This is a genomic window from Sphaerisporangium sp. NPDC005288, assembly GCF_040607475.1.
Taxonomy (GTDB): Bacteria; Actinomycetota; Actinomycetes; order Streptosporangiales; family Streptosporangiaceae; genus Sphaerisporangium; species Sphaerisporangium rhizosphaerae.
The window spans coordinates 1-56,899 of the sequence record NZ_JBEXGT010000004.1; the positions used below are offsets into that span (position 1 = coordinate 1).

Below are 56,899 nucleotides of genomic sequence, written 5' to 3' on the forward strand. Positions count from 1 at the left end.
CGCCGCCCCGGAGGAGGCCGCCCCGGCCGCCCCGGCGCGCCGCAGGCGCACCAGGAAGACCGCCGAGGCCGCCGAGGCTCCGGCGGAGCGTGCCGTCGCCGCCGAGCCGCCGGCCGTCGCGGCCGAGACGCCGCCCGCGGTGTCCGAGCAGGTCACGCCCGAGATCATCGAGGCGCTTCCCACCGAGGAGCCGCTGGACGACGAGCCCGCCGGTGAGGACGTCGCCGAGGAGGCCCGTCCGCAGGGCGCGGTGTTCGCCGACCCGTTCGGCCTGAGCGCCGTCTCAGAGGCGCGCATCGCTCCGGCCGTCACCTTCCAGGCCCCCGCCGCCGTGTTCCAGCCGATCTTCCAGGCGCCCGAGCCGCGCGCGGCCGTGCCGCACGTGCCCGAGCCCCGGCCCCACGCGAAGCCCGAACCCGAGCCTGAGCCGGCCGAGGCCGAAGACGCCGCCGAGGCCGCGGAGCTCGCGGAGGTCGACTCCGACGAGGACGACGAGCAGGAGGACGACGCTGCCGGTCGCCGTCGTCGCCGCCGCAGGGGAGGCCGCGGCCGGAAGGTGCGCGAGCACGACGAGGCCGACGACCTCGAGGACGCGGGCGACGAGGGGCAGGACGCCTCCGCCGAGCAGGCGCAGCCGGCCGCCGAGGCCGCCGGCGACCAGGACGACGACGAATCCGGCACCTCCCGCCGCCGCCGTCGTCGCCGCCGCAGGGGAGGGGACGAGGGCGAGGCCACCGTCGACGACCCGCCGAACACCGTGGTGCGCATCCGCGCGCCCCGGGCCGGCCGTCCGGTGTCGGTGGACGAGGTGCAGGGCTTCCGCGGCTCCACCCGCCTCGAGGCCAAGAAGCAGCGCCGCCGGGAGGGCCGCGAGCAGGGCCGGCGCCGCCCGCCTGTGATCACCGAGTCGGAGTTCCTGGCCCGCCGCGAGAGCGTCGAGCGGGTCATGGTCGTGCGCCGCCAGGGCGGCCGCACCCAGATCGCGGTGCTGGAGGACGGCGTCCTGGTCGAGCACTACGTCGACCGCGAGGCCAGCCAGTCCTACGTCGGCAACGTCTACCTGGGCAAGGTGCAGAACGTCCTGCCGTCGATGGAGGCCGCCTTCATCGACGTCGGCAAGGGCCGCAACGCCGTCCTGTACGCCGGCGAGGTCAACTTCGACACCGCGGGCCTGGAGGGCCAGCCCAAGCGCATCGAGGCGGCGCTGAAGTCCGGTCAGTCGGTGCTGGTCCAGGTCACCAAGGACCCCATGGGCCACAAGGGCGCCCGTCTGACCAGCCAGATCAGCCTTCCGGGCCGCTACCTGGTCTACGTGCCCGACGGCTCGATGACCGGCATCAGCCGCAAGCTCCCCGACAAGGAGCGCAGCAGGCTCAAGGCCATCCTGAAGAAGGTCATGCCCGAGAACGCCGGCGTGATCGTGCGCACCGCCGCCGAGGGCGCCTCGGAGGACGAGCTCAGCCGCGACGTCGCCCGCCTTTCGGCGCAGTGGGAGAACATCCAGCGCAAGGCCAAGTCGGCCAGCCCGCCGGAGCTGCTGTCCTCCGAGCCCGACCTGACGGTGCGCGTGGTGCGCGATGTGTTCAACGAGGACTTCTCCTCGCTGGTCGTGGCCGGCGACGAGGTGTGGGGCACGGTGGACGAGTACGTCCGCTACGTCGCGCCGCACCTGGCCGACCGCCTCAGCAAGTGGGAGGACGGCGACGTCTTCGCGGCCTACCGCATCGACGAGCAGATCGCCAAGGCGATGGAGCGCAAGGTGTGGCTGCCGAGCGGCGGCTCGCTGGTCATCGACCGCACCGAGGCGATGACCGTGGTCGACGTCAACACCGGCAAGTTCACCGGTCAGGGCGGCAACCTGGAGGAGACGGTCACCAGGAACAACCTGGAGGCCGCCGAGGAGATCGTCCGCCAGCTGCGGCTGCGCGACATCGGCGGCATCATCGTCGTCGACTTCATCGACATGGTGCTCGAGAGCAACCGCGACCTGGTGCTGCGGCGCATGCTCGAGTGCCTGGCCCGCGACCGCACCAAGCACCAGGTGGCCGAGGTCACCTCGCTCGGCCTGGTGCAGATGACCCGCAAGCGGGTCGGCCAGGGCCTGCTGGAGGCCTTCTCGACGCCCTGCGACTGCTGCCACGGCCGCGGGCTGATCGTCTCCACCGAGCCGGTGGAGTCCAAGGCCATCGAGCCCAGGGCCACCCAGGGCAAGATGGCGGTGGAGAAGGCCGTCGCCGAGAAGCTCGAGAGGGCCTCCTCCGACAAGCTGGTCAAGGAGGGCGGCATCGCGGTCGCCGCGAGCGGTGAGGGCGGTCGTGATAGTGTGACCGATGCCCTTGACGGCTCCGCGGGCGAGGACGGGCAAGCGGCACAGCCCTCCGCCCGGGGGCGGCGACGCTCCCGAAAGGCGACCAGACCGGCAGGGCCGGCCGAATAGGCCGGCAACCCGGCGTACCGTCCGGTTCGACCAGGGCACCAGCAATCCGGTATCCTTGTCAATCGGTGCGTCCGGTGGCGCGCCTAGCTTCGCGCGCCTACCCGGTTCGCCGGTCGTGTGTATTCGACGGGAGCTGGATGCAGAGGCGCAGCGTTCAGCGAGCAATTAGCCAGAAGAAGGGTTCCGCGGTGTACGCGATCGTTCGTTGCGGCGGCAGGCAGCAGAAGGTCTCCGTCGGTGACGTCCTCGAGGTAGACAAGGTCGCCGGTGAGGTCGGCTCCACGGTGTCGCTGGCGCCGGTGCTCGTCGTCAACGACGGCGATGTCACCACCGACGCTGCCACGCTTGGCAAGTTCGAGGTGACCGCCGAGATTCTCGGCGAGACCAAGGGCCCCAAGATCCACATCCTCAAGTACAAGAACAAGACCGGTTACAAGAAGCGCCAGGGGCACCGTCAGCGGTACACCCAGGTGAAGGTCACCGGCATCAACCCCGGGAAGTAGTGGTAGCGAACCATGGCACACAAGAAGGGCGCATCGTCCACCCGGAACGGCCGTGACTCCAACGCCCAGCGGCTCGGGGTCAAGCGTTTCGGCGGGCAGCTCGTCAACGCCGGCGAGATCATCGTCCGCCAGCGCGGCACCCACTTCCACCCGGGCGACAACGTCGGCCGTGGCGGCGACGACACGCTGTTCGCGCTGATCGCGGGCCACGTGCAGTTCGGCAACAAGCGCGGCCGTCGCGCCGTGAGCATCGTCCCGGCCGCGGAGTAGATCCGCCGGCAGCGAGACACGGGCCGCCGGGCCGCGCGTGAGCGCGGCGGCGGCCGAGACAGAACGTTGATGAGGCGGATCGACTTCTCGATCCGCCTCATCGTCGTGAGGGGGGCTGTATCGGCGCCCGGCGCGGCGGTGAACGGCGCGGGCCGAACGGCCGCGCCGGTGAGAAGGAGTGACGGTGGCGGAGTTCGTGGACCAGGTGGTCCTCTACATCAAGGCCGGTGACGGGGGAAACGGCTGCGCCTCGATCCACCGCGAGAAGTTCAAGCCGCTCGGCGGCCCCGACGGCGGCAACGGCGGCCGCGGGGGCGATGTGATCCTCGAGGTTGATCCCAACACCTCCACCCTGCTCGACTACCACCACCGGCCGCACCGCAAGGCCGCCAACGGCAAGCAGGGCATGGGCGCCAACCGCGACGGCGCCACCGGCGAGGACGTGGTGCTCAAGGTGCCCAACGGCACCGTCGTCAAGGACGCCAAGACCGGCGAGGCGCTGATCGACCTGGTCGGCGCGGGCACGCGGTACGTCGTGGCCCAGGGCGGGCACGGAGGGCTCGGCAACGCCGCGCTGGCCTCGGCCAGGCGCAAGGCCCCCGGGTTCGCGCTGCTCGGCGAGGACGGCGACGAGCGCGAGGTCGTCCTTGAGCTGAAGACGGTCGCCGACGTGGCGCTCGTCGGGTTCCCCAACGCGGGCAAGTCCTCGCTCATCGCGGCCCTCAGCGCCGCCCGTCCCAAGATCGCCGACTATCCGTTCACGACGCTGGTGCCCAACCTGGGCGTCGTCACGGCGGGCGAGACGGTGTTCACCGTCGCCGACGTCCCCGGGCTGATCCCCGGCGCCTCCGAGGGGCGCGGCCTCGGGCACGAGTTCCTGCGTCACGTGGAGCGCTGCTCGACGATCGTCCACGTGCTCGACTGCGCCACCCTGGAGCCTGGCCGCGACCCGCTGACCGACTTCTCGGTGATCGAGGCCGAGCTGGCGGCCTACGGCGAGCTGGACGACCGGCCGCGGCTGGCCGTGCTGAACAAGGTCGACGTGCCCGAGGCGCGCGAGCTGGCCGACATGGTGCGGCCGATGCTCGAGGGCAAGGACCTCAAGGTCTTCGAGATCTCCGCGGCCTCGCACGAGGGCCTGCGCGAGCTGTCGTTCGCGATGGCGGAGATGGTGGCGGCCGCCCGGGCCGCCAAGCCGGTCGAGGAGCCGACGCGCCTGGTCATCCGGCCCAAGCAGTACGGCGACGCCGGGTTCGCCGTCAAGCGCGTCGACGCCAACACCTTCCAGGTCACCGGCGAGAAGCCCGAGCGGTGGATCCGCCAGACCGACTTCAGCAACGACGAGGCGGTCGGTTACCTGTCCGACCGGCTCGAGCGGCTCGGCATCGAGAAGGCCCTGAGCGAGGCCGGCGCCAAGGAGGGGGCGGAGGTCGTCATCGGCCCGATGGAGGGCGGCTACCTGTTCGACTGGCGGCCCACCCTGGACGCCGACGCCGCCCAGGGCCCGCGCGGGTCCGACGACCGCGTCGGGATCGCCGAGGCGGCCAGAAACGAGCGCCGCTCGCAGGACTAGCGGCGCCGCCGCGGCGCCCTAGGGGCACGACCGGCGGCGGGCCTGGCCGGCACCAGTGGAGCGGGCCGTGCCCGCACGAGCGAAGGGGAGCGACCGTGATGGACAGCACCGGCCGGGAGCGGGTGGCGCACGCCTCCCGCCTGGTCGTGAAGGTGGGATCGTCCTCGCTGACGACCCCGCAGGGCACCATCGACGTCGACCGGGTGGACGCGCTGGTCGACGTGCTCGCCGCGCGCGGCGCGGGCGGCGCCCACATCGTGCTGGTGTCCTCCGGCGCCATCGCGGCCGGCCTCGGCCCGCTCGGCCTGTCCGCCCGCCCGCGCGACCTGGCCACCCAGCAGGCCGCCGCCTCGGTCGGGCAAGGCGTGCTGGTCGCCCGCTACACCTCCTCCTTCGCCCGGTACGGCCGCCGCGTCGGGCAGGTGCTGCTCACCGCCGACGACATGATGCGCCGCTCCCACCACCGCAACGCCCAGCGCACGCTGCTGCGGCTGCTGGAGCTCGGCATCGTCCCGGTGGTCAACGAGAACGACACCGTCGCCACCGACGAGATCCGCTTCGGCGACAACGACCGTCTCGCGGCCCTGGTGGCCCACCTCATCCACGCCGACGCGCTGGTGCTGCTGTCCGACGTGGACGCCCTGTACGACGGGGACCCTCGCCAGCCGGGTTCGCGCCGCATCCCGCACGTCCGGGGGGCGGCGGACCTGGAAGGGGTCGAGCTCGGCAGGTCGGGCCGGGTCGGCACCGGCGGCATGATCACCAAGGTCGAGGCCGCGCGCATCGCCACCGGTGCGGGGGTGCCGGTCGTGCTCACCGCCGCCGCCCACGCCGCCCAGGCCCTGGCCGGGGCGGACGTCGGCACCTTCTTCCAGCCCGACGGCCGCTACCCCGGCACCCGTCTGCTCTGGCTGGCGCACGCCACGACCGGGCGCGGCCGCCTGCACCTGGATCCCGGCGCGGTGGAGGCCGTGGTGGGCCGGCGCAAGTCGCTGCTGCCCGCCGGGGTGACCCGCGTCGAGGGCGACTTCAGCGCCGGCGACCCGGTCGATCTCTACAGCCCGCACGGCACGCCGGTGGCGCGCGGGCTGGTGAACTTCGACGCCGCGGAGATCCCCGAGCTGCTCGGGCGTTCCACGCGCGAGCTGGCCGCGACCCTCGGCCCCGAATACGAGCGAGAGCTGATCCACCGCGACGACATCGTCATACTGGACCCCACCACCGAGAGCAGGAGCGCGAGGCATGTCTGAGGCCGATGACTTCCTGAAGGTCGCCCACGCCGCCCGAGAGGCCGCCGCCGAGCTCGCGCCGCTTCCGCGTGCCGCGAAGGACGCCGCTCTGCATGCCGTCGCCGACGCCCTGGTGGACAGGGTCGGCGAGATCGTCGAGGCCAACGCCCTGGACGTCGCCGCCGCGCGCGAGGGTGGCACGACCGAGACCATGATCGACCGCCTGCGGCTGAACGCCGCGCGGGTCGCGGACATCGCCGGCGCGGTGCGCGAGGTGGCCGACCTGCCCGACCCGGTCGGCGAGGTGGTCCGGGGGAACACGCTGCCGAACGGCCTGGAGCTGCGGCAGCTCCGCGTCCCGCTCGGCGTCGTCGGCATCATCTACGAGGGCCGGCCCAACGTGACCGTCGACGCGGCGGCGCTGTGCCTCAAGAGCGGCAACGCCGTGCTGCTGCGCGGCTCGTCCAGCGCCTACCACTCCAACACCGCCCTGGTGCGCGTCATGCAGGACGCTTTGAAGGGCACCGAGGTCCCGGCGGGGGCGGTGCAGCTCGTGCCGGGCACCACCCGCGAGTCGGTCAAGCACCTGATGCGGGCCCGCGGGCTGGTCGACGTCCTGATCCCGCGCGGCGGCGCCTCGCTGATCAACTCGGTGGTGGAGGAGTCCACGGTGCCGGTGATCGAGACCGGCGTCGGCAACTGCCACGTGTACGTGGACGCCGACGCCGACCTCGACCTGGCCATGGAGATCCTGGTCAACGCCAAGGTGCAGCGCCCCTCGGTGTGCAACGCCGCCGAGACGCTGCTGGTGCACGCGGCCGTGGCCGACGCCTTCGTCCCGGCGGCCCTGGCGCGGCTGGCCCAGGAGGGCGTCACCGTGCACGGGGACGAGCGGGTCGCCGCCTACGGCGAGGCCGTCGTGCCCGCCAACGAGGACGACTTCGGGCAGGAGTACCTCTCGCTCGACATCGCCGCCGCGGTGGTGGACACGCTCGAGGACGCCGTCGCGCACATCCGGCGGTACGGGTCGGCGCACACCGACGCGATCGTCACCCGCTCGCAGAAGGCCGCGCGGCGGTTCGTGGCGCTGGTCGACTCGGCGGCGGTGGCGGTCAACGCCTCCACGCGGTTCACCGACGGCGGCGAGTTCGGGTTCGGCGCCGAGATCGGCATCTCGACGCAGAAGCTGCACGCCCGGGGGCCGATGGGGCTGCCCGAGCTAACCTCCACCAAGTGGGTCTACACCGGCGACGGCCACCTGCGCACCTCCGCGGGCACCGTGATCGCCGGTTTCTGACCCGGCGCGGACGGCACGGGGCGTCTCAGTGGGCGCCCAGTGTTGTGGTGACTTCACGTGTTCGGCGTGTCGCCGTGGGTGAGCGCGCCTGGGTGGCGGTTGACTGTGGCCATGAGTCTCGTCTTCGCGCTCGGGTACGCCGCCCTGGTCATGGCGGCGGCCGACCAGATCATGCTGTGGCTGGAGCGCCGCGGTCACGTCAACTGGCGGCGCACCGGCAGGAAGGCGCTGTCCACGGTGCCGCGCGTCCGCCTGGACACCCTGCTGGAGGACTCCTCGCCCTCCCGGTGATCTCCGGTTCATGGCGGTCCGCGGCTTCATGGTGGTCTGTGGCGCGCGGCGAATTCGAGCAAACTTCAACTACCGCTTCCGGCGCGTCGCCGACGCGCGCGGGTCGTTGGGCGCTATGGTGGCGTTCCCTATGGGTGGACGGCGAGTGGGCGGGCCCGGGAGAGTCGGCCCGTACACCATGGTGGAGCGCCTCGGACGTGGTGGCATGGGCGAGGTCTACCTCGCCATCGGCCGACGCGGGGCGAAGGTCGCCGTCAAGATCCTGCGTGACCCCATCGGAGACGATCCCGACTCCCGATTAAGGCTCGACCGCGAGGTGCGTGCGCTGCGCCGGGTCGAGAGCCCCTACGTCGCCCGCGTGCTGGACGCCGATCTGTCCGGGGACCGGCCCTACCTGGTCATGGAGCACATCGAGGGGGAGACCCTCCTCGACGCGGTGCGGCGGGGCGGCCCCCTGTCGGGTCCGCAGCTCGTCGACCTCGCCCGAGGGCTGGCCACGGCGATCGCGATCATCCACGCCGCGGGGGTCGTCCACCGCGACGTCAAGCCGGCCAACGTGGTGCTCGGCCCCGACGGGCCCGTGCTGATCGACTTCGGCATCGCGCAGGTGTCGGACGCCACCCGGGTCACCATGACCGGCACCTTCCTCGGCACGCCCGGATACTCGGCCCCCGAGGTGTTCGCCGAGGAGTCCGTCGGCGAGCCCGCTGACGTCCACTCCTGGGCGGCGACGGTCGCGTTCGCGGCCACCGGGCGCCCGACGTTCGGCCGCGGCACCGTCGAGGCGCAGATGTACGCCGTCCTGAACGGGCGGGCCGACCTGGCGGGCGTGCCCGGCTCCCTGCTGCCGCTGGTGCGCGCCGCGCTGAACCGCGAGCCGGCCAAGCGGCCGACCGCCGCGTTGCTGTCGGACCGGCTGGCTCGCCTGGCCCGCGCGACGGCGCCCGCGGCCGGCGGTGCGCACGACGACCCGGCGGCGGGCCGCGTCCGGTCCGACGGCGCGGCGAACGCCCGGGCCAAGGCCGCCGACGCGCCGCCGGTCGCCCGGCCGAAGCCCGAGGGCGCCACTGCCGCACGCGCGCTGCCGGAGGGTCCCGCGGCCGTCCGCGCAAAGGCGGACGGCCCGCCGGTGGTGCGGGCCAAGGCCGACGGCCCGGCCGCCGGGCGGGCGAAGCCCGACGCCGCCGCCGGCCGGGGGAAGGCCGATGGTCCCGCGGGCGGCCGGAGCAGGCCCGAGGACGCCGTCACAGGCCGGGCTCAGGAGGAGACGCCGGGGGAGCGCGCCCGGATTCGCCCCTCCGCGGCGGACGCCGCCGCCGACCGCCGGGCCAAGCCCGACGCCGTAGAGCGCCGAGGTAAGGCCGACGCCGTAGAGCGCCGGGGTAAAGCCGACGCCGGTCGGCGGGCCAAGGCCGACGGCCAGGAGCGCGGGGCGAAGGCCGAGGCTTCCGCGCGACGGGTGCGGGGTGAGGCCGCCGAGCGCCGCACCAGGGCCGGCGGGGCCACGGCGATGGCCAGGGTCCGGCGGGCCGCCGCCGACGTCAGGGAGTCGGCGCTCGCGACCGACGCCGCGCCGGCCGCGTCGATCTCCTCCCCGCCCGGCAGTGCCGTGCTCATCGTCCTGGCCATGCTGGCCGTGCCCTGCGTGGTGGTGTCGGTGATCTGGCCGCCGGCCACGTTCATCGTCACGGCGGCCCTGTGCGTGCTGGCCCGCGCCTGGTGGACCGGGCACTGGCTGGTCAGGAACCGAAGGTCGGCCAGAGTGCGGGGAGCGCTGCGCGTGGTGTGCTTCCCGGTGACCCTGACCGGGTCGATCCTCAGCGCGGCGGTGTGGCCGGGAGTGCCCGCCTCCGCGATCGCCGCCTCGGCGTTCTGGGTCGCCGCCGGAGGGAGCATCGAGGGCGAGTGGTGGACGCAGCCGGGCCCGATGACCGTGGCCGGGGTGGTCTTCGGCGTCGTGTGCGGCGGCATCGTCGGCAGCGAGGTCGAGCGGGCCGGCGTCCGCGTGCCCGACCTGCGCAGGGAAGGGCTGCGGGCGCTCGCCGTCCTCGGCGGCTTCGTCGCGGTGTGCGCCGCCGCCGTCCGCGTCCTGGCCTGGGTGCTGCCGCACGCCTTCTGAGGACACCGGGCCACCCGGCGGGCCGGGGCCCGTCAGGAGGGGCCGCCGGCCGGGACGAAAGGCCGTGAGCTGCGGCGGCGCGCACCGCGTCCGCCCCCGTGCGCAGCTCGACGGCGTGCCGGCCGATGCCGCTGACCGGTCGCGGCCGGCTCGCCCGCCGGCCGTGGACCGCGGGCGCCGGTCAGTTGTCCCGGCGGGCGAACCGGTTGAAGATGCGCTCGCCGGCGTTGACCGCGCCCTCGGCGACGTCGCGCAGGACGCCGATGAACGGGTCCTGGGACTGCGCCCACGACTCGCGGTAGGAGCGGGCGGCCGCCTTGACCTCCTCGGAGAGCTTGGCGTTGGCGTCGTCCTCGCGGCGGGGGTAGTCGCCGGACAGGATGGTCTCGTACTCGCCGTCCCGCCGCCACCGGTCGAGCTCGGCCACGCGCATCACCGCGAACGGGTGGGTGGAGCCCAGCAGGTTGAGCACCTTCAGCAGGCCGTCACGCACGTCGCCGGCGGTGTCGTACTCGCGGGCCTGGTCCAGGAAGGCCTCGATGTTCATCTCGTGCAGGCGGGAGCCGCCGGCGAGCTTCATCAGGGCGCGCATGGCGGCCTCGGGGTCCTGCCCGCAGAGCATGCCGCCGCGGTCGGCCGACAGCTCGGCCTTGCGGTGCCACTCCTCCAGGGCGGTGACGATGATGCGCAGCCCGATGTACCCGAGCGGGATCCACGCCACGCGGGTGGCCAGGCGGGTCAGGATCGCCAGCATCGTGCCGTAGACGGCGTGGCCGGACAGGATGTGCGAGGTCTCGTGCCCGATGACGAACCGCAGCTCCTCCTCGTCCATCAGGTCGAGCAGGCCCGTGTTGACCACGATGAACGGGTCGTCGAAGCCGACCGCCATGGCGTTCGGCCGCGGGTCCTGCTGGACGTAGACCTCGGGGATGCGGTGCAGGTCGAGGATGTAGGCGCTGTCGCGGCCCATGTCGTACAGGGCGCGGAACTGGGTTTCGCTGGCCCGCACCGAGGAGCCGAGGAACATCAGCCGCAGACGGCGCTCGCTGAACAGGCCGGACATGCGCTTGAGCACCGAGTCGAAGCCCGACAGGGAGCGCATCGCCACGAGAGCCGACCGGTCGGCTGGATGCTCGTAGGCCCGGGAACTGATGCCGGGCAGCTGGATACGGTTGCGATCCGGGGTGGAGGTGGTCATGGTCGGCATGCTACGTCGGGGCGGATGCCCGCGCGCGGCCCAGGAAGATGCTTCCTGCCCCGGCGGGGCGCCCGGGCGTGCCGCCGCGACGCCGGGGGGCCGGAGCCCCGCGGGGCCGAGCGGCACGTTAGGGTCCCTCGCATGAGAAATGGGGCCCCTACCAGGCGGCTTGGCATCATGGGCGGGACGTTCGACCCGATCCACCATGGCCACCTCGTCGCGGCCAGCGAGGTCGCCCATCACTTCAACCTGGACGAGGTGGTGTTCGTCCCGACCGGCCGGCCGTGGCAGAAGGCCGAGCAGACGGTGTCGGCGGCGGAGGACCGCTATCTGATGACGGTCATCGCGACCGCGTCCAACCCTCGCTTCTCGGTGAGCCGCATCGACGTCGACCGTCCGGGGCCGACCTTCACGATCGACACTCTGCGCGACATCGCGGCCATGTACGAGCCGGGCGCCGAGCTGTACTTCATCACCGGCGCCGACGCGCTGGCGCAGATTCTGAGCTGGCGCGACGTCGATGAGCTCTTCACGATGGCGCATTTCGTAGGCTGTACTCGTCCGGGCCATCTCCTGCAGGACCCGGGCCTCCCGGAGGGAAAGGTCAGCCTCGTCGAGATCCCGGCGCTCGCGATCTCTTCCTCGGAGTGCCGGCAGCGGGTGGCCGCCGGGGAACCGATCTGGTACCTGGTCCCCGACGGGATTGTTCAGTACATCAACAAGCGGGGGCTTTACCGGGCATCCTGATAATGGGAATGCTGGACCTCGTACCCTTCACAGGAGGAACAAGCCGCATCGTGACAGCATCCGAGAGATCCCGCCAGCTCGTCCAGCTCGCCGCCGAGGCGGCGGCAGAGAAACTGGCGGACGACATCATCGCCTATGACGTGAGCGACCAGCTGGTCATCACCGACGCCTTCGTGCTCTGCTCCGCCTCCAACGACCGCCAGGTCCGCGCGATCGTCGACGAGATCGAGGAGCGGCTGCGCATCGAGGCCCACGCCAAGCCCGTCCGCCGCGAGGGCGAGCGGGAGGGACGCTGGGTGCTCCTGGACTATCTGGACATCGTCGTGCACGTGCAGCACGAGGAGGACCGCACCTTCTACGCCCTGGAGCGGCTGTGGAAGGACTGCCCGTCCATCGCCCTGCCCGAGAGCGTGCGGCGGGTGCAGGCCCAGCGGGGCCGCGGGACGGCAGGTGAGTGAGGGGAAGCGCGGTGGCCGGCGCGTCGTGTTCTGGCGCCACGGCCAGACGCTGTGGAACGTCGAACAGCGCTTCCAGGGGCACACCGACATCCCGCTCGACGAGACCGGTGTGGCCCAGGCCGAGCGGGCGGCCTCGCTGCTCGCGTCGCTGCGCCCGTCGCTGATCGTCTCCTCGCACCTGCGACGGGCTCAGGACACCGCCGCCGCACTCGGGACGGTCGCCGGGCTGGACGTCCTGGTGGACAAGGACCTGCGTGAGCGCGGCGGCGGCGAGTGGGAGGGGCTCACCCGCGCCGAGATCGCGGCGGGCTGGCCGGTGCAGTACGCCGAGTGGGAGGCGCCGGGCGGCGAGGCCGTCACCGACGTCGCCGACCGCGTGGCCGCCGCCACCCGGCGCTGGGTGGCCCGGCTGGAGGAGGGTGGCCTGCTCGTCGTCGCCTCCCACGGCGCGGCGATCCGCCTGGGGCTGGCGCGGCTGCTCGGCCTGCCGGAGGAGCTGTGGTCCATCCTGGGCGGCCTGAGCAACTGTTCCTGGTCCGTCCTGCAGGAGGGTCGCAAGGGCTGGCGCCTGCTGGAGCACAACGCCGGCACGCTCCCCGAGCCGATCAGCAGCGACGACCGTCCCGACTCGGCTCCGGCCGCCATCTGAACCGCGCGGCCCGGTCGCGGCGGCGCGCGGCGTCCGGGCGGCGGGAAGGTGTCGATTAGGTCAACGGGGGGTTGTCGCTATATGCTCTCCGAGCGCCGCAAGGGGAACACCCCGAGCGGTGACCAGGGGCTATGGCGCAGCTGGTAGCGCGCCTCCATGGCATGGAGGAGGTCTGGGGTTCGAATCCCCATAGCTCCACCGGGGCCCGTCCTCAGGACGGTTCCAGGGAAGCGACGAGATCCCGCCCGATCAACGATCGGGCGGGATCTTCGCGTCCGGGCCCTATCGGCGGGCCGGCTCCGCGACGGGCGGCCGGTCGTCCTGACGCGCGGCGGGCGGCCGGGCCGGCCGCATGAGCACGACCACCAGCAGGGCGGCGAGGACACCGGCGGCCCCGCCTACGGCGTAGGTGGCCTGGACGCCCGACACGGCCGCGGCGTGCGCCGCGCCGTCCAGCGCCTGGCGCGCGGCGGGCGGCACGGCGGCCAGCAGCGCGGGCGTCTGCCCGCCGGCGATGCCCCGGGCGAGTCGGGCGGCCTGCGGGAGGCCGTGCTCGGACAGGCCGGTCTGGGCGCGGGCGGCGAAGACGCTGCCGAGGGCGGCGATGCCCAGGGCGAAGCCGAGCTGGCGGGTGGTGTTGACCGCGCCGGCGGCCATTCCGCCCCGCTCGGGCGGGACGAGCGACATGGACACCGAGCCGAGGATCGGCGTCGCCAGGCCGACCCCGACGCCGATCACGGCGAAGCCGGGCAGCAGCGCCGTCCAGCCGGCCGCACCGTGCACGAGCGCGGCGGCGAGCAGGCAGCCGAGGCCGACGAACAGCAGTCCCGCGCCGATCACCAGGTCCGGCCGCCGGCCGTGCAGCGCCCGTCCCAGCAGCGCCGAGATGATGAACGACATGACCGACATCGGGAGTCCGGTGAGCCCCGCGCCGATGGGGGTCAGTCCGAGCACCGACTGCAGCCAGATCGAGGTGTAGGTGAAGGGGGCGAAGGCCGCGAACGTCATCAGCGCTCCGGCGAGCAGGACGCCCGCGAACGGGCGGTCGCGCAGCAGCCTCAGGTCGAACATCGGGTGGCGTGAGCGCGCCTCGAAGACGGCGAACACGGCCAGCAACGCCGCAGCCAGGACCAGGAGCCACCAGACCGCGGCGTCGGACCAGCCCTCCTCGTTCGCGCGGATCAGCGCGTAGGTGCCGCAGGCGGCCGCGGCGCTGAAGCTCGCGATGCCCAGGACGTCGACCCGGCCTCGGGCGGGCGCGTTCGCGCCGGCGAGCACTCTGACGCAGAGCACGATCGCGACGGCGCAGACCGGCAGGTTGACGAAGAAGATCCAGCGCCAGGAGACGCCCTCGGTGAGCAGGCCGCCGAGGATCGGGCCCACCGCGGCCGAGGCCCCCGCCACCGCGCCCCACACGCCGTACGCGCTGCCGCGGTCGCGTCCGGTGTAGGCGCTGTTGAGCAGCGCGAACGTGGTGGCGAACATGGCGGCCGCGCCGATGCCCTGCACGGCGCGGGCGGCGATCAGCACGCCGGTGCCGGGGGCCAGGCCGCACGCGGCCGACGAGATCGCGAAGAGGGCGAGCCCGGCGATGTAGGCGCGGCGGTGCCCGGCGAGATCGGCGATCGACCCCGCGCCGAGCAGGAGCGCGGCCAGCGCGAGGGCGTAGGCGTCCACGACCCATTGCAGCGCCCCGAACGACGCGCCGAGGTCGCCCACCATGTCCGGCAAGGCCACGTTCACGATCGTGACGTCGATCAGCAGCATGAACGTGCCCAGGCAGACCGTGATCAGCGGCAGCCACTTGCGCATGTCGATACCTGTTCCTTCGGTGGTGTCGAGGGTGGTTCAGCGGGAGAGGGGAACGAATTCGGGCTGGTCGAGGAGGCGGAGCCAGCTGCCGTCGGGCCGGCGGCGCAGGACCTGGGCGCGGGCGCCGGCGCCGTCCCTCGGCGCGGTGGAGGTGAGGGCGATGTCGCCGCTGATCAGCGTGGGCAGCGGCTCCTCCGGCTCGAAGTGGGGGCGGCCCGCCAGCACCTGCTCCCACAGCGCGCGGATCGCCTCCCGGCCGGCCGTCCGGCCGCCGGGCGGGTACGCCAGCACCGCCTCCTCCTCGTAGAGGGCGGCGACCCCGGCCGCGTCGCCGGCGTTGGAGCGCTCGACGAACAAGCGGGTGACGTCCTCCGGCCGCATGGCCTTCTCGTACTCCGTCATGGATCTTCCTCCTGGCATCGGGCTCTGACGTGTCCCAGGTTGCGCGCACCACGACCAGAAGTCCAACAGATGGATCTGCTAGAAGCTAGAATCAACAGTCATGGAACTCCGGCAGCTGGAATACTTCGTCGCCGTCGCCGAGGAGCGCAACTTCACCCGCGCCGCCGAGCGGGTGCACATCAGCCAGTCCGGCGTCAGCGCCCAGATCCGGCAGCTCGAACGGGAGCTCGGCGCCGAGCTGTTCGACCGGTCCGCGCGGTCGGCCACCCTCACGGTCGCGGGGAAGGCCGCGCTCGAGCACGCCCGGGCGGCGCTCGCCGCCGCCGGGGCGCTCGGCCAGGCGGTCGGCGAGGTGACCGACCTGATCCGGGGGCGGCTGACGGTCGGCATGGTCATCGGCTGCACCATCACGCCCCTGTTCGACGCCCTCGCCGCCTTCCACCGGGCGCACCCCGGCGTGGAGATCTCGCTGCTGGAGGACAACTCCGACCGGCTCGTCGAGGGCGTGCGCGCCGGCACCGTCGACCTGGCCCTGATCGGCACCGCGACCGCCACCCCCGAAGGACTGGGCGCGCTCACGATCATCAGCGAGCGCCTCGTCGCGGTGGTCCAGGCCGGCCACCCCCTGACGTCCCTGCCCCGGGTCACGCTGCGCGACCTGGTGGACCTGCCGATCATCTGCATGCCGCCCGGCACCGGCCTGCGCACGGTCTTCGACCAGGCCTGCGCGGCGCGGAACCTCCGGCCGCTGATCGCCTTGCAGGCCAGCGCCGCCGACGCCATCGCCGACCTCGCCGGCCGCGGGCTGGGGGTCGCCGTCCTGTGCGACTCGATGGTGGGCGGTCACCGGGACCTCACCGCGCTGCCCATCGACGACGTCGAGACACCGGCCCTGCTCGCCCTGGTGTGGAAGGACACCCACGGTCCCGCGGCGCGTGAGCTGCTGGTGCACGCTCACCGAGCGTTCGGGACCGGCCGGGGGCGGGCGCCCGGCCGCGAGCCGGGCGGGGCCGGCTGAGACAGGGGGCGGCCGGCCGCGGGGCCGCCCCGGCGGTGGGCCGGGCGCGAGTCGGCCCGGGCGGCGTGCCGGGCGCGAAAGCGGTTGTCCCGGCCGGTGCGCGGCTGGTAGCACTGGCGGGTGACATTCGCCAGCAAGCCCACGTTGACCGGTGAGCGCGTCGTGCTTCGCCCGGCCGGTCCCGAGCACGTCGAGGGCCTGTGGGAACTCGTCAACGATCCCGAGACCGTGCGCCTGACGGGCTCGCACGGGAAGCCCACCCGTGCGGCGATCGAGAAGTGGTACTCCACCCGGGGTGAGCAGGACAATCGGCTCGACCTCGCCATCTGCGACGTCAAGGAGGGCGATTACGTCGGTGAGATCGTGTTGAACGACCTGGACGCCGACAACCTGTCCTGCGGCATGCGCATCGCCCTGGCCGGGCCGCGGGTCTTCGGCCGCGGCTACGGCTCCGAGGCGATAGAGCTGGTCCTCGCGCACGTCTTCGCCACGGTGGGGCTGCACCGGGTCTCGCTCGAGGTCTTCGACTTCAACGAGCGGGCCCGGCACGTGTACCGCAAGGCGGGCTTCGTGGAGGAGGGCGTGCTGCGCGACGCGCTGCGCTGGGACGGAGCCTGGCACGACGCGATCGTGATGTCCGTCCTGGCTCCCGACTGGGCCGCCCGCCGCGGCGCGTGACGCCTGGCTCCCGCATTCCTGCCCGGCCGGCGGCCTCTGCCGCGTCCGCCGTGGCCGGGGTCGTCGGGCGCCCGTCGCGGCGGGCGCGCCGACGCCGTGCCGGGCAGGCGGCCTCCCCGGATGGATCCCTTACGTCTAGAGTGCCATTCAGCGGTCAAATGGAGCACTTGCCGTGAAAGCCGAGGGAAGCCGCAGTTGACGCAGAAGCTGACTAATTGGGCACGTAATATCACTTTCGCGGCGGAGCGTCTCGACGCCCCCTCGTCACTGGACGAGCTGCGCGGCCTGATCGCGGGAAGCGCCAAGGTGCGGGTGCTCGGAAGCGGGCACTCGTTCAACCGCGTCGCCGACTCGCCGGGCGCCCTGGTCTCGCTGGACGGGCTGCCGCAGGTCGTGGAGATCGACACCGCCTCGGCGGCCGTGCACGTCTCCGGCAGCGTGCGGTACGCCGAGCTCGGGCGGCGCCTGCACGACAAGGGGTACGCGGTCCCCAACATGGCGTCGCTGCCGCACATCTCGGTCGCCGGCTCCTGCGCCACGGCGACCCACGGGTCCGGCGTCGGAAACGGGAGCCTCGCGACGGCCGTGTCGGCGGTGAAGATGGTCACCGCCGACGGCGACCTGGTGACGCTGAGCCGCGACCGGGACGGGGAGGAGTTCGACGGCGCCGTCGTGGCGCTCGGCGCCCTCGGGGCCGTCGTCGGCCTGACCCTCGACATCGTCCCCGCCTTCGAGGTGCGGCAGTACGTCTACGAGGGGCTGCCCGTCGAGGCGCTGGACGACCACTTCGAGGACCTGGTCTCGCGCGCCTACAGCGTCAGCATGTTCACCGACTGGCGCACCTCGCGCATCGGCCAGGTGTGGGTCAAGGAGCGCCTGGACCAGGCCACCGGTCCCGCGCCCGTCCCCGATCTGTTCGGCGCCACCCCGGCCGACGGGCCCAGGCACCCGGTGCCCGGCATGCCGGCCGTCCACTGCACCGAGCAGATGGGCGTCCCCGGACCTTGGTTCGAGCGGCTGCCGCACTTCCGCCCCGACTTCACCCCGAGCAGCGGCGAGGAACTGCAGTCGGAGTACATGGTCGCCCGCCGGGACGCGGTGGCAGCGCTGCACGCCCTGGAGGCGATCAGCGACCGCATCGCCCCCGTGCTGCAGATCTCCGAGATCCGCACCATCGCCGCCGACCGGCAGTGGCTCAGCCCCTTCCACGAGCGCGACAGCGTGGCCTTCCACTTCACCTGGATCAAGGACGCCGACGCGGTCACGCCCGTCCTCGGCCTCATCGAGGACCGCCTGGCCCCCTACGCCCCGCGTCCCCATTGGGGCAAGCTCTTCACCGTCGACCCTGAGACGCTCCGGTCGCGCTACCCCCGCCTCGGCGACTTCCAGGCGCTCGCCCGCCGCTACGACCCCACCGGCAGGTTCGCCAACGACTTCGTCGCCCGCCACCTTCTCGACGCCTCCTGACGGCCACGCTCCACGGGCGCCGTGGCGGCGGGTCCCCGTCAATCCCGCTGGGGGTACTCCCGTGGTCGTACGGCGAACGCCGCCCGCCGTACGATGCGGGGCTCGGCGGCAGCCGGGAGGGTGGAACCGTGATGACCACGGCCACCGCGGGCGCCCGCCCGGCCTCGCCGCTCCGCCGGGGCCTCGCCGTCCTGGCGGCCCACTGGGACGACGCCCCTGCCGCCGAGCGCGTCTGTCACGTCGTGGGCGTGGTGCTGGTGGCGGCGGGGGTGTTCCATCTCGGGGTGTTCGCCGTCCTCGGCGGTCCCTGGGAGGGGCCGGTGTCCTGGCGCAAGCCTGCGACGTTCGGCGTGTCCTTCGGGCTGACCCTGATCACGATCGCCTGGGTGACCTCGTACGTGCGCCTGCGACCGCGCCCGCGTGCCGTGCTGCTCGGGGTCTTCGCCGCCGACTGTGCGGCCGAGGTGGGCGGCATCACCCTGCAGGCGTGGCGGCACGTCCCCTCGCACTTCAACCGCGAGACCACCGTGGACGGCCTGGTGTCGACGATGCTGGCGGCCGGGGGCGTCATCCTGGTGGCGGTCCTGGTCGTCTTCTCGGTCCAGGCCCTGCGCGGCGACCCCGGTCTGCCGGCGAGCATGCGACTGGCGCTGCGCGCGGGGTTCCTCACCCTGCTCGTCGGGCTGGCCTCGGGCGCCGCGATGATCGCCCGTGGCATGACCCTGGTCGCCGCGGGCCGGTCCGAGCTCGCCTACCAGGCCGGCGGCTTCCTCAAGCCCGTGCACGGGGTGAGCCTGCACGGAGTGCTGGTGCTCCCGGCGCTGGCCTGGCTGCTGGGGCGCACCCGCTGGGACGAGCCGCGGCGCACCCAGGTCGTCGCACTGGCCGCCGCCGGCTACGGGTTCGCCATCGGCGGCGCGCTGCTGCTGTCACTGGCGCGCTAGCCCGCGAGGGTCCTTCACCGGCCCGGGGGCGGGGAGGGCCAGGCGGCTGAATCCTGGGAGACCAACGGTGCGAGGTATCGGCGTGTGGCGACGCGGCCGCCCTCCCGAGGCGTCCCCGGCCTCGGAGGCGGACGCGCCGCCACACGGCTTTCCCGTGGAGACAAGCGACTTCGCCCTCGTGATCAATCTCCTCGGGCGATGTTTCCTCTTAGCGAGCCGCGGGTGACATCTGTGTCAACTTCCGAACGACGCGGGCGCCCGCCGCCTGCGGCGCCGGCTCGGCGGGGGCTGGGCGGGCTCCTCCTCGCCGAACTGGCTGATGTACAGGTGGCGGGTCTGCTCGGTGTGGTTCTTCATGATCTCGCCGGCCAGGTCGGCGTCGCCGGCGGCGATGGCGTCGATGAGCGCCGCGTGCTTCTGCCAGGAGGCCCGGCCACGCCGGCGGGCCACCGAAGTGTGGTGCCAGCGGCACTGCGGGACACCTGGCCGGCCACGTCACCGAGGACGGCGTTGCCCGACATGAGCGGGAGTCGAAGGACTCGCGGACAACTGGTGGCAAGGTGACGGCACACTCCTTGCCGTCTACAACGGTGAGGCCCATCTGTTCCCGACCGGAAAAAAGCTCATCGCCCTCTACGCCGAATCACAGCAGCAAGCGGACGACCTCTGCGCTCAACTCCTCAACCTGGGACTCTGACCCGACAGGCCAACCGAGAAGATCCCCGGAGCCAACATGAAGTGTTACGGACCCGGCGGCGCGGCTCGGCCTGTTCGCGCCCGATCGGCGGCGTCGCCGCTGGGCGGGACATCATCGTGGCGTGGAAGGAAGGTTCTCGCTCGGCTGCCTCGACGCCCATGCGGTGAGGATGAGCAGCGCGTCGTGGGATGGGGAACCAGGCTCGGCGGTGAGGACCATCAGGCGCTGTCCTGAGCCGTCGGGGCTGCTCCAGGTGTCGCAGTCGAGGGTGAGATCACCGACCAGCGGATGCCGGTAACGCTTGGTGCCATACGTGGCATTGTTGACGCGATGCTCCGCCCACCAGGTACGGAAGTCGGCGTCCCGCACGGACAGCTCGCCGACGAGCAGGGCGAGCTGGGGGTCGTCGGGATCGGCCGCGGACTCCATGCGCAGAGCGGCGACGGCGTCGCGCGCATCGTGCTCCCACTCCAGGTGCATGCCTCGCATGATCGGGTCGGTGAACAGCAGGTACAGATAGTTGCGCCGGCCCGCGGGGATCTGTGAGAAGTCCGTGTACAGGGCTGCGGCGCCCGCGTTCCATTCCAGGATGTCCAGCCGTTTGCCCAGGACGACGGCGGGGGTTCCGGTGAGCTGATCGAGCAGGCGTCGCATGGCGGGGCGTACGCGCTGCGGGGGCCGGCGCCTCCTGGGCCGCGTGTCGGATTTGCCGGCCAGTCGATACAGGTATCGCTGCTGGTCGTCGTCGAGGCGCAGTGCCCGAGCCAGCGTGGCGAGCACCGACGCGGAGGCTCTGACCCGCCCCTGCTCCAGCCGCGTGTAGTAGTCGACGCTGATCGCGGCGAGTTGGGCGACCTCCTCGCGGCGGAGCCCCGCGACCTTGCGGCGGGAGTCCTGTTCGGGCAGGCCGAGGTTCTGCAGGGCCAGCTGCGCCCGGCGAGCCTTGAGGAAGGCGCCCAGCTCGCCGGGTCCGGACACGGTGCTCATGTCCTCCATTGTCGAGCCTGTAGCGGTGTGGGTGAGGGGGCAGGGTTTTTCCCAGGCAAGAACTCGCCGCTTACGCCTGCTCGGGACTGTGACGACCGTGGACACGAGCCCGGCACCGTGCCGGGCCGGCTGACCGTTCAACGGAGAGTTCCATGGCGAAGATCGACGTCACCTTCCACAGCGCCGGCATCCCGCTCGCCGGTCATCTCTACATGCCCGACACCCCTCCCGAGGGGCCGCGTCCGGCGATCGTCGTCGGCCACCCCGGCACCGGTGTGAAGGAGCAGGCTGCCGGCCTCTACGCCCGGCTCCTGGCCGAAAGGGGGTTCACCGCGCTCGCCTACGACGCGGCCTACCAAGGCGAGAGCGGCGGCGAACCTCGCGGCCTGGAGGACCCCGCGCAGCGCGTCGAGGACCTCAAGGCCGCCGTCTCCTTCCTCACCGGCCGGGGCGACGTCGATCCGGACCGCATCGGCCTGCTCGGCATCTGCGCCTCCGGCGGGTACGCCCTCTCGGCCACCGCGGGTGACCGCCGGGTCAAGGCCCTCGCCACCGTCAGCGCCGTGGACGTGGCGCGCCAGTTCCGCTTGGGGGCCGACGGTTCCCAGGACCCGGCCGTGTTCCTCGGCATGCTGGACGCCGCGGCCCACGCCCGCACCGTCGAGGCCCGGGGCGGGAAGCCGCCGGTGCTGACCCTTTTTCCCGACACCGCCGAACAGGCGTATGCGCTGGGTGGAGAGCACGGTGCCGAGGGCTTCGAGTACTACCGCACCGAGCGTGCCCGGCATCCCCGTTCGGCGGGCTTCCTCACCTGGGACAGCATCGACAAGATGGCGGCGTTCGACGCCTTCGCGCCGATCCCACTGATCGGGCGCCGCCCGCTGCTCATGATCGTCGGCTCCCGTGCCGTCACGTCGTGGATGAGCGTCGAAGCCTTCCAGCGGGCCACCGGCCCCAAGGAGATCCACTGGATGGACGGCGCCAGTCACGTTGACCTCTATGACAACAATCAGTACGTGGACCTCGCCGTCGAGAGGATCGCCGGGTTCTTCGGTGAGCACCTGGTACAGGTGGCGTAGCGCATCAGCACCGTCCGCCTGGCTGTGGTGGAGGCGCGTGATGTGGCGGGCTGCTCAGCGCAGTACGGCCGCCAGCAGGTCGGCGCCCAACGCCGTCAGGTCGGGCAGATTAACGGTGTAGCGGACGTAACGACCGTGCCGCCGGGCCGTGAGCAGGCCCGCGCGGCGCAGGACGGCGAGGTGGCGGGAGACCTCCGGGGGTGTGAGTTCCCAGGCGTGGGCCAGCTCGCCGGTGGTGTGCGGGCCGCGGGCCAGGGTGCGCAGCAGCCGCAGCCGTACCGGATGCGCGAGTGCCTCCAGCCGTAGCGTGACCGTTTCCAGTGGTACCGGCTCCGATGGAATCGGCTCGGCCACGGGGTACTGCACCACCGGCTGCCATCCGGGCGCGTGGATCACCACCAGGTGCGGATGGCCGAAGACACTGGGAAGGAAGGTGACCCCGGTGCCGTGGGCGGGGATCGCGTTGTCCTGCAACTTGTCCACGACGATGTGGTCGCCGTCCGGCGCCAGGGTGACCGCGCCGGAGACCGACGCGAGTGCCGCCCCGATGCCCTGGCGCTTCAGCAGGTCGTGCTTCAGGCGCAGGTCGGTGGCCAGTCGCACGGCGACGCCTGCCCAGGCGGCGTCGAAGAAGGCCTCGGCGCACTGTTCGAGGGTGTGACGCACCCGTGCCCGGACGGCGGCCGGGTCCGCGAGCAGCCGTTCCGCGAAGGCCTCTTGGAGCGCGCCGCGAGCCTGGGCGAGGTCCAGGGCCCGCTCGCGCGCCGTCGCGTCGGCGAGCGGCGACGGCGCGCCGAAGCGGACCCGGTTGCTGCCGCAGGTGGTGACGAGCGCGGCGGTCACGTAGGTCTCATCGTCGATCCGGTCCACATCGTCCAACTCCTCGGCGAGGCTCGGCCGGGGCCGGGCGGGGACCAGGAAGTCGGCTCGTGAGGAACGCCAGAGGAACTCCGCCTCCTTGAGCCGCTCGGCCGGCTCCGGCCGCAGCCCGGCCCAGACGTCCGCGGCCCAGGCGGCCAGCCGCGGGTGATGCCCGGGTTCGGCCAGTACGTGGAGCATCGCGGTCAGCTCGGCCAGCGGGGAGGCGGCGAACCGCAGTCGCCCGGACGGCAGGCCGCTGATGTCGATCCTCAACGTCATCCCCTCATCATCGCTGGTCGGATGGCCGACGGCCGCGTCGATTGACGGTGTCCGTCAACCGGCGTGCCCAGCGCGGCGCCCGAACGCACCGTTGGCGCCATGGCGACCACCACCAAGATCCAGCCGCGCGCTCTCGTCCGTGCCTCCGGCGGCCCCCGCTATGCCGTCGCCCTGGCCGTGGACGCGCTCGGCACCGGCATGCTGCGGCCCTTTCTGCTGCTGTACGGGGTGACGGTGCTGAGGTTGTCCGCGTCGGCCACCGGCATCGCCATGACGGTCGGCGCCGTCATGGGTCTGGTGTGCATGCCCGCGGTCGGCCGATGGCTGGACCGAGGCGCACGCAGCACGGTCGTGGCGGCGTCGATGTTGGTGCGGGTCCTGGGTGTGGCGCTGCTGCTGGCCGCCCCGGCGGGCCACGTCTGGTTGTTCGCGGCGGCGGCGCTCTTCCTCGGCATCGGCAACCAGGCATGGCCGGCCGCCCACGCAGCCCTGGTGGCCACGGTCGCCCACGGCCTCGAGCGGGACGCCGCTCTCGCGGGAGGCCGTGCCCTGCGCAACGCCGGCCTGGGGGCGGGGGCGCTCCTTGCCACCGCCTGCCTGACCGGCGGCACCACCGCGTTGCAGGCGCTGGCAGCCGTCACCGGGCTCGCCTATCTCGTTGCGGCGGCCTTGGCGTGGTCGGTCCACGTGCACGCTCATCCGGCTGCCACCCCGCCCAGGGGCAGGGACGACGGGCCCGCTCCTCGCATGCGCGCGCTGCTGGCCGCCAACGTGGTCTATGTCTTCTGCCTCAACATCTTCGAAGTCGCGGTCCCCCTGGTCCTGGTGACCCGGTTGCACGCATCACCCGTGTGGTCGTCAGCCGTCTTCGTGGCCAACACGGTGCTGGTGGTCACCCTGCAGGTTCCGGTCACCGTCCTGATGTCCCGCTTCTCCCGGCGGACCGTGCTGGCCCTCGCAGGCGTGGTACTCACCGCTTCCTACCTCGGCTTCCTCGCGGCCACCTCGCTGGGACGCGGCTGGGGCGCCCCGGCCGTCGCCATGGTGGCCGTGGTCTGCACCATCGGTGAGATCATCTACGCCGGTAGCGCCACCGCGCTCGTCACCGCCCTTGCTCCGGCCCCTGTCCTGGGACGTGCCCTCGCGCGCTTCCAGCTCTCCACGGGGTTCGGCCTCGCCGTCTCCCCGGCGGTCATCACCGCTCTCGCCTCCCACGGCGAGGCCGCACTCTGGGGCGGCCTCGCCGCCGCGACGCTCCTGTCCGCTTCCGCCGTCGCCACCGAGAACGATCGGTCCCCGGCCACAGTTCGGCTCCCCGTCCCGCGCTCCGGTGTAGGCGGCGACGTGGAAGAAGGTGAAGCATGGCCCGAGGAAGGTCTCAGCTGATCGGTGGCCCAGACGGCTCCCTCTCGCGCACCTCACAGGCGTCCTCGCCCTTGTCGTCGGCGATGAACGCGGTGAGCCTCGTCAACGTCTCCTGCGGCGTGTCCGCGCCTTCGGGCTCACCACTGCCGCATGGGTGGACGGGCCACTGCCGTGACTCGGCCGCTTCGGGGCGAATGTGTTGGACGCTTGGGACCGGCGGTGCGTTGGCCGTGGCAGGCGTCCACAATTGGTCACCATATGTGGTCACATAATTACCTCGATTCGCTTCCTGCGGAGTTATGAACGGCCATAGTCGGATGGTCCAGGTCTTCGATGGAAAGGCTGCGATGAGACCCCTCCGGCACCCCCTGGCCCTCGCGTTCACGGTCATCGCGATGGTCCTGTCCCCGCTGTTCGCCACCCCCGCCTCCGCCGAGGAGCCGGAGGTGCAACTGGCCCTGTCGGCATCCCAGGTCAACACCGGCGACGCGGTCACGGTCACCGTCAAGGTCACCAACATCCACGCCTTCACGGTGCTCAACGCCACCGCCAGGCTGTTCACCACCCCCGGTGTCCTCCCCTCCTACGCCGTGCTGACCGGATGCGACGGCGCGGCCGGGCCGTGCTCCACCATTCCCGGCCCCGGCGGGCCCATCGGCGTGCAGGCCCCGGTCGGGGCGCTGTCCGGCGGGGCCTCGGCGACCGTCGCCTTCACCCTGGACATCGCCGACGACGCGCCGGCCGGCGACCAGACCTTCCAGGGCCAGCTCGGCGGCTCCAACTACGCCTCCGAGATCGTCACCGGACCGGTCCTGACCATCGTGAACCAGGCCGACGCCGCCGTGCGCCTGACCGCGACGCCCAAGCTCGCCCTGCTGGTCCCGAAGATCGAGTTCACCGTCGGCGTCACCGGCAACGGTCCCGGAACGGTGCAGACCGCCACGGTCACCACGACGCTGCCGCCCGGGCTCAGCGCCACGCCCGGCGACTGCGCCGCCGTCTCGGGAGCGGTCAACTGCACGGTGGGCCCGCTCGCGCCGGGCGCCACGCAGACCAGGAAGTTCTCGGTGCCGGTCGGGCTGCTGAACATCGGCGTGCCCTACACCTTCACGGCCGCCCGCACGAGCTCCAGCCCCACCGACCCGGTGGCCGCCAACGACACCGCCCAGGTGCGCTGCACGGTCGTATCCATCGTGCTGGTGAACTGCCACTGATTCCCCGCGGCGCCTCCCGCCCGGCGACCGGCCGGGCGGAGGTGACGCGGGAATTTCGGCCCGGCACCCCTGGTGCAGTGGTTGATCGTCCCATGGCCCGGTATTGCTGGACCGAAGTCCGAATAGCGCTTTCATTGATGGGCAGAGCAGGTTTCCGAACCCACAAAAAGGGAGGAAGCCGATGAGCACCATCGAGCATTCGGTCGACGTGGCCGTGCCCGTCCGGACGGCCTACAACCAGTGGACCCAGTTCGAGAGCTTCCCCGAGTTCATGGAAGGGGTGGAGTCGGTCAAGCAGATCGACGACACGCGCCTGGCCTGGAGCGTCCAGGTCGCCGGCGTCCACCGTGAGTTCGAGGCGGAGATCACCGAACAGCGCCCCGACGAGGTGGTCGCCTGGCGGTCCATGGATGAGCCCCGCCAGGGCGGCGTGGTGACCTTCCAGCCGCTCGACGCCGAGAGCACCCGGGTCATGCTCCGGATGGACTTCGAGCCCGAGGGCGTCGTGGAGACGGTCGGAGACAAGCTGCAGCTGGTGCGCATGCGCGTCCACGGGGACCTGGAGCGCTTCAAGCAGTTCATCGAGTCCCGGGGCCGCGAGACCGGCGGCTGGCGCGGCGAGGTGCCCTCGCCGATCGGCGGCGACTCCGCGGCGGCGGCGCGCACGGCGCCGGATGCCGATGTGATGCCGAGCACCGGCACCACGGCCGGGCCCGGGCTGACCCCGGCGGCCGGGACGGCCACGGGCGCCGACCCGGTGGCGGGCACCGGCACGATGGCGGGGACGGGCGCCGCGTACGGCGAGCCGATGCCGCCGCAGCCGGTCCAGCGTGACTACCCGCCGGAGACCCCGCTCCCCGCGCCGGGCACCGGCCCGGTCTCGCCGCAGGGCACCCCTCGCTGGGACGAGGAGCCGCCGCTGGCGCCCGAGCGCCCCGAGCGCCTGGGCTGACGCGCGCGAGGAGGAGGGGGCGGGCGGCGGCCCGCCCCCTTCTTCATGCCGCCGGACGGGCACCTCGACATGATGCCAAGGGCGGCCATAGCGGGGGTGTCACCCCGGCAAAGCGGACAGTCTGTGGGTCTGTTAACATCAATGACATCCAGTCATCCCATGATTCGATGTATTGATCGACCAACGGAGACCAGTCCCCGCCATGAGCGTGCTCACCACCGCCCCGTCCGCCACCGCCGCGTCGCACCGCCGGCCGCGGGTACGGCTGTCATGGCTGGTGGGTCTTGGCCTGGTGCTCGCGGCGCTCAACCTGCGCACCGCGGTCACCAGCCTGGGGCCGGTCCTGGACCAGGTCAGCGGCGCTCTCGGCATGTCCGGGGTCGTCGCCGGCCTGCTGACCACCCTGCCGGTGCTCTGCTTCGCCGTGTTCGGCTCGGTGACGCCCTGGCTGGCGCGGCGCCTCGGCGAGCACCGCCTGCTGCTGGGGGCGCTGCTGCTCCTCGGCACCGGGTTGCTCGCGCGGGTCATGACCGATTCCAGCGTCGTGTTCCTCGCGGCGAGCGTGGTGGCGCTCTCGGGGGGCGCGATCGGCAACGTGTTGATCCCGGCGCTGATCAAGCGGCACTTCCCGCAGCGCGCCGCCACCATGACCACTGTGTACGCGACGGCACTGGCCGTCGGCACCATGCTCGCCGCCGCCGCGACGGTCCCCATTGAACGGGCCGCCGGCGACTGGCACGTCGCCCTCGGTGTGTGGGCGGCACTCGCCGCTGTGGCCGCCATTCCGTGGCTTGCGCTGTCGCGCAGTGAGCCGGAGCGGTTCAGCGGGCGAGAGAGGGCCGGGACGCGGGCGCTGGTGCGCAACCGGCTGGCCTGGGCGGTGACCGGGTACTTCGGCACCCAGTCGCTGGTGGCGTACGTGATGTTCGGCTGGCTGCCGCAGCTCCTGCAGGACCGCGGATACACCGACGGCCAGGCCGGGCTCAGCATGGCGGTCTTCACCGCGCTCGGCATCCCGGTCTCGCTGGCCGTGCCCGTCCTGGCCGCACGGGTGACCGGCCGCCGTCCCATGGTCGCCGGCCTCGGCCTGCTGTACCTCGTCGGCCTGAGCGGCATGCTGTGGGCGCCGGTCTCGGCGCTGTGGGTCTTCGTGATGCTGACCGGCGTGGCGATGGGCTCGTTCCCGCTGGCCCTGACGCTGTTCGCCCTGCGCACCCGCACCGCGGAGGCGACCCAGGCGCTGTCGGCCTTCGCGCAGAGCGTCGGGTACCTCATCGCCGGCGCCGGGCCGCTCGCCGTGGGCGTGCTGTACTCGGCCACCGGCGGGTGGACGCTGCCCTTCACGCTGCTGTTCGCCGTGGTCGCGGCGCACATCCTCACCGGCTGGTACGCCGCGGGCGACCGCTACCTGGAGGACGAGCCCGCCTGACCGAGCCGGCGAACCCCGGCTCGCTCGGCAAGCACGCGGTGGTTCCGCTCGAACGTCTCAACGGTCTTACCCGACGCGTCGGCATCCCCATGTCGTGACCTGCGCTCCACGGCCGCCTCTCGCGCGGCCGGAGGCGGCGGTCATCGGTACACGGGCCCCGCCGGGTTCCGATAGACTGTCGGCGCATCGCAAGGGGCTATGGCGCAGCTGGTAGCGCGCCTCCATGGCATGGAGGAGGTCTGGGGTTCGAATCCCCATAGCTCCACCTGGCGTTACACGGGCGTGGCATCACCGCCCGAGACGTGGTGGGCGGCCGTCGATCGCAGAGACGGCGCCCTGTGGCCACGGCCGACATCGGAAAGGCGATTCGCGTGGAACTCGACGCGGCGGGGCGCGCGGGCCGCGAGGCGTCCGGCGGCCCCGGCGAGAGCCGCGAGAGCGGCGACCCCCGTGAGGCGGCCGCTCTGGGCATGGCCGGCCTTCACCGCGAAGCGGGCGTCCCCCAGGTGGTCGTGCGCCGTGCGCTGCCGAGCGAGCCCGCCGACCGCGGGTCGGCCTCCCTGTTCGTGGCCGAGGCCGAGCGGCAGGGCGTCCGCGCCGACCGGCGCATGCTCCACGTCGGCCCCGAGCCCGCGGGTGAGCGCGTCGCCGAGGCGCTGCGCGTGCGGCCCGGCGCCGAGGTGCTGGCGCGGCGCAAGCTGCTGCTGGCCGACGAGGTTCCCGTGCGCATCGCCACCAGCTACTTCCGCCTCGACCTGTTCGGCGGCACGCCGCTCGCCGCGCCGGGCTTCGTCCTGCCCAGCCTGCAGGCGGGCATCGAGGCCCTCGGCCACCGCTTCGGCCACGCCGAGGAGGAGCTCATCGCCCGCGAGCCCACCGTCTTCGAGCGCGAGACGCTGCTCCTGCCGCCGGGGGAGTGGGTCGTGCGCATCCTGCGGGCCGGGTACTCCACCGGCGGCACTCCCGTCCACGTCCTCGAGACCGTGTGCGCGGCGTCCCGCCATGTGTTCCCCGTCCGTCAGGTCGCGGGCGCCGACGAGTTCTGACCGGGGAAAACGGCTCGCCCGATCGGGGTGCTCGTTGGCACACTGTCCCGCATGGTGTGGAGGTTCACGGCGTCCCTTGACGAGTTCCCGGGCGCGGCCGAGGCGTGGCTGCGCCGCGATCCGGTCCGCAACACGGTCCCGCTGACCGTGCTCGGCCGCATGCGGCACGGCCTGTGGCAGGACGATCCGCTGCTCGGCTGGTTCACCTCCGGCGGCGAGGTGCGCGCGGCGATGCTCCACACCCCGCCGAGTCCCCTGCTGCTCGGCGACATCCCGCTCGACACCGTGGCCCCGCTCGCCCGCGAGCTGCGCGAGCGCGAGGCCACCGGCGTCAACGGGCCGCTGCGCCAAACCGAGGCGTTCGCCGCCGCGTCCGGCCGCGCCGAGACCGCCCGTGTGTCGATGCGGCTCTACCGGCTGGGCGCTCTGCGCCCGCCGTCGCGCGGGGGCGCCGCCCGCGTCGCCGGCGAGCGCGACGTCGAGCTGATCACCCAGTGGATGCGCGAGTTCCTCGCCGAGGCCGAGCCCGAGGTCGGCCACGACGACCCGGCGGCGCAGGTCAAGCACCGCGTCGGCCAGGGCGAGTTCGTCCTGGCCGAGGAGGCCGGCCGGCCGGTCGCCATGGCGGGCTTCTCGCGACCGATCATCGGAATGTCGCGCATCGGCCCGGTGTACACCCCGCCGGAGTTCCGCAGGCGCGGCTACGGCTCGGTGGTGACCCACGGCGCGAGCCGCGTGGCACAGGAGGCCGGGGCCGACCTGCTGCTGCTGTTCACCGACCTGGCCAATCCGACGTCGAACTCCGTCTACCAGGCGCTCGGCTACGAGCCGGTCGCCGACTACGCCGCCATCACGCTGGCCGCCCGGTCGTGACGTGCCCGCCCGCCGCTGCGAGTGACGGCGGGCGGCGCCGGACGCGACGCGCGGACGCGCCCGCCGTTCGATGTGACGGCGGGCGCGTCCGGGTGACGGCGGGCGTGGTCAGGCGCAGGGAGAGCCGTTGAGGGTGAACGCCGTCGCGCCCGGGGCGGCGGAGCCCGTGGTGGTGCCGTTGAAGCCCAGCGTGATGATCCCTCCGGTGCCGACCGATCCGTTCCACGAGGTGTTCTTCACGGTCACCGTGCTGCCCGACTGCGTCCAGGTGCCGTTCCAGCCCGAGGCGACCGTGACGCCGGCCGGCACGGTGAAGGTGATCGTCCAGGCCGACAGCGGCGGGCCGCCGTTGGTCACCGAGATCTGCCCGGTGAACCCGCCCGGCCACTGGCTCTGCGTGGCGTACCGCGCCGTGCAGGACGTCGGCGTGGGCGTAGGAGTGGGCGTCGGGGTCGCCGACGGGGTGGGGGTGGGCGTGCGCGTCGGCGTCGCGGTGGGCGTCGGCGTCGGCGTGGCCGAGGGGGTGGGCGTGGGCGTCGAGGTGTCGGTGGTGTAGGTGACCTTGGTGTAGGCCGCGCCGCAGGGCGAGCACGCCGAGGGCAGCGAGAACTCGTACACCCGGCCCGCGTTGACCGGCGCGTCCGAGGCGTCGCGCGCTCTGATCCGGTACCGCGTCCCGCCTGTCTCGGTCGGGGCGATGATGTACGACTGCCCCATGTCGCCGTTCATCTGGGCCTGCTGCCAGGCGCCGCCCACCTGGTACTCCACCCCGTGCAGCCCGTTCGGCAGGCGGGACACCGCTATCGCCGGCCAGTAGCGCTGCGCGCCCTGGATGAACCCGATCTGGATGTCACCGGTGTACCCGGGTGCGGGGACGAACGACCAGGTGACGTGCCGGTTGTTCCAGTGGTTCGGGTACAGGTCTCCGACCGGGGCGCCGTTCTTGGCGAACCTGTTGATCGAGTCCTTGGCGAGGTCGAGGTGGTAGCGGTCGTCACGGCACCAGGCGTTGGTGTCGCCGCAGCTGTCGGCCACCAGCATGGTGAGCGTGGCCCCGTTGTAGGCGTCGCTCACCCACGAGCCGTTGCGGCAGAACGCCTGGCTCTGCGCGCCGTCGTTCACCCCGGTGCAGTAGTCGGCGATCGAGACCTGCACCCAGCGCCCGCAGTTGCGGCCGTTGTCCCACATGCCGATCTTGTCGGCCATCGAGGGCGGCAGCGGGCGGGCGTAGAAGCCGTAGTCGCCCGGGGTGTTGTACACGTTGAGCGCGACGAAGTCCTGACTCTCCAGCACCGACTGCGGCAGCCCGCATCCGCCGTAGGGGGCGCCCAGCGCGTCGAAGTAGGTGGCGTTGCCGGTCACCGGCGCGGGCGGATCGGCGAGCGCGAGCGCCCGCGCGGAGAGCTGGAACACGGCCACGGCCGACAGCAGCACCGCGATGACGAGGCGCGATCGGGACGGTCGCCTCCGGCCGCCGGGTGCCGCTCCCGCCGGTCGAGCGCGGTACACAATCCTCATCGCCGCCTCCTCACGCCGTCGCCCGGCCACACCGGCCGGCCCGGCTTCCCACGCGGGGCGGGGTCACCCTAAGTCGGCGCGGAAACGCGGGACAACGCCGGTCGGCGGCGGCGGAGGGTTTCGCAGGTCGCCGCCCTGACCCCGGCGTTCGCGGCTGAAACTTCCACCACCCCTCGAGCCGGGGGCGTACCCGTCGCGCCCGTTGGCGGGCCGGCAAGGGCGTGCGCGAATTAAGGCTTCGACCGGGCCGGAAACCGGCCGCCGGCGTCGCACAGTCGTTGAATGCGCTGTGAGCGGCAATTGTCACATTAACTGCATCAACTCATGTCCTGACTGGTCTTGACTTACATAGTGTTGGCACTCTATCTAATGAGAAACAAGTTGACGGCTCAGTGTTGGGTGGAATGGATGACTGCGAGACGCTCACGTCCGGCGCACCGGGCCGCGCAGGCGGACGCGTTCGACCGCATCGGCGCTCGGTACGACGAGGCGTTCCCCTACAAGGGGGGCCAGATCGCCTCCGCCGAATGGATTCTCCGCAAGCTCCGCCCGGGCGCGCGGGTGCTCGACGTCGGCTGCGGCACCGGTCTGCCCACGGCGAGGCAACTGGTGGACGCCGGCTGCGAGGTGACCGGCATCGACATCTCGCCGGTCATGCTGGCCCTCGCCGCCGGGAACGTGCCCGAGGCGGACCTGCGCCGGCTGGACGTCGTGGACATCGACGACGGCCTCGGCCGGTTCGACGCCGTCGTGGCCTACTTCTCCCTGTCGATGCTGCGGCGCGACGAGATCATGGCCACCCTGCTGCGCCTGCACCACCTGCTCGTCCCCGGCGGCTGGCTGGCCATCGGCATGGTCGAGATGGACATCGACGACGCCCCGATCCGCGTCCTGGACACCTGGCTGCGGATGACCGGCTACGCCCGCTACGCACTGCGGGCCGTCGTCGAGGAGGCCGGGTTCAGCGTGCGCGAGCAGATGGACCTGGCCTACGTCCCCGCGACCGAGGACGAGCCGCTGGAGATGCAGCTGTTCCTGAACTGCCGCAGGAACACCTTCTGACCGTCCGGCGGCGGTGTCCGTTCCTGGTCCGCCGTGTGGATCGCGGGTGCCCGGCCGCCGCCGGGTGGTCACGCGGCGGGCACGGTTCGCCGTCGCTTGGGTGACGGCTCCGGCGCGGGCGTCCGCGGGACCGTCGTAGGAGGTGACACCGAGAGGGGGCCTCCTGTGAAGTCACGAATCCTCATCTGCGTCCTGGCCGCGCTCGTGCTGCTCGTCTCAGCATGCGGCGGCACCTCCAACGACACCTCCGGGGCGCGCGAACCGTCCCGCCCCGGCGGCGCCACCTCCGGGCAAGGGTCCGGAGAGTCCGGGCAGTCCGGGCAGTCCGGGCAGGGCAACGCCGCCGCGAACGACGAGCCCGGCGCGACCGCGCCGCCGGCGCCCACCGGACAGGCCGAGTCGCCGGACAAGATCTCCACCTTCGCGCTGGACGTCGACACCGCCTCCTACGGCTACGCGCGGGGCACGATCAACGCCGGACGCCTGCCCGACCCGGCGCAGGTGCGGCCGGAGGAGTGGGTCAACGCCTTCCGGCAGGGCTACCCCGAGCCGCCGGGGGACGGCTTCGCGGTCCGGCTCGACGGGGCCAGGGGCGCCGCCGAAGGCACCGCCCTGCTGCGGGTCGGACTGCAGACCCGCACCGCCGACGCCGCCGCTCGGCGGCCCGCCAACCTGACCTTCGTGGTCGACGTCTCGGGCTCCATGGGCGACCCCGGCCGGCTGGACCTGGTGCGCGACGCCCTGCACACGCTGGTGGACCAGCTCGGCCCGGGCGACCGGGTCTCGATCGTGTCCTTCAGTGACCAGGCCAGGGTGCGCATCTCCATGACTCCGGCGAGCGAGCGGCACGACCTGCACGCCGCCATCGACACCCTCGCCACCGAGGGATCGACCGACCTGCAGGCGGGGCTGGTCACCGGGTACGAGGAGGCGGCGCGCGCCTTCCGGCCGGTCGCCACCAATCGGGTCATCCTGCTGTCCGACGGCCTTGCCAACACCGGGGACACCACCTGGCAGGGCATCCTCGACCGGGTCGAGGAGTTCGCCGGGCGACGCGTCACGCTGCTGTGCGTCGGCGTCGGCCGCGAGTACGGCGACACGCTGATGGAACAGCTCGCCGACCACGGCGACGGCGCCGCCGTCTACGTCGGCTCGCAGCAGGAGGCGCGTGAGGTCTTCGTCGAGCGCCTGCCGGCGAACCTCGATCTGCGGGCCCGCGACGCCAAGGCGCAGGTGGCGTTCAACCCGGCCACCGTCGAGTCCTACCGGCTGCTCGGATACGACAACCGGGCGATCGCCGCGGAGGACTTCCGCGACGACACCAAGGACGGCGGCGAGGTCGGGCCCGGCCACGCGGTCACCGCGCTGTACGCGGTGCGCCTGCGCCCGGGAACCTCGGGGCAGCTCGCCGTGGCCACGGTTCGCTGGCAGGACCCCGACACCCGCGAGCCCGCCGAGACCAGCCGCGCGCTGGAGGTGGGCGGGCTATCGGACCGCCTGTGGGAGACGGCGGCGCCGCGGCTGCAGGTGGACGCGGTGGTCGCGGCGTTCGCCCAGCGGCTCAGGCACGCCGAGGACGAGATGTTCACCGAGGACCTCGGCACGCTGGCGGGCCACGCCGAGCGGCTCTCGGCGGCGACCGAGGACCCCATGGTCACCGAGCTGGCCGGACTGATCCGCAGGGCCGGCTCACTGCGATGAGCACGAGCCAGGCCGGGATGGCCGGGATGGCCGGGATTCGGGGTGAGCCGGGTTCCGGCGGGCGAGGGGTGCGGCCGGGTCGAGCGGGATTCAGGCGGGTGAGCGGGGTCAGGAGCGGCCGAGGATCGGGATGGCGGCCTTGCGCGGATCGTCACTGAAGTAGAAGTCGTACATGGCCTGGGCGAACTCGTCCTTGCCGAGGTGGCCGTCGCCGTCGGTGTCCAGCAGGATGAACGCCTCGCGCGCCTCGGCCGTCTCGACGTCGTAGGCCGACCAGAGGCGGAGGTACTCGTGCATGCTGAGCCTCTGGTCGCCGTCGGCGTCCAGCGCGTCCCACAGTGCGTCGGTGATGGGCCAGACGATGGCCACGATGAACCGCGTGCGGTCGAGCGTGGGGGAGACGGCGTACTCGATGTACCGCTGCCGGCTGATGCGGCCGTTGTCGTCGGTGCCGACCGCGGCCACGACGTTGGCCCAGACGTGGGCGTAGGCGGCCAGCAGGCCGGCGCGGGCGGGGGAGTCGGCGGGCAGGCCGAGCCGGTCGGCCAGGTGCAGGCCGATGAGGCGCATGTCCTCCTTGTCGATGTAGCCGTCCTGATCGACATCGCTGGTGTCGAACGCGGATCCGGCGTTGAGCGCGTGGGGGCTGCGATGCATGTCGGCTCCTAGCGGACGATTACGCAGGGCGACTAATGGTCACCCTAAGTAAGAGTCGCTGTCAAGGTGAGTGAGCTTGCCGGCCGGGAAGTCCTGCCTCGGGGTGCCGGGATGGGCGGGGCCCTCGTCGGTGGCCGATCGTGAAGATCGTCCTGCCGGGAAACCGCCCCCTCCAACAAGGTGACCGACTGGCCGCAAGTCGTGATGGCGCTCACTTGCGCGTGGCCATCACCGCAGGCCAGATGGTGTGTGGCCGTCTACGTTCCTGCTGGGTGGACCGCCGGTGCGGCGGCGCGCCGCTCCGGAGCCGCCGGTGCCCGCTCCGGCGGTTCGGCCGGGGTCGCGAATTCCGATACACTGGCGAGGCACGGCGCCGCCGCAAGGGGGTCCGCCGAGCGACCAGGGGCTATGGCGCAGCTGGTAGCGCGCCTCCATGGCATGGAGGAGGTCTGGGGTTCGAATCCCCATAGCTCCACCTGGGGCCGTCCTCGCGGGCGGCATGAGAGCACCACGAGATCCCGGCCGGACACCGTCCAGCCGGGATCTCGCGTTTGCGGGCCTTGTCCGACCCTGCCCAGTGCACGGCCTTCGCCCGGTCCTGTGCGGTGCACGGCCCTCCCCCGATCTGTGCGGCGCACGGCCCTCGCCCCCCTCCTGCGCGGTGGACGGCTGGTGTGAGGCGCCCGGGGCGGGCGCCCGCGATCAGGGGCGGGCGCGGAGGATCGGCCGCAGGGTGTCCAGCACCGAGGCGTCCTCGATGGTGGAGGGGACGGGCTCGTCGGCGCCGTCGGCGATGCCGCGCATGGTCTTGCGCAGGATCTTCCCCGACCGCGTCTTGGGCAGCCCCGGGACGATGTCCACCCGCCTCAGCGCCGCCACGGCCCCGATCTGGTCGCGCACCAGCCGCACCAGGTCCTCGCACAGCCGCCCGGGGTCGGCCTCGACGCCGCTCTTGAGCACGACCAGGCCGCGCGGCACCTGGCCCTTCAGCTCGTCGGCCACGCCGATCACCGCGCACTCGGCGACGGCGGGATGGCCGGCCAGCACGGCCTCCATCGAACCGGTGGACAGACGGTGCCCGGCCACGTTGATCACGTCGTCGGTGCGTCCCATGACGTACAGGTAGCCGTCCTCGTCGACGTGCCCGCCGTCGCCGGTCAGGTAATGCCCGGGGTAGGCCGACAGGTAGGAGGCGACGTAGCGCTCGTCGTCCCGCCAGAGCGTGGGCAGCGTGCCCGGCGGAAGCGGCAGCCGCACGCAGATCGCCCCGTCCACGCCCGGAGGGCACGGCCGGCCCTCGGGGTCGAGCACGCGCACGTCGTATCCGGGCACCGCGACCGTGGGCGACCCCGGCTTGATCGGCATCGGGTCCAGGCCGCGCAGGTTGGCGGCGACGGCCCAGCCGGTCTCGGTCTGCCACCAGTGGTCCACCACCGGCACGCCGAGCTTCTCGGTGGCCCAGTGGTAGGTGTCCGGGTCCAGCCGCTCGCCCGCCAAGAAGAGCGTTCGCAACGAGGAGATGTCGTACTTGGCCAGGTAGGCCGCCTCCGGGTCCACCTTCTTGATGGCGCGGAACGCCGTCGGCGCGGTGAACAGGGCGCGCACCCCGTAGTCGGAGATGACCCGCCAGAACGCCCCGGCGTCCGGCGTGCCCACCGGCTTCCCCTCGTACAGCACCGTCGTCGCGCCGAGCAGTAGCGGGGCGTACACGATGTAGGAGTGTCCGACCACCCACCCCACGTCCGAGGCCGCCCAGAAGACCTCGCCCGGCGCGATGGCGTACACGTTGCGCATGCTCCACAGCAGCGCGACCGCGTGGCCGCCGTTGTCGCGCACCACGCCCTTCGGCTTCCCCGTGGTGCCGCTGGTGTAGAGGATGTAGAGGGGGTCGGTCGCCGCCACCGGCACGCACTCCGCCGGCTCGGCCGCGGCCATGGCCTCGCGCCAGTCGATGTCGCGGCCGGGCGTCAGCGCGGCGGGCGCCTGCTCGCGCTGGAGGATCACGCAGTGCGCCGGCCGGTGCGCGGCCATCTCCAGCGCGCTGTCGAGCATCGGCTTGTACTCCACCACGCGGGACGGCTCGATGCCGCAGGAGGCGGACACGACCACCACGGGCCGGGCGTCGTCGATGCGCACGGCCAGCTCACGTGGGGCGAAGCCGCCGAACACCACCGAGTGCACGGCCCCGAGGCGGGCGCAGGCGAGCATGGCCACGACCGCCTCGGGCACCATCGGCATGTAGATGACGACCCGGTCGCCTCTGCCGACGCCGAGGCCGCGCAGCACGCCGGCGAACCGCGCCACCTCCTCCAGCAGTTCGGCGTAGGTGTAGGTGCGGGAGGTCCCGGTGAGCGGGCTGTCGTAGATCAGCGCCGCCTGCCCGCCGCGACCGCCGGCCACATGCCGGTCCAGGGCGTTGTGGCAGGTGTTGAGCTCCCCGCCGGGGAACCACCGGTAGAACGGGGCCGCATCGGCGTCCAGCGTCATGTCGGGGATGCGGTCCCAGGTCACGGCCGTGGCCGCCCGGCCCCAGAACCCGTCCGGATCATCGATGCTCATCGCGAAGGCGTCCGCGTACGACATGGTTCCTCGTTCCCTCACCGATCGCCCGAACCGCCATCATGACTCAGCCCCCCGTCTCAGGACAGAGCAACAGCCCGACGGCGTGACGGGGCGAGGGGCCCGGCCGGATCAGGCGGAGCGGAAGGCCGCCGGGGCCTCCGCGCGGAAGGTGTGCCGGTAGGTCAGCGGGGCCACGCCCACCGTCGCGTGCAGGTGCTGGCGCAGCGAGACGGCCGTGCCGAAGCCCGCCCGGACCGCCACCTGGTCGACCGGGAGTTCGGTCGTCTCGAGCAGATGGCGGGCGCGCTCCACCCGCTGCCTGATGAGCCATCGTGCCGGGCTGAGCCCGGTCTCCTCGCGGAAGCGGCGGGTGAAGGTGCGCACGCTCATGCGGGCGTGCCTGGCCAAGGTGGCCAGGTCCAGCGGCTCCTGGAGCCGGTCCAGCATCCACGCGCGGGTGGGCGCGGTGGTGGCGTCCCCGGCGGCCGGCAGCGGGCGTTCGATGTACTGCGCCTGACCGCCCTCGCGCCACGGCGGGGTGACGCAGCGCCGTGCCACCCGGTTGGCGATCTCGCTGCCGTGGTCGCGGCGGATCACGTGCAGGCACAGGTCGATGCCCGCCGCGACGCCGGCGGAGGTCAGCAGGTCGCCGTCGTCGATGAACAGCACGTCGGGGTCGAGCAGCACCCGCGGGTACAGCGAGCGGAACAGCTCGGCGCTCCTCCAGTGCGTCGTGGCCGGCCGGCCGTCCAGCAACCCGGCGGCGGCCAGCACGAACGCCCCCGTGCAGATCGACATCAGCCGCGACCGGAGGGCGGCCCCGCGCAACGCGTCGCGCAGTTCGTCGTCGATCGTGCCGTCGCTGAAAGCGGAGCCGCTGTGGACGCCCGGGACGATGACGGTGTCCGCCGTGGCCAGGACCGACAGGTCGTGGTCGGGGATCACGCTGAACCCGGCGGGCCCGCGCACCGTGCGCCCGCCAGGGGTGCAGGTGACGATCTCGTAGAGCCGCCGGCCATCGGCGTCCTCGGCGACCCGGAACACCTGGCCGGGAACGCCGAGGTCCAGAGTCGCGAAGTCGTCCAGGGCGACGACGGCGATGCGGTGAACCATGGCCGGATTCTTTCACATGTTGGCTGTCAAGCCACTCGTGGCCGGTGAATCGGACACCTCACTATGGTCGGCATGATGCTGACGCAAGACGTGAGGCGCGGACGGTGGCCGCATCGGGCCTGGGCGGTGGCGGCGGTGGCCTTCGTCGCCATCATCGGAGCCGCCGGCTTCCGCGCCACACCGGGAGTGCTGATCACCCCGCTCGAGACCGAGTTCGGCTGGTCCCGGGGGACCATCTCTCTGGCCGTGTCGGTGAACCTGATGCTGTTCGGCCTGACCGCGCCGTTCGCCGCCGCTCTGATGGACCGGCTCGGCATGCGCCGCGTGGTCGCCTCCGCGCTGCTGCTGGTGGCCCTCGGCAGCGGGCTCACGGTCTTCATGACCTCCAGTTGGCAGCTCATCCTGTGCTGGGGTGTGCTGGTCGGGCTCGGCACCGGCTCGATGGCGCTGGCCTTCGTCGCCACGGTCACCGACCGGTGGTTCGTGCGGCACCGCGGCGTCGTCACCGGCGTGCTGACCGCCGGAGGCGCCACCGGGCAGCTCATCTTCCTGCCCGTGCTCGCCTGGCTGGCCGAGGGGCCGGGCTGGCGGACGGCCGCCGTGGTGGTGGCCGTGGCGGCGCTCGCCGTCGTCCCGGTGGTCTGGCTCCTCCTGCGCGACCGCCCCGAGGACGTCGGCCTGACCGCTCTGGGCGCCGAACCCGCGGTCGTCCCCGCGGCCCCTGCGGCCGGTTCCGCGGCCGGTGGTCCGGCCGGTTCCGCTGCCGCTGGTCCGGCCGCGGGTGACACGGCCGTCCGTGGCAGCGGCGCGCGTACGGCCGGGCGGCCGGGAGGCGCGGCGGTGCGGGCGATCAGCGTGCTGCGGTCGGCCGCGCGTACCCGCTCGTTCTGGTACCTCGCCGGTGGCTTCGCCATCTGCGGCGCGAGCACCAACGGCCTGGTCGGAACGCACTTCATCCCCGCCGCGCACGACCACGGCATGGCCGAGACCACCGCCGCCGGCCTGCTCGCCCTCATCGGCGTCTTCGACATCGCGGGCACGATCTTCTCCGGCTGGCTCAGCGACCGGGTCGACTCGCGGGTGCTGCTCGGGGCGTACTACGCGCTGCGCGGCGCGTCACTGCTGGTGCTGCCGCCCCTGTTCGCCGCGACGGCCGAGCCGAGCATGCTCGTGTTCATCATCTTCTACGGCCTCGACTGGGTGGCCACCGTCCCGCCGACCGTGGCGCTGTGCCGCAAGCTCTTCGGCAAGGACGGCAGCGTGGTGTTCGGCTGGGTCTTCGCTTCTCATCAGGTCGGCGCGGCCATCGCCGCGGTCGCCGCGGGCCTCACCCGCGACCACCTCGGCCACTACGACGCGGCCTGGTACGGCGCGGGCCTGCTGTGCGCCGTGGCCGCGGTCATGTCGCTGCGCGTCGGCAGGGGCGGGTCCGCCTCCGGCGCGGCCCCCACCGCCGAACCGGTCCCCGCCGCCACCGCTACCTGACCCCCCGGCCCGTCTCGCGCCTCGGCGCTCGCTTGTCGGTGGGCGGTGAGATCCTTGGGGGCGTGAACGCGCCAGACCAGAGAGTGCTCCCCCTAGTCGTCCGCATCGAGCGTGCCACGCCGCCCGAGCGCACCGACGCCCTCGAGGCGGCGGCGATGGCCGTGCTCACCCTGCTGACCGACGAGCGCGCGGTGAGCGGTGAGTGGGCCGAGTCCGTCCAGGCGTGGGAGACCATCGGCATCAGGAAGGTCGTGCGCCGGGCCAGGGGCGCCGAGTGGCGGCGGGTCGAGGAGCTTCCCGGCGCCACGGTGACGCTGCGCTCGGCCGAGGTGCGGGTGCACCCGCCGATCCCGCTCGACGCCTGGCCCAAGGAGCTGTCGCGCCTGCAGGTCTCCGGCACCGACCTGGTGGACTCCGCGCCGCCCTCGCAGCCCCCGCCCGGCGGCGTCGTGCTGTGGTTCAACCCGTCTTTGGACATGTCGGCGGGCAAGGCCATGGCCCAGGCCGGTCACGCGGCCCAGCTCGCCTGGTGGGGCACCGACGAGGCCGCCCGCGCCGCGTGGCACGCCGGCGGCCTGGGGGTCACCGTGCGCACGGCCGAGCCCTGGCGGTGGGCCGCCCTGGTGGACAGCGGGCTTCCCGTCGTGCGCGACGCCGGGTTCACCGAGATCGAGCCCGGCTCGCGAACGGTCGTCGCGGACGCGCCGTGGCTGAGGGCCGGCGGCCTGCGCCCGGCCGGCTGGGGACCGCTGCGCGACCCGTCGCGGTAGCCGTCGCGGTAGCCGTTGCTCCATGATCATACCGGCTGGTAGGGGGCTTGCCGCGGTGGCGTGACCGGCTCTCCCGCGCCGTTGACCGGAAGGCGAAAGGGGAGGTCAGGGCGTACGGAAACCTCGATGCGGTAGGGACTCGTTCCCGAAGTGTGATCGGGAACTCGGGCATGGTCCGGCGAATTGCCGTACGCTCCCCAACGTGCCAAATGGGGTGGGTGGGAACTACGGGACAAAAGCCGTCCCAGCGTACGTAACGGCCGACGCGCCGACCGCGCCGCTGCCGAAGATCACCGTCGAGGAGCCTCCGCCGCCGCCACCACCCGCCAAGCGCCGATCGCCGATCGCCCGGTTGGGCGACCTGCCGATGCGCGTCATCTACCGAGGGCTGGCCGGCGTCGTCGCGGCCGTGGCCGTCGTGGCGGCCGTCGTGGCGTTCTCCGTCACCGACCTCGGCAAGGGCGCCCCGACGGCCGCCGGTCCGGCCCCGGCGGGACCGCCGTCCACGCTGCCGGTCCAGGGCACGGGCGCCGCGCCACCGTCCGGCGCCCCCGCCACCTCACAAGCGCCCCTCGAGGGGACGTCCGCCTCCGCGGCGGCGCCGGCCTCCGGATCCGCCGCGGATCCGGGCGTCTCCGCCGCCCCGGGAGCCTCCGCGTCGCCGGCGCTCGCCGCGACCGCTGGGACATCGGCGTCTCCGGGAGTCACGACGGAGCCCGCCGGGGCCGGGTCGACGCCGGTCGCCACCCCGCAACCCGGCAAGAGCGCCCTCGCCGACGCCGAGGCCGACCCGCGCGTCCCCGCGCTTCCGGCGAACCGCCGGCTCGCGAACTACCCCGGGCACGGCGCGCCGGCCAAGGGACGGGTGAAGGACAACAGGTCGGGCATCTCCTTCACGCGCTTCGTCAAGCAGTGGAAGCTCACCAAGTCCTCGCCGTTCGCCACGCGCAGAGTGCTCCCCGCCGTGAAGGGAGCCGGGCACCGCGGACTGCTGGCGACCTGCCCCGTCCCGATCGCGGTGCAGGACGAGCTCAAGGACACCGCGTTTCTGGCGGCCCGCTGGACCCTGAACTACCACCCCGACGGTTCCAAGATCACGTGGACCGCCTCGCAGGGCTTCAAGGCGGGCAAGCGGGAGGGCTGGCTGCTCGGCTACAGGGTCACCTACAAGGCCGGCGGGAAGAAGCACGTGGCCACCGCGGCCGTCGCCCTGGTCGACGTTCCGGCGGCGAAGCCGGCCATGGTCTTCATCACGATCCCCGACGCGCAGAAGAAGCGCTGGGCCGACATCAACACGTTGATCAGCAGCATCCGGCCGCTCTGACCGCGCTCCATGTCCTGTGGTCCTGTGGCCGGTGCCACCGGGGGGTGCGGTCGAGCACTGAGGCGGCGGATCTCCCGGCTCGCGGGCGCATTAGGCTCGGGAGGCGTAACGGAGAGCCCAGGCGCGGAAGATCGGATGAGATGACGCAGATCGCAGACGCGGAAGACAAGGCGGAGCTCGTTCTCGCGTCCTCCTCACCGGCCCGGCTCGCGTTGCTGCGCAGCGCCGGGCTCGACCCCAAGGTGATCGTGAGCGGTGTGGACGAGGAGGCCGTCACCGCCGCCTCGCCCGCCGAGCTCAGCCTCACCCTGGCCCGCGCCAAGGCGTCGGTGGTCGCGAAGGGCCTGACCACGGGCCTGGTGATCGGCTGCGACTCCGTGCTCGAGCTCGACGGGCGCGCGTACGGCAAGCCGGCGTCGGCCGAAGACGCCATCGCGCGGTGGCGCTCGATGCGCGGGCGCACCGGCAGGCTACTCACCGGGCACTGCGTGATCGACGCCGCCACGGGCGCCGAGGCGGCCGAGGTCGGCTCGACGGTGGTGCGCTTCGGCACGCCGGGCGACGACGAGATCGCGGCCTACGCCGGCAGCGGTGAGCCGTTGCGGGTGGCGGGCGCCTTCACGCTGGACGGCCTCGGCGGCTGGTTCGTGGAGGGCATCGAGGGCGACCATGGCAACGTGCTCGGCATCTCGCTGCCCCTGCTCCGCCGCCTCTTCCGGCAACTGGGCGTTGAGGTGACTTCTCTCTGGAAACAGGGATCTTTCAGCTGATCTTGCGATCGGGTGGGCCGGAGGCGTTAGCCTGCCGGGCATGAACAGCATGGGGCAGCCCACCCGCCGCGGGATCGGCGGCTTCGCCGACGGCGTCAAGTACTTCTTCCAGGGCCTCGGCTGGGTGGCGCGGCACCCCGGGCAGTGGGTCTTCGGGCTCATCCCGGCGCTGATCGCGCTGGTGCTCTACGTCGTCGCGCTCGTGCTCCTGGGCACCTACGCCGGAGACCTCGCCGCCTGGGCCACGCCGTTCGCCGACGACTGGGAACCGGCCCTCCGCGGCACCGTGCGCACACTGCTCGGCATCGTGGTCTTCGCCCTCGGCCTGGTGCTGTCGGTCATCACCTTCACCGCCGCCACGCTGGCCATAGGGGAGCCGTTCTACGAGAAGCTCTCCGAACGGGTCGAGCACGACATGGGGGGCGTCGACAAGGCCGTCGACCTCCCGCTCTGGAGGTCCATCATCCGGTCCGTGCGCGACAGCCTGATCACGCTGGCGTACGTGCTGATGTTCACCATCCCGCTCTTCGTCCTGGGGTTCGTGCCGGTGGTCGGGCAGACGGTGGTCCCGGTGCTGGGCGCGGCGGTGTCGGGATTCTTCCTCTCGGTGGAGCTGACCGCGCTGGCCATGGAGCGCAGGGGGTTCGGCCGCAAGCAGCGGTTCGCGCTGCTGCGCGCCGACCGGGCCGCCGCCCTCGGGTTCGGCGTGGTGGTCTTCCTGATCTTCCTGATCCCACTGGGCGCGGTCGTCGCCATGCCCGCCGCGGTCGCCGGCGCCACCATCCTGGTCCGCACCCGCCTCTCACCCACCCCGCCGCCCCGCACAGCCTGACCCGCGTGCGCGGGCCACAGGCGTCCATCCCTCGACCGGATGCCAGCGGGGGGCCACTTTGGCCCCCGCTCACTGTCCCGGGTCGTACGACGCGGCGCGGGCCCCTTCCGTCATCCCCGCTCACGTGATCCGCGGGGTTCTCGACGCGCGGGGATGGCTGTGGACAAGGCCGTGCGCTTCTCCGCAGCCCGATGCACCCGCAATACGGTGACAGGCGACGTTCCTCCCAGCCGGATAAAACCACTTATGGCGTGAGATAAGCGGCCGATATAGCCGTACCTTGGCTATTCGCCATCCCCGATGCTCGCGAACGGCGTTCCGTTGCTCGTCCACAGAGACGGGATTCCCGCGAATGGCCACGTCGCGGGTCGGCGATTCTCGCGTGCATGACGCCATCACCGATCCTCCTCACCTCCCCCGACGACATCCTCGGGGCCGTGCCCTACATCCTGGGCTTCCACCCGGCGGACAGTCTCGTGGTCATCGCGTTCGCGGGGAGGGGAGCGCGCGGCCGGCTGCGCGTCACCACGCGCTGGGATCTCCCGATCGCACCCGGAGCCCTCGACCGGCTCGTCCCCCTCCTCCAGCGCGAGGGGGTCACGCACACCATCCTCGCCGGGTTCGGCGACGGCGTCCTTGTGACACCGGCCATGGACGAGGTCCGCCGGCTGCTCTCCGTCGCCGGCGTCAACGTCATCGAGGCGCTGCGCGCCGACGACGGACGCTACTGGTCCTACGTCTGCACCCGCGCCGAGTGCTGTCCGCCCGAGGGGCGGCCGTACGACCCGCTCGCGGGGGAGGTCGCCGCCCAGGCCACCTTCGCCGGCCTCATGGCGCTGCCCGACCGCGAGAGCCTGCGACGCTCGATCGTCCCGGTCACGGGAGCCGCCCGGGTCACCATGCGTGAGGCCACCCGTTCCGTGGCCGCGGACGTGCGGGGGAAGATCGTCACCGTGGCGGAGCCGCGCGAGGCTCCCGCCGCGTTCGTCGCCCAAGGGCTGGAGCGGGTCCGCCGGTCCATCGACGCCTTCCACCGGCTCGGGCCGCTTCCCGACCACGAGGCCGCCCGGCTGGGCATCGACCTGTCCGTGGTCCGGGTCCGCGACGAGGCGTGGACGCTCATGGACGACGACACCCAGGACACCCATGTCGCGTTGTGGGGCGACCTCACGCGCCGGCTGGAGGCTCCGTTCGTCCCGCCGGCCGCCTCCTTGCTGGGCGCCGCCGCCTGGCGCCGCGGCGACTCGGCGCTCGCGGGGATAGCCGTCGAGCGGGCGCTCGCCGTGGACCCGTCCTACTCGATGGCGAACCTTCTCGCGCAGGGCCTGCAGCAACTCGTGAGCCCGGCGGTCCTTAGGCAGCGCATGCCCACCCCCGAGGAACTCGACGCGAGCATGGGGCCGCCGCGCATGGAGTGGCTCCATCCCATGCTCGAACTCCTCGACGACCACACCCTCCGCACACCATGACCGCCGCGCAGCCGCATCCGGACCACCCACTCGAACGGGTGGGCGGCCACATGGGACCATCCACTCGCACGGGGTGGGCAGCCGCACCCGGACCATCCACTTCCCACGGGTGGGCGGCCACATCTGGACCGCTCACTTGCATGCCGGGCGGGCTCATCCACCGCCGGCCTCGGCTCGGCCGTCTACGCGGAACCTTGAGCAAGGTGGCGGATGTCCGACGGTGGCGGGTGGGTATCGGGCGGTGCTTGAGGCGGTGCCTGAGGGGGAAGCCCGTGGGCTCGCTGTCAGTCCTGCACGGGGTCGGTCCGGCGGCGCTCGTTGTAGGCCCGCATCCGGTTCGGGTATCCGGTCAGCTGGACGTCGTACACAGGAAGCGCGAGGTTTCTGGCCACCTTGATGATGACCGCGGGAGAACCGACCCTGCGGCGCGTCCACTCGCCGTCATGGGCGACGGCGACGGCTGTGGTGTCGGTGGCGAAGGTCTCGGGCTCGACGTAGAACTCCACGCCCCGGCGGGACTTCGCGAAGGCGATCAGCGTCTCGATGTCGCCGTCATTGGCCTCGCGGTCGAACTTGGCGATCCTCGTGCCGCGCAGCCGACGAATCCCATAGCGATCTCGCCATCCCATATCCCTTGTATACCTGGCCCGGGTCACAAATGGGTGCCTCCGGGCCACATCGGGGTCGCGTCGGGGTTGTTCCGGATAGACCGGCTTCGGCCGGCGACGAAGAATGGGAAAGACGACGCGTTCTACGGGAAAGGCACGGCCACTAATGGCAGGGGTAGTGAGACCTTCGGCGACACCGTCCACCGGAGGGTGGGGGGCGCCTCCTCACCCTCAGCTCCGGGTCACCAACGACGATCGAGATCAGGTGGTCGAGCACGTCACCGCCGCCTACGCGGAGGGCAGGCTCGACAAGGAGGAGTTCGACGACAGGCTGCACCGGGCGATGACGGCGCGCACCCATGCCGACCTCGCTCCGATCATGCGCGACCTGTATCCCTCGTGGACCATGCCCCGCATCCCGCAACCACGGTCGCACGCACCGGCACACCATCCGATGCCGCTGACGGGGAGCGACCGTCTGGGGGCCGCGGCCGGGCATCTGCTCCCGCTCGCCGGGCTGACGGTGATCGGCCCGCTGATCATGATGCTGACCGGTGGGCGCCACTCGCCCTACATCCGGCAGCACGCGGTCGAGTCGCTTAACTTCCACCTCACCGTGCTCGGCGCCACCATCCTGCTGCCGTTCACCATCATCGGGATCGTCCTGGTCCCGATCATCTGGATCGCGGCCTTCGTCTTGGGCATCGTGGGCGCGGCAGCGGCCCTCAACGACAACCGGTTCCGCTACCCGCTGACCCTTCGCCTCATCAAGTAGCCCACCTTCACGGTCCCCACCTTCCCGCCATCGGCTGACTGGGAGGGGGGAAGGTGGCGACCGGGTGGTCAGCGGGCCAGGACGGCGTATTCGACGCTCATGGCGCCGGTGTCGAGGTTGCCGATGGCGTCGAACGCCGCGCGCGAGAGATCCAGGCAACGGCCGCCGACATACGGCCCGCGGTCGTTGATGCGCACCGTCACGGTCTTGCCGTTGTTCGGATTGGTGACGCGCACGCGGCTGCCCATGGGGAGGGTCTTGTGGGCCGCCGTCATCGCGTTGGGGTTGAACCGCTCGCCGCTGGCCGTCATCTGTCCCTCGTCGTAGTACGAGGCCCCGCACCGACCCGACGCGATCACCTTGGGCTTCTTCGCGGCGGTCCGCTTCTTGGCGGGTTCGGCAGGCGCGGCGGGCTTCTTCGGGGTGTTCGCGGTGTCATCGGCCGTCGCCGCCGCCTTGGTCGTGGTGTCGGATCCGGCGGGGTGCTCATCCCCCTCCGCGCTGGTGGGGGCGGCGCCGTCCGAGCTCTCGGCCTCGGCCGACCGGGACGGCGATCCGGCGTCGGACGCCGGAGGGGCGAGCGGGTTCGGTGCGGAGCCCGCCGAGGTGAGCTCGCTGAAGGGGTCCGGTGATGCTGAGAAGCTGGATGGGGAGGCCGAGCTGTCCGGTGCACCCGTGGTGGGCACGGCGGTGGTGGCCGGTGCTGCCGGACGCAGGCCTGCGCTCATGGTCGTGGACGTGGGGTCGGCGCCGTTCAACCAGACCCAGCCGCTCACCAGGGCGGCGGTCATCACGACGGTCACGGCGATGGTGGTGGTGAGGGGGACGGCCAGCGAGGTCCGGCGCCGCTCGGCGCCCTTGCGTGACCGGGAGAGGCTCTTCTCGTACCAGCGGGAGGGGGAGGCGTGCATGCCCAAGGGGAACCACGGTCCTAGATAGGGGACAGGACACGGGACACGGCGCGGGGGAGCGCACGCGGCATGGGGAGACATGCCGTCGTCCCGGTACGCGGCGAGCGGGATCCGCCCACTACGTAATTCGCAGCACCATATGGGACAAACGGGGAGTAAAGGGAGATAAAGCACGGGCAAAGTGACGCAAGTCACTCGGAGAGTGATCATCCATGCTCATAGCGTGATCACGGCCGACCTGCCCGAATCCCATACGTGAGCGGAACAGCTCAAGGCCGGCCAACTCATGCCACCCATACACCTGGCCGGTTCGGAAGCCATGAGGGGGCTGGTGGCCGGCGGCAGCAGGGTGGTGATCAAAGTGGCTGCGGACGCGTGCTCGCCAGCGTGATGAGCGCCGGCGTGATGAGCGGGCGGCGTGGTGGTTCAGACCAGGATGCGGGGATTCGGGAGGTCAGAACAAGGCGGAGGTGCGGGGGTTAGAACAGGGTGTGAGGATGTGGGGGTCAGAACAGGAGTTCGCGGACCGAGTCCACTGTGTCGGCGTCTTCGGGGCGCTTGTCCGGGCGGTAGCGGAGCACGCGGGCGAAGCGCAGCGCCATGCCGCCGGGATACCTCGGCGACCGCTGCACGCCGTCGAAGGCGACTTCGACCACCATCTCGGGACGCACTCTGACCACCCACTCGTCGCTCGGTCCGTCAGCCAGAGCCAGGAAGCGCTCGGTCTGCCATGCGAGCAACTCGTCGGTCAGGCCCTTGAAGGTCTTGCCGAGCATCACGAAGTCGCCCGACTGAGGGTCCCTGGCGCCGAGATGGAGGTTGGAGAGCTTGCCCTGGCGCCGGCCGTGGCCCCATTCGGCGGCCAGCACGACCAGGTCGAGGGTGTGGCGGGGCTTGACCTTCACCCAGCCGGCCCCGCGTCGCCCGGCGGCGTACGGCGTGTTCGGGGACTTGGCCACGACGCCCTCATGTCCCCGTCGGACCACCTCCGCGAAGAAGGCCATGCCCTCGTCGGGATCGGATGTGACCAGGCGCGGAGTGATCAGTTCGGCAGGCACCGACCGCGCGAGCGCCGCGTGCCGCTCGCTGTCGGGCAGGTCGAGCAGGTCGACGCCGCCCACGCGGAGTGCGTCGAAGAAGAACACGCTCAGCGGCGTGGTCTCGCGCAGGCGGGCGGTGTCGATCTTGCTGGTGACCCGGGAGGCGGTCACCTGGAACGGCTCGGGCCGGCCGTCGGGTCGCAGCGCGATGACCTCGCCGTCCAGCACGATGTCGTCGACGGGCAGCGCGAGCACGGCCTCCATCAGCTCGGGGACCTGCGCGGTGATCTCGTCCAGGGTGCGGGTGAACACCTTGACGTCCGAGCCGGAGCGGTGGGCCTGCACCCGTATCCCGTCGAGCTTCCACTCGAGTGCCGCGAGCCCGCCGAGCTTCTCCAGGGCGGCGGGGATGTTCGGAGCGCTCTGCGCCAGCATCGGCGACACGGGACGGCCCACCTCGAGGTGGAACGCGCGCAGCGCCTCCACGCCGCCGGTGAGCGCGGCGGCGCCCACGGCGGGCAGCCATCCTCGCAGCGTGAGGGCGCGCCGGACCTCCGCCGCGGGCGTGCCCGACGCCTTGGCGACCGCCTCGACCATCACCCCGTTCAAGGCTCCCTGACGCAGCTCGCCCGCCAGCAGGCGCAGCAGGAACGACTGCTCCTGGCGGGTCACCGAACGGAACAGCTCCCCGACCAGCTCCTTGCGCGCGGCCTGGGATCCCGGGCCGCTCTGCGCCTTGATGCGGCTGAGCAGGTCGTCGATGCGGGTCAGGCTCGCGCTGGCGATCTGGCGTGGTTCGGGCAGGTCCTGGAGGGTGCGCCATCCCACGCCGATCTGCCGCTGAGGTAGCTCACCGGACAGATAGGCGATGGCGATCTCGGCCTCTTCCGGCCGCACTCTGCTCAATAGTTCGGCGATATGTCCGATCTTGGCGAGGCGGGCCGAGTCCGCTGCTACGGAGGCAGAAGTGCGCGCGAGGTCGATGAGCAACACACGTCTCATCGTGCCAGTTCACGCCGCCCCCCGCGCGCCCAGGTGGCAGCCGTCCCCCATGGCCGACAAAACGCTCAATGTCCCGATAAACGACTACGTATCGCCTGCCACGCCGCGAGGTGCCGGCACCCTGGCCGAGCAGTTAGCGCGGCGACCACCCGCCTTCACATCCGAGACGTGTGCGCCGATGGGTAGGGGTGGCGGTGCGGGCACCCGTGTATACGGTAAGTCATCGGTGGTGGCTCATGGCCACATCCGCCCCGCCCGCGCACACGGCGGAGCACCGCCATTTCACCCATCCGGACACGTGCGCCGATGGCGCCGCGGCGGTAGGAAGGCACGGCGGTGCGGGTGCCGTATGGCGGGCGGCGTGGTGAATGTTCGTGGACACCGCGTGAAGATGCCGGGCGCGACTCGGGGCGATCGGCATCGGGCGTGAGGGTCGGGTCAGCTGACGCCGAGCAGGTCGACGACGAAGATCAGCGTCTCGCCCGGCTTGATGGCGTTGCCCGCGCCGCGGTTGCCGTAGCCCAGGTGCGGCGGGATGACCAGCTTGCGACGGCCGCCGACGCGCATGCCGGCGACACCCTGGTCCCATCCGGCGATGACGCGGCCGGCGCCGAGCGGGAAGTTGAAGGAGTCGCCGCGGTTCCATGACGCGTCGAACTCCTCGCCGGTGGAGAACGCCACGCCGACATAGTGAACCGTCACCATGTGGCCCGGCTTGGCCTCCTCACCGTCGCCCACGGTGATGTCTATGATCTCGAGATCCGCCGGCGCGTCGCCCTCCGGAAAGTCGATCTCGGGCTTCTCGAGTGCCACGTGTTCTCCTTGGTTAGGTTGCGCCCCGCCTGTCCGAACGGGCGCCTGGACCGATCGCCGACCCTTGTCGGGGCCGACCGCACGACTCTACGGGGTTCCGGGAGCCGGCGAACGGCGAGGGCGTATCCCCTTGGGGGCTTCCGTACGGAACCCGCCCATGGCCGACCGGCCGCGGACCCTCGGCCAAGGGTCCGCGGCCGGCCGACCACAGGCGGTCCGGGGGGCCGGCGGCCAGGGGAGGCCGTCTCTCCCCTCGTGGGGGACCTCCCGAGTCACCACGCCCGTAGGACGTCCCCTGACGGGGCCGTACAAGGATGTCCCGTCAAACTGGCCGTCCAGGGGCCCGTGGGCCGTCTCCTGTGCGCCGTCCGAGGACGTGGTGTCCGTGGGCCGTCGCTTGGCGGGCGGGGCGCCGCGTGTGTTGGCTGTCCGTGGACGCCGTGCCCGTGAACTGACTCATCTGGCCGGTTGGTGAGGTCGTGCCCGTGGGCTGTTGGTGGGTTCGCCGGAGAGAGGGCTACCGGGCGCGGACGTCGCTCGGCTTCTCCTCGGCCTTCCTCGCGGGGGCCTGGTCGGCCGGTTCGGCATCGAGGCCGGCGTTCTCCGAGGCCGTGGGCGTCGTGTCGGTCTCCTTGGGCGAGGACGGCTCGGAGGCCGGTGTGGAAGGTCCGGAGGTGGACGTGCGCGGCACGGCGGAGAGCGGGATGGCGATGGTGGCCTCCTCCATCGCCTCCGCGCGGCTGGTGGCGGGCGGCACGATGGCCGACTCCGCCGTCCCGGAAGAGGTGGTGTCCGACGAGATGACGTCTGTGGAAGTCGGGTCCGCCTGGGAGGGGTCGGCGTGCGCGGGGTCGGGGGACCCGGCGTGGCCGGCCTCGTCCTCAACCTGGAGAACGGGCTCAGGGGCCGGCGCCGGACGCTGGGCGGGGAACTCGACGGCGGGCTCGCCGGTCCCGGGGGCATGGGCGGCGGGGACGCTCATGTCCGATGACGCCGGAGGGACCGTCTCGGAGGTGGGAAGGATCGTCCCGGTGCTCGGAATGGAGGTCTCGGAGGCCGAAGGGGCCACCTCGGAAGCCGGGGGAGCCGTCGGTGAGGCCGGCGAGACCGTCTCGGGGATGGGAAGGATCGTCCCGGTGGTCGGGATGAAGGGGTCGGAGGTGGGAGGGGCCGTGCCGGTGGCCCCAGGCGTCGTCTCGGGGCTGGAGGCGCCGGTCCTCTCGGGGCGTGAGGTGCCGGCGGTCTCGGGGCGTGAGGTGGTGGTCTCAGGTCCGGAGGCGCCGGGGGTGCGCAGAGGGCCGCTGGACGGAGGCCGGGCGACGACCACGGTGTCCGCGGGCTTGTTCCCGCCCTCCAGCACTGCCAGGGCCTCCTCCATCGCGGCGGCGGGCACCAGGACGTCGTACCTGCCGGCCACGATGGCGCTGCGCGAGGTGAAGTCGCGGGTGCCGCCCTTGAACGCGTGGCCGGCGAACCCGAAGGCGGCGCCCATCACGGCGCCCCACAGGATCGCCCACACCACAAGGGCGAAGAACGAGGCGGTCGTCGTGGTGAACAGCCCGAGGAACAGGCCCACGACGAGCCCGAAGACGGCTCCGCTGATGGCTCCGGAGAGGGCCGCGCGGGGATTGGTGAGCCGTCCCGTGACCAGCTCTTCCAGTCGTAGGTCGTTGCCGACGATGGCCACGTTCTGCACGGGGTATCCGGCGTCGGAAAGGGTGTCCACCGCGCGCTGCGCGGCGGGATAGTTGTCGTAGCTGACCAGGAGTCGCCGGTCGATGGCGGACGGCGCGGCCAGCTCGGGTGACGAACCGATCATGAGATCTCGCCTCCGCGGCTAGGGGGTACCTGCCGACCCGGACTACCCGGCGAAGGCGACTTATCACTCTGCCGTCACCACCGACAATGACGACTCCTCCCGCGGCATCACGCGCCGTCCACCGATCACCGACCGAGCCCGGCGGACGGTGCCCGGTGCCCGGTGGACGGTGGACGGTTTGGAGGTCCGGGGAGGGCGAGAGGCCGGTGGGCCTCTCGCTGGGTTCTGGGCTTCCTTGTCCCCGTGCGCGTGGCCGTGTCCTTGTGCGTCCTTGTGGCCGTGGCCGTGGCCGTGGCACTGTGCGGGTGTGCGAGGGCGTGGGCGCGAGCTGGGGTGGGGCTACCAGCTTTGGTGGAGGGGCATGCCTTCGGAGTAGCCGGAGGAGCTCTGGATGCCGATGACGGCGCGGTCGTGGAACTCCTCCAGGGAGGTGGCGCCGGCGTAGGTGAGCGACGAGCGCAGACCGGCGACGATGGCGTCGATCTGGTCCTCGACGCTCGGCCGCACCGGGTCCAGGTACATCCGGGAGGTGGAGATGCCCTCCTCGAAGACGGCTTTGCGGGCGCGGTCGAAGGGGGTGTCCTCGGCGGTGCGCAGCCGTACGGCCCGGGCCGAGGCCATGCCGAAGTTCTCCTTGTACCGCCGCCCGTCGGCGTCGGTGCGCGCGTCGCCCGGCGACTCGTACGTGCCCGCGAACCACGACCCGATCATGACGTTGGACGCGCCGGCCGCCAGGGCGAGGGCCACGTCGCGCGGGTGGCGCACGCCGCCGTCCGCCCATACGTGCCTGCCGAGCCCGCGGGCCTCGGCCGCGCATTCGAGGACGGCGGAGAACTGCGGCCGTCCCACACCGGTCATCATGCGGGTGGTGCACATGGCGCCCGGCCCGACGCCCACCTTGACGATGTCGGCGCCGGCCTGGACCAGGTCGCGCACGCCCGCCGCGGTGACGACGTTGCCGGCGGCGAGGGGGACGCCGGGGTCGAGGGCGCGCACCGCGGCCAGGGCCGAGAGCATCTTCTCCTGGTGGCCGTGGGCGGTGTCGACGACCAGGCAGTCGACGCCCGCGTCCACCAGTTCCTTGGCCTTGGCGGCGACGTCGCCGTTGATGCCGACGGCGGCGGCGACGCGCAGGCGGCCCTGGGAGTCCACCGCGGGCTCGTACAGCGTGGCGCGCAGCGCGCCGGTGCGGGTGAGGACGCCGACCAGCCGGCCCTCTCCGTCGACGACGGGGGCGAGGCGGTGGCGTCCGTTGTGCAGCAGTTCGAACGCCGCCCGCGGGTCGGTGCCGGCCGGGATGGTGAGCGGTGAGCCCGACATCACCTGGGAGAGCTGGGTGAACATGTCCACACCGTGGCAGTCGGCCTCGGTGACGACGCCGATCGGCCGGTTGTCCCAGTCGACGACGACGACCGCGCCGTGCGCCCGCTTGGGCAGCAGGTTGAGGGCTTCGCCGACGGTTTCGTGCGCGGTGAGGGTGATGGGGGTGTCGTGCACCAGGTCGCGCTTCTTCACGAAGTCGATCACGTCGGCGACGACGTCGATGGGGATGTCCTGCGGGATGACGGTGATGCCCCCGCGCCGGGCGATGGTCTCGGCCATGCGCCGGCCGGCCACCGCTGTCATGTTCGCCACCACGATGGGGATCGTGGTGCCCGTGCCGTCGTGGGTCGAGAGGTCCACGGCGAGGCGCGAGCCGACGGCCGAGCGTGACGGGACCATGAAGACGTCGCTGTAGGTCAGGTCGTAGATCGGCGCCTGATCGTTGAGGAATCGCACGTTGGTCCAGCCTAGGCGATTCATGGTAAACAATGGGACTTCCCAGGTCAGCTGGGTGCTCCGTGCGACATGATCTGACCGGGCACCCCTGCCGACTCCTCTGTGCGCGATGATCGTGTCGGCTGACGGCCGGTCCGGCCGCATTGACCGCGCGATGCGATGGGCAGGCGGGGGGCCCTCGAGTGGGGAGGCGTTATGATCATCGTTGACAGACCGGAGGTGCTCGTCGTCGGGTACGCCGTGCGCACCAGCAACGCGGCGGAGGCCGATCCGTCGCGGGCGCAGTTGCCGGTCCTGTGGGGACGGGCCGGTGCTCCGGGCGCGTTCGCCCACGTTCCGGGGCGCATCGACGAGAATCTCTACGCGGTGATGATCGACTACGAGAGCGATCATCAGGGCGCCTACACCCAGGTCGTCGGGGTGGCGGTGCGCACGGCGGCCGGGTTGCCCGAGGGCATGGTGGCCGTGCGTGTGCCCGGCGTCCAGGCGCTCAAGGTCGAGGCGCACGGCCCGATGCCGCAGTCGCTCATCGAGGCGTGGCAGCAGGTGTGGCGGCACACCGAGTCGGGCGGGGTGCCGGCGCGGGCCTTCACCACCGACCTGGAGGTCCACCACCGGGCCGGGGTCGATCTGTATCTGGCGGTTCTGCCAGGCCACACTCCCGTCCCCGCCGGCATGGACCAGGCCCGCGCCCAGGCGTGAGCCGAGCCCGCGCAGGGGCCGGTGGTCACCGAAGCGGGCGAGGACACCGCCGGCGAGGGTACAGGCGAGGACCCCGGCGGTAGCGGTTCGGCGAGGGCCCGGCAATAACGGTTCAACCGGAACGCGGGCGGTAGCGGTTCGGCGAGGGCCCGGCAATAACGGTTCAACCGGAACGCGGGCGGTAGCGGTTCGGCGAGGACCCGGCGGTAGCGGTTCAACCAGGACGCGGGCGATAGCGGTTCGGCGAGGACGCAGGCGGAACGGTTCAGTCAGGACGCCGGGGCGAGGTGTCGGCGATGACGTTGCCGGTTCGGGTTCAGGCGGGGACGTTGCCGGTTCGGGTTCAGGCGGGGACGCTACCGGTTCGGGTTCAGGCGGGGACGCTGCCGGTTCGGGGTCAGGCGAGGACGCCGGCTGCGCGGAGGGCTTTGGCGTGCTCGTCGGACAGGCCCCAGGAGGTGAGGTCGTGCAGCCGGGTGGCCTGCGCCAGGTCGCCGCGGCCGCTGCCGAGCAGGCGGGGCGCGGGCGCCGGCTGGGTGACGCCGCCGACCTCGACGAACGAGCCGCGGGCGAGGTTGTGCGGGTGCCGGGCCGCCTCGCCCATGTCCAGGACGGGCGTGACGCACGCGTCCGAGCCCTCGAAGACGGCCTCCCACTCGGCGCGTGTCCTTGACCTGAAGGCGGTGGCGAGCCGTTCGCGGATCCGCGGCCAGTTGGCGCGGTCGTCCCGGTCGGGCAGGTCGGTCAGGCCCATGCGGGTGACCATCTCGTTCCAGAAGGCGGGCTCCAGCGCGCCGACCGCGAGGTACCGGCCGTCGGCGGTCTCGTAGGTGTCGTACATCGGGGCGCCGGTGTCGAGCAGGTTGGTGCCGCGCGGGCCCCACAGGCCGCTCTGGGCGGTGTGGTAGAACATCGCGAACAGGGAGGCGGCCCCGTCGACCATCGCGGCGTCGATGACCTTGCCGCGGCCGGTGCGCTCGCGCTCGAACAGGGCGAGCACCACCCCGTAGGCGAGCATGAGGCCTCCGCCGGCGAAGTCGCCGAGGATGTTGATCGGGGGAGTGGGCTTGTCGCCCTCGCGGCCGAGCATCGACAGGGCGCCGGCGATGGCGATGTAGCCGATGTCGTGCCCGGCGGTCGGCGCGAGCGGGCCGTCCTGGCCCCAGCCGGTCATGCGGCCGTACACGAGCCGCTCGTTGACGGCGTGCAGGTCGGCGGGGCCGATGCCGAGGCGCTCGGCCACGCCGGGGCGGAAGACGTCGATGACGACGTCGGCGGTCGCGGCCATCCGCTTGAACGCGGCGACGCCGTCGGGGGACTTCAGGTCCAGGCCGATGGTGCGCTTGCCGCGGTCCATGACGTCGGGGCGGGGGCGGTCGCCGCTCCTGGCGACGGTGGAGACGCGGTCGACCCTGAGTACCTCGGCGCCGTGGTCGGCCAGCATCATGCCCGCGAAGGGCCCGGGCGCGAGCCCTGCGAGCTCCAGCACGCGCACCCCGGCGAGCGGTCCGCCCTGAGAGCGGCTCCCGGCGCCGGCGGCCGGGCCGGGCGCGGAGGCGGAGGCAGGGCCAGAAGCGGAGGCGGAGGTAGGGCCGGGGCCGGACGCGGAGGCGGAGGCGGGGGCAGGAGTGAGGCCGTTTTCCGGGGCGGCCGGGGATCCTTCGGGAGTAGCGGCTTGGGGGCTGCCGGCAGCAGGAGGAGGGGAGTCGTCGGCGGCTCCGGCCGAGGTGGTGGAGGCAGGAAGAGGGGGCGTTTTGGGGGAGTTGTGCGGTGCCGGGGCGTTATGGGGGTCCGGGGCGCCGTTCGTGCTCATCGCTGTTCTCCTCGGGTGCGATGCCGACGATAGTCCCCATCGCGGTAGCAAGCAAACGCTTGGTGAAAACGGTTCCCACCGCCCCGCCCCTCACCTGCGAACATGACGCTAACCCTTGTGCCACAACGCTTTGAAGGGGGGTCGGGAGTTTGCGCGGGTTTAACGTGTCTACTCTGGTCGATGGTCAAGACAGGAGATAGCGTCGTAGCGTCGATCTCCACGCACTTAGTTATAGGGGGTGGTGGCATGCCAGATCGCACGGTGAGGACGACCGCCCAGATGACAGCCCATCGAGCGGCTGTGGAGCAGATCAGGGAGTCCTACACCGCCCTCCCGGACGGAGCCTCTCCGAGGCTGGCGAAGCCGACCACGAACCTGTTCCGGTTCCGTGAGCCGGGCAAGACGGCCAAGCTCACCGCGCGCGACCTGGACAAGGTGATCCAGGTGGACCCGGAGAGCAGGACCGCCGAGGTCCAGGGCATGACGACCTACGAGCGCCT

50 protein-coding genes and 3 tRNA genes (1 of these 53 cut by a window edge) are annotated in these 56,899 nt (G+C 72.3%); 36 read left to right on the forward strand and 17 right to left on the reverse strand.

Translation table 11 applies throughout. From position 1 onward, the window contains the following. From ABZU32_RS05175 to ABZU32_RS05210, 8 genes are all read left to right on the forward strand, one after another. A partial coding sequence (locus tag ABZU32_RS05175) for an Rne/Rng family ribonuclease (protein WP_354917365.1) occupies positions 1-2,437 on the forward strand: 2,437 nt, incomplete at its 5' end. A gap of 188 nt (positions 2,438-2,625) precedes the next feature. Next, a complete protein-coding gene (gene rplU, locus ABZU32_RS05180) occupies positions 2,626-2,940 on the forward strand; it encodes a 50S ribosomal protein L21 (RefSeq protein WP_354853706.1) in 315 nt (104 codons plus the stop codon). A gap of 12 nt (positions 2,941-2,952) precedes the next feature. After that, positions 2,953-3,210, forward strand: a complete 258-nt coding sequence (gene rpmA, locus ABZU32_RS05185) for a 50S ribosomal protein L27 (RefSeq protein WP_114032604.1) — start codon at positions 2,953-2,955, stop codon at positions 3,208-3,210. Positions 3,211-3,394: 184 nt separating this feature from the next. After that, the gene (gene obgE, locus ABZU32_RS05190) at positions 3,395-4,783 is read left to right on the forward strand and encodes a GTPase ObgE (RefSeq protein ID WP_354917368.1); all 1,389 of its coding nucleotides are present in this window, start codon (positions 3,395-3,397) and stop codon (positions 4,781-4,783) included. Between the two features lie 98 nt (positions 4,784-4,881). After that, on the forward strand, positions 4,882-6,033 hold the full coding sequence (proB, locus tag ABZU32_RS05195; RefSeq protein WP_354918015.1) for a glutamate 5-kinase: 1,152 nt from the start codon (positions 4,882-4,884) through the stop codon (positions 6,031-6,033). Next, entirely contained in the window at positions 6,026-7,309 is a 1,284-nt protein-coding gene (locus ABZU32_RS05200; protein ID WP_354917371.1) for a glutamate-5-semialdehyde dehydrogenase, read from the forward strand. Before proB ends, ABZU32_RS05200 begins: the two co-directional genes overlap by 8 nt. Positions 7,310-7,420: 111 nt before the next feature. Beyond that, entirely contained in the window at positions 7,421-7,600 is a 180-nt protein-coding gene (locus ABZU32_RS05205; RefSeq protein ID WP_354917374.1) for a hypothetical protein, read from the forward strand. Positions 7,601-7,778: 178 nt separating this feature from the next. Further along, entirely contained in the window at positions 7,779-9,719 is a 1,941-nt protein-coding gene (locus tag ABZU32_RS05210) for a protein kinase (protein WP_354917378.1), read from the forward strand. A 181-nt stretch (positions 9,720-9,900) separates the two neighbouring features. On the opposite strand, the gene ABZU32_RS05215 is transcribed toward ABZU32_RS05210, so the two are convergent. Then, positions 9,901-10,917: a M48 family metallopeptidase gene (locus tag ABZU32_RS05215; protein WP_354917381.1), complete on the reverse strand. Its 1,017-nt coding sequence runs from the start codon at positions 10,915-10,917 to the stop codon at positions 9,901-9,903. Between the two features lie 141 nt (positions 10,918-11,058). Here ABZU32_RS05215 and nadD point away from each other — a divergent pair, with 141 nt between their 5' ends. The 4 genes from nadD to ABZU32_RS05235 all read left to right on the forward strand — a co-directional run bounded on the left by nadD (position 11,059) and on the right by ABZU32_RS05235 (position 12,969). Then, the gene (nadD, locus tag ABZU32_RS05220) at positions 11,059-11,664 is read left to right on the forward strand and encodes a nicotinate-nucleotide adenylyltransferase (RefSeq protein ID WP_354849659.1); all 606 of its coding nucleotides are present in this window, start codon (positions 11,059-11,061) and stop codon (positions 11,662-11,664) included. A gap of 50 nt (positions 11,665-11,714) precedes the next feature. Next, complete coding sequence (gene rsfS, locus ABZU32_RS05225; protein WP_354849662.1) at positions 11,715-12,122, forward strand: ribosome silencing factor; 408 nt, start codon at positions 11,715-11,717, stop codon at positions 12,120-12,122. Beyond that, complete coding sequence (locus ABZU32_RS05230; protein WP_354917385.1) at positions 12,115-12,771, forward strand: histidine phosphatase family protein; 657 nt, start codon at positions 12,115-12,117, stop codon at positions 12,769-12,771. The genes rsfS and ABZU32_RS05230 overlap by 8 nt, the downstream gene beginning before the upstream one ends. A gap of 125 nt (positions 12,772-12,896) precedes the next feature. After that, positions 12,897-12,969: transfer RNA gene (locus ABZU32_RS05235), tRNA-Ala, on the forward strand. A gap of 84 nt (positions 12,970-13,053) precedes the next feature. Here ABZU32_RS05235 and ABZU32_RS05240 read toward each other — a convergent pair. Then, positions 13,054-14,583: an MFS transporter gene (locus tag ABZU32_RS05240; protein WP_354917388.1), complete on the reverse strand. Its 1,530-nt coding sequence runs from the start codon at positions 14,581-14,583 to the stop codon at positions 13,054-13,056. 36 nt (positions 14,584-14,619) lie between these two features. Further along, entirely contained in the window at positions 14,620-14,985 is a 366-nt protein-coding gene (locus ABZU32_RS05245; RefSeq protein WP_354849671.1) for a nuclear transport factor 2 family protein, read from the reverse strand. Between the two features lie 100 nt (positions 14,986-15,085). Between ABZU32_RS05245 and ABZU32_RS05250 the strand changes: the two genes are divergently transcribed. The 4 genes from ABZU32_RS05250 (at position 15,086) to ABZU32_RS05265 (ending at position 19,092) form a co-directional block, all read left to right on the forward strand. Continuing rightward, positions 15,086-16,003, forward strand: coding sequence for a LysR substrate-binding domain-containing protein (locus ABZU32_RS05250; RefSeq protein WP_354917391.1), 918 nt, complete (start codon positions 15,086-15,088; stop codon positions 16,001-16,003). 120 nt (positions 16,004-16,123) lie between these two features. Continuing rightward, positions 16,124-16,681, forward strand: a complete 558-nt coding sequence (locus ABZU32_RS05255) for a GNAT family protein (RefSeq protein ID WP_354849677.1) — start codon at positions 16,124-16,126, stop codon at positions 16,679-16,681. Between the two features lie 195 nt (positions 16,682-16,876). Then, positions 16,877-18,148, forward strand: a complete 1,272-nt coding sequence (locus ABZU32_RS05260) for a D-arabinono-1,4-lactone oxidase (RefSeq protein ID WP_354917394.1) — start codon at positions 16,877-16,879, stop codon at positions 18,146-18,148. 131 nt (positions 18,149-18,279) lie between these two features. Then, positions 18,280-19,092, forward strand: a complete 813-nt coding sequence (locus tag ABZU32_RS05265) for a hypothetical protein (RefSeq protein ID WP_354917397.1) — start codon at positions 18,280-18,282, stop codon at positions 19,090-19,092. 234 nt (positions 19,093-19,326) lie between these two features. On the opposite strand, the gene ABZU32_RS05270 is transcribed toward ABZU32_RS05265, so the two are convergent. Both ABZU32_RS05270 and ABZU32_RS05275 read right to left on the reverse strand, forming a co-directional pair. Continuing rightward, a complete protein-coding gene (locus tag ABZU32_RS05270) occupies positions 19,327-19,542 on the reverse strand; it encodes an FCD domain-containing protein (protein WP_354917400.1) in 216 nt (71 codons plus the stop codon). A 358-nt stretch (positions 19,543-19,900) separates the two neighbouring features. After that, complete coding sequence (locus tag ABZU32_RS05275; protein ID WP_354917403.1) at positions 19,901-20,776, reverse strand: helix-turn-helix transcriptional regulator; 876 nt, start codon at positions 20,774-20,776, stop codon at positions 19,901-19,903. A gap of 152 nt (positions 20,777-20,928) precedes the next feature. Between ABZU32_RS05275 and ABZU32_RS05280 the strand changes: the two genes are divergently transcribed. Then, positions 20,929-21,855 (forward strand): alpha/beta hydrolase, encoded by a 927-nt coding sequence (locus ABZU32_RS05280; RefSeq protein ID WP_354917406.1) that lies wholly within the window; start codon positions 20,929-20,931, stop codon positions 21,853-21,855. Positions 21,856-21,909: 54 nt separating this feature from the next. On the opposite strand, the gene ABZU32_RS05285 is transcribed toward ABZU32_RS05280, so the two are convergent. Continuing rightward, a complete protein-coding gene (locus ABZU32_RS05285; RefSeq protein WP_354917409.1) occupies positions 21,910-22,995 on the reverse strand; it encodes a helix-turn-helix domain-containing protein in 1,086 nt (361 codons plus the stop codon). A gap of 99 nt (positions 22,996-23,094) precedes the next feature. On the opposite strand from ABZU32_RS05285, the gene ABZU32_RS05290 reads away from it, so the two are divergent. The 7 genes from ABZU32_RS05290 (at position 23,095) to ABZU32_RS05320 (ending at position 29,874) form a co-directional block, all read left to right on the forward strand. Continuing rightward, complete coding sequence (locus ABZU32_RS05290) at positions 23,095-24,381, forward strand: MFS transporter (protein WP_354917412.1); 1,287 nt, start codon at positions 23,095-23,097, stop codon at positions 24,379-24,381. A 326-nt stretch (positions 24,382-24,707) separates the two neighbouring features. Further along, complete coding sequence (locus ABZU32_RS05295) at positions 24,708-25,574, forward strand: hypothetical protein (RefSeq protein ID WP_354917415.1); 867 nt, start codon at positions 24,708-24,710, stop codon at positions 25,572-25,574. 181 nt (positions 25,575-25,755) lie between these two features. Beyond that, positions 25,756-26,526 (forward strand): SRPBCC family protein, encoded by a 771-nt coding sequence (locus tag ABZU32_RS05300; RefSeq protein WP_354917418.1) that lies wholly within the window; start codon positions 25,756-25,758, stop codon positions 26,524-26,526. Between the two features lie 202 nt (positions 26,527-26,728). Continuing rightward, positions 26,729-27,955, forward strand: coding sequence for an MFS transporter (locus ABZU32_RS05305; protein WP_354917421.1), 1,227 nt, complete (start codon positions 26,729-26,731; stop codon positions 27,953-27,955). A 192-nt stretch (positions 27,956-28,147) separates the two neighbouring features. Continuing rightward, a tRNA-Ala gene (locus ABZU32_RS05310) sits at positions 28,148-28,220 on the forward strand. Between the two features lie 106 nt (positions 28,221-28,326). After that, positions 28,327-29,001, forward strand: coding sequence for a UTRA domain-containing protein (locus tag ABZU32_RS05315; protein WP_354917424.1), 675 nt, complete (start codon positions 28,327-28,329; stop codon positions 28,999-29,001). A gap of 51 nt (positions 29,002-29,052) precedes the next feature. Next, complete coding sequence (locus ABZU32_RS05320) at positions 29,053-29,874, forward strand: GNAT family N-acetyltransferase (RefSeq protein ID WP_354917427.1); 822 nt, start codon at positions 29,053-29,055, stop codon at positions 29,872-29,874. A 108-nt stretch (positions 29,875-29,982) separates the two neighbouring features. On the opposite strand, the gene ABZU32_RS05325 is transcribed toward ABZU32_RS05320, so the two are convergent. After that, entirely contained in the window at positions 29,983-31,392 is a 1,410-nt protein-coding gene (locus tag ABZU32_RS05325) for a cellulose binding domain-containing protein (protein WP_354917430.1), read from the reverse strand. A gap of 408 nt (positions 31,393-31,800) precedes the next feature. On the opposite strand from ABZU32_RS05325, the gene ABZU32_RS05330 reads away from it, so the two are divergent. Together ABZU32_RS05330 and ABZU32_RS05335 are read left to right on the forward strand one after the other, a co-directional pair. Beyond that, positions 31,801-32,454, forward strand: a complete 654-nt coding sequence (locus ABZU32_RS05330) for a class I SAM-dependent methyltransferase (protein WP_354849711.1) — start codon at positions 31,801-31,803, stop codon at positions 32,452-32,454. Between the two features lie 165 nt (positions 32,455-32,619). Further along, positions 32,620-34,155 carry a von Willebrand factor type A domain-containing protein gene (locus ABZU32_RS05335; protein WP_354917433.1) on the forward strand — a complete coding sequence of 512 codons (1,536 nt, stop codon included), beginning with the start codon at positions 32,620-32,622 and terminating at the stop codon, positions 34,153-34,155. A gap of 108 nt (positions 34,156-34,263) precedes the next feature. Here the strand turns inward: ABZU32_RS05335 and ABZU32_RS05340 are convergent, their stop codons facing one another. Then, positions 34,264-34,812 carry an EF-hand domain-containing protein gene (locus ABZU32_RS05340; RefSeq protein ID WP_354849717.1) on the reverse strand — a complete coding sequence of 183 codons (549 nt, stop codon included), beginning with the start codon at positions 34,810-34,812 and terminating at the stop codon, positions 34,264-34,266. A gap of 402 nt (positions 34,813-35,214) precedes the next feature. On the opposite strand from ABZU32_RS05340, the gene ABZU32_RS05345 reads away from it, so the two are divergent. Continuing rightward, positions 35,215-35,287 (forward strand) — tRNA-Ala (locus tag ABZU32_RS05345). Positions 35,288-35,514: 227 nt separating this feature from the next. Here ABZU32_RS05345 and ABZU32_RS05350 read toward each other — a convergent pair. Next, entirely contained in the window at positions 35,515-37,395 is a 1,881-nt protein-coding gene (locus ABZU32_RS05350) for a propionyl-CoA synthetase (protein WP_354917436.1), read from the reverse strand. Between the two features lie 108 nt (positions 37,396-37,503). Further along, on the reverse strand, positions 37,504-38,487 hold the full coding sequence (locus tag ABZU32_RS05355) for a helix-turn-helix domain-containing protein (protein WP_354917439.1): 984 nt from the start codon (positions 38,485-38,487) through the stop codon (positions 37,504-37,506). Positions 38,488-38,559: 72 nt separating this feature from the next. On the opposite strand from ABZU32_RS05355, the gene ABZU32_RS05360 reads away from it, so the two are divergent. From ABZU32_RS05360 to ABZU32_RS05385, 6 genes are all read left to right on the forward strand, one after another. Beyond that, complete coding sequence (locus tag ABZU32_RS05360; protein ID WP_354917442.1) at positions 38,560-39,972, forward strand: MFS transporter; 1,413 nt, start codon at positions 38,560-38,562, stop codon at positions 39,970-39,972. A gap of 62 nt (positions 39,973-40,034) precedes the next feature. Continuing rightward, the gene (locus ABZU32_RS05365) at positions 40,035-40,742 is read left to right on the forward strand and encodes a peptidyl-tRNA hydrolase (protein WP_354917445.1); all 708 of its coding nucleotides are present in this window, start codon (positions 40,035-40,037) and stop codon (positions 40,740-40,742) included. Positions 40,743-40,944: 202 nt separating this feature from the next. Next, entirely contained in the window at positions 40,945-42,066 is a 1,122-nt protein-coding gene (locus ABZU32_RS05370) for a hypothetical protein (RefSeq protein ID WP_354917448.1), read from the forward strand. A gap of 140 nt (positions 42,067-42,206) precedes the next feature. Beyond that, positions 42,207-42,836 (forward strand): nucleoside triphosphate pyrophosphatase, encoded by a 630-nt coding sequence (locus ABZU32_RS05375; RefSeq protein WP_354917450.1) that lies wholly within the window; start codon positions 42,207-42,209, stop codon positions 42,834-42,836. Between the two features lie 40 nt (positions 42,837-42,876). Continuing rightward, entirely contained in the window at positions 42,877-43,668 is a 792-nt protein-coding gene (locus ABZU32_RS05380; protein ID WP_354917453.1) for an EI24 domain-containing protein, read from the forward strand. 386 nt (positions 43,669-44,054) lie between these two features. Next, positions 44,055-45,137 (forward strand): DUF4192 domain-containing protein, encoded by a 1,083-nt coding sequence (locus ABZU32_RS05385; protein WP_354917456.1) that lies wholly within the window; start codon positions 44,055-44,057, stop codon positions 45,135-45,137. 284 nt (positions 45,138-45,421) lie between these two features. Here the strand turns inward: ABZU32_RS05385 and ABZU32_RS05390 are convergent, their stop codons facing one another. Continuing rightward, positions 45,422-45,766, reverse strand: coding sequence for a hypothetical protein (locus tag ABZU32_RS05390; protein ID WP_354917459.1), 345 nt, complete (start codon positions 45,764-45,766; stop codon positions 45,422-45,424). Between the two features lie 145 nt (positions 45,767-45,911). Here ABZU32_RS05390 and ABZU32_RS05395 point away from each other — a divergent pair, with 145 nt between their 5' ends. Then, on the forward strand, positions 45,912-46,520 hold the full coding sequence (locus tag ABZU32_RS05395) for a DUF1707 and DUF4870 domain-containing protein (RefSeq protein WP_354917462.1): 609 nt from the start codon (positions 45,912-45,914) through the stop codon (positions 46,518-46,520). Positions 46,521-46,588: 68 nt separating this feature from the next. On the opposite strand, the gene ABZU32_RS05400 is transcribed toward ABZU32_RS05395, so the two are convergent. The 5 genes from ABZU32_RS05400 to ABZU32_RS05420 form a co-directional block, all read right to left on the reverse strand. Continuing rightward, positions 46,589-47,431 carry a septal ring lytic transglycosylase RlpA family protein gene (locus tag ABZU32_RS05400; protein WP_354917465.1) on the reverse strand — a complete coding sequence of 281 codons (843 nt, stop codon included), beginning with the start codon at positions 47,429-47,431 and terminating at the stop codon, positions 46,589-46,591. A gap of 506 nt (positions 47,432-47,937) precedes the next feature. Further along, positions 47,938-49,473 (reverse strand): ATP-dependent DNA ligase, encoded by a 1,536-nt coding sequence (locus tag ABZU32_RS05405; RefSeq protein ID WP_354917468.1) that lies wholly within the window; start codon positions 49,471-49,473, stop codon positions 47,938-47,940. A 438-nt stretch (positions 49,474-49,911) separates the two neighbouring features. Further along, complete coding sequence (locus ABZU32_RS05410; RefSeq protein WP_354917471.1) at positions 49,912-50,286, reverse strand: FKBP-type peptidyl-prolyl cis-trans isomerase; 375 nt, start codon at positions 50,284-50,286, stop codon at positions 49,912-49,914. Between the two features lie 517 nt (positions 50,287-50,803). Further along, the gene (locus ABZU32_RS05415; RefSeq protein ID WP_354917474.1) at positions 50,804-52,105 is read right to left on the reverse strand and encodes a general stress protein; all 1,302 of its coding nucleotides are present in this window, start codon (positions 52,103-52,105) and stop codon (positions 50,804-50,806) included. 339 nt (positions 52,106-52,444) lie between these two features. Then, a complete protein-coding gene (locus ABZU32_RS05420; protein ID WP_354917477.1) occupies positions 52,445-53,884 on the reverse strand; it encodes a GuaB1 family IMP dehydrogenase-related protein in 1,440 nt (479 codons plus the stop codon). 195 nt (positions 53,885-54,079) lie between these two features. Between ABZU32_RS05420 and ABZU32_RS05425 the strand changes: the two genes are divergently transcribed. Continuing rightward, the gene (locus ABZU32_RS05425) at positions 54,080-54,586 is read left to right on the forward strand and encodes an effector binding domain-containing protein (RefSeq protein WP_354849790.1); all 507 of its coding nucleotides are present in this window, start codon (positions 54,080-54,082) and stop codon (positions 54,584-54,586) included. Positions 54,587-54,983: 397 nt separating this feature from the next. Here ABZU32_RS05425 and ABZU32_RS05430 read toward each other — a convergent pair whose 3' ends face one another. After that, positions 54,984-56,081 carry a CaiB/BaiF CoA-transferase family protein gene (locus tag ABZU32_RS05430; RefSeq protein WP_354917481.1) on the reverse strand — a complete coding sequence of 366 codons (1,098 nt, stop codon included), beginning with the start codon at positions 56,079-56,081 and terminating at the stop codon, positions 54,984-54,986. A gap of 597 nt (positions 56,082-56,678) precedes the next feature. Between ABZU32_RS05430 and ABZU32_RS05435 the strand changes: the two genes are divergently transcribed. Continuing rightward, positions 56,679-56,899 carry the beginning of an FAD-binding oxidoreductase gene (locus ABZU32_RS05435; protein ID WP_354849795.1) on the forward strand. The gene runs 1,129 nt beyond the window's last position, so only the first 221 of its 1,350 coding nucleotides appear in the window; the start codon lies at positions 56,679-56,681; its stop codon lies beyond the right edge, outside the window.

Excerpts from the sequence above, each read along its gene's own strand:
- rpmA (WP_114032604.1), top strand. The coding sequence starts at position 2,953 with ATGGCACACAAGAAGGGCGCATCGTCCACCCGGAACGGCCGTGACTCC.
- proB (WP_354918015.1), top strand. The coding sequence starts at position 4,882 with ATGGACAGCACCGGCCGGGAGCGGGTGGCGCACGCCTCCCGCCTGGTC.
- ABZU32_RS05200 (WP_354917371.1), top strand. The coding sequence starts at position 6,026 with ATGTCTGAGGCCGATGACTTCCTGAAGGTCGCCCACGCCGCCCGAGAG.
- ABZU32_RS05205 (WP_354917374.1), top strand. The coding sequence starts at position 7,421 with ATGAGTCTCGTCTTCGCGCTCGGGTACGCCGCCCTGGTCATGGCGGCG.
- ABZU32_RS05210 (WP_354917378.1), top strand. The coding sequence starts at position 7,779 with ATGGTGGAGCGCCTCGGACGTGGTGGCATGGGCGAGGTCTACCTCGCC.
- ABZU32_RS05215 (WP_354917381.1), bottom strand. The coding sequence starts at position 10,917 with ATGACCACCTCCACCCCGGATCGCAACCGTATCCAGCTGCCCGGCATC.
- nadD (WP_354849659.1), top strand. The coding sequence starts at position 11,059 with ATGAGAAATGGGGCCCCTACCAGGCGGCTTGGCATCATGGGCGGGACG.
- ABZU32_RS05240 (WP_354917388.1), bottom strand. The coding sequence starts at position 14,583 with ATGCGCAAGTGGCTGCCGCTGATCACGGTCTGCCTGGGCACGTTCATG.
- ABZU32_RS05245 (WP_354849671.1), bottom strand. The coding sequence starts at position 14,985 with ATGACGGAGTACGAGAAGGCCATGCGGCCGGAGGACGTCACCCGCTTG.
- ABZU32_RS05250 (WP_354917391.1), top strand. The coding sequence starts at position 15,086 with ATGGAACTCCGGCAGCTGGAATACTTCGTCGCCGTCGCCGAGGAGCGC.
- ABZU32_RS05265 (WP_354917397.1), top strand. The coding sequence starts at position 18,280 with ATGACCACGGCCACCGCGGGCGCCCGCCCGGCCTCGCCGCTCCGCCGG.
- ABZU32_RS05275 (WP_354917403.1), bottom strand. The coding sequence starts at position 20,776 with ATGAGCACCGTGTCCGGACCCGGCGAGCTGGGCGCCTTCCTCAAGGCT.
- ABZU32_RS05280 (WP_354917406.1), top strand. The coding sequence starts at position 20,929 with ATGGCGAAGATCGACGTCACCTTCCACAGCGCCGGCATCCCGCTCGCC.
- ABZU32_RS05285 (WP_354917409.1), bottom strand. The coding sequence starts at position 22,995 with ATGACGTTGAGGATCGACATCAGCGGCCTGCCGTCCGGGCGACTGCGG.
- ABZU32_RS05290 (WP_354917412.1), top strand. The coding sequence starts at position 23,095 with ATGGCGACCACCACCAAGATCCAGCCGCGCGCTCTCGTCCGTGCCTCC.
- ABZU32_RS05295 (WP_354917415.1), top strand. The coding sequence starts at position 24,708 with ATGAGACCCCTCCGGCACCCCCTGGCCCTCGCGTTCACGGTCATCGCG.
- ABZU32_RS05300 (WP_354917418.1), top strand. The coding sequence starts at position 25,756 with ATGAGCACCATCGAGCATTCGGTCGACGTGGCCGTGCCCGTCCGGACG.
- ABZU32_RS05305 (WP_354917421.1), top strand. The coding sequence starts at position 26,729 with ATGAGCGTGCTCACCACCGCCCCGTCCGCCACCGCCGCGTCGCACCGC.
- ABZU32_RS05320 (WP_354917427.1), top strand. The coding sequence starts at position 29,053 with ATGGTGTGGAGGTTCACGGCGTCCCTTGACGAGTTCCCGGGCGCGGCC.
- ABZU32_RS05325 (WP_354917430.1), bottom strand. The coding sequence starts at position 31,392 with ATGAGGATTGTGTACCGCGCTCGACCGGCGGGAGCGGCACCCGGCGGC.
- ABZU32_RS05330 (WP_354849711.1), top strand. The coding sequence starts at position 31,801 with ATGACTGCGAGACGCTCACGTCCGGCGCACCGGGCCGCGCAGGCGGAC.
- ABZU32_RS05340 (WP_354849717.1), bottom strand. The coding sequence starts at position 34,812 with ATGCATCGCAGCCCCCACGCGCTCAACGCCGGATCCGCGTTCGACACC.
- ABZU32_RS05350 (WP_354917436.1), bottom strand. The coding sequence starts at position 37,395 with ATGTCGTACGCGGACGCCTTCGCGATGAGCATCGATGATCCGGACGGG.
- ABZU32_RS05355 (WP_354917439.1), bottom strand. The coding sequence starts at position 38,487 with ATGGTTCACCGCATCGCCGTCGTCGCCCTGGACGACTTCGCGACTCTG.
- ABZU32_RS05360 (WP_354917442.1), top strand. The coding sequence starts at position 38,560 with ATGATGCTGACGCAAGACGTGAGGCGCGGACGGTGGCCGCATCGGGCC.
- ABZU32_RS05375 (WP_354917450.1), top strand. The coding sequence starts at position 42,207 with ATGACGCAGATCGCAGACGCGGAAGACAAGGCGGAGCTCGTTCTCGCG.
- ABZU32_RS05380 (WP_354917453.1), top strand. The coding sequence starts at position 42,877 with ATGAACAGCATGGGGCAGCCCACCCGCCGCGGGATCGGCGGCTTCGCC.
- ABZU32_RS05385 (WP_354917456.1), top strand. The coding sequence starts at position 44,055 with ATGACGCCATCACCGATCCTCCTCACCTCCCCCGACGACATCCTCGGG.
- ABZU32_RS05390 (WP_354917459.1), bottom strand. The coding sequence starts at position 45,766 with ATGGGATGGCGAGATCGCTATGGGATTCGTCGGCTGCGCGGCACGAGG.
- ABZU32_RS05395 (WP_354917462.1), top strand. The coding sequence starts at position 45,912 with ATGGCAGGGGTAGTGAGACCTTCGGCGACACCGTCCACCGGAGGGTGG.
- ABZU32_RS05400 (WP_354917465.1), bottom strand. The coding sequence starts at position 47,431 with ATGCACGCCTCCCCCTCCCGCTGGTACGAGAAGAGCCTCTCCCGGTCA.
- ABZU32_RS05405 (WP_354917468.1), bottom strand. The coding sequence starts at position 49,473 with ATGAGACGTGTGTTGCTCATCGACCTCGCGCGCACTTCTGCCTCCGTA.
- ABZU32_RS05415 (WP_354917474.1), bottom strand. The coding sequence starts at position 52,105 with ATGATCGGTTCGTCACCCGAGCTGGCCGCGCCGTCCGCCATCGACCGG.
- ABZU32_RS05425 (WP_354849790.1), top strand. The coding sequence starts at position 54,080 with ATGATCATCGTTGACAGACCGGAGGTGCTCGTCGTCGGGTACGCCGTG.